Here is a 57,671-nt window from a genome sequence, read left to right on the forward strand (position 1 = left end):
TTAATCCCTCAAAATGATTAAGTATTATTGCGGGTTGGTATTAATTAAGTTTTATTTATGAAATGGATTACCTTCTCCAAATGCGCTTATTCTCTTATTGTTTTAGCCGCACTGATTACTCTAGTCATCACAATTGATAATTTTGACAGTTCAAAAAGTCTGCCAATTGGTTTTGTTTTATGGGGGATTTCGCCCTATTTATTAATGGCGTGGATGGTTGAACACAGTAAAACAAGAGTGGCACAAATTGCCACGTTTATTGTCACTATTATGTGTGTCTTATTTGGTACTGTGACCATAGGTTCAATCTATTTTTCTCATGATGCACAATCAGCGCAGGTGTTTCTTTTTGCTCCATTATGGCAATGGCTAGGATTATTAATACTCTGTATTCCACTGTATTTTATGAATAAGGTCACATCTAAATCGAACCGAGGCTCGAATAATGGAAGCTAAACGGAAACACGATTTTGAAGGCTACTTGCTTGAAGCTGGATTTTTAAGCATCGAGCAAGTGCTAAACCAGCTTTAATAACAAACACTACCACTGGGATTAAACTAGCTGCAGTTTGTCACTGTGTATTTTGTAAAGACAAACTCACTGCCATGTAATTTTGAGCCCAATTAGCCAGCTCCACGCGGTTACGCGATGCCGTTTTTTTGAATGCACTGTACAGATGGGTTTTAACTGTATGATCGCTGATATTTAAACGCTCTGCGATATCTCGATTACTCGCACCTTGGGCAAGTAAGTGAATCACTGATTTTTCTCGTTTAGTCAGTAAGCTGAGGTCAATATCTGTATTTACCGAATCGTTACTAGCATTGAATTGGCTGCGAGACATTGCAGATAGCATATGGTTAAAGGTAGTAGAAATACTCTTACGGCTAAAAAACAGCTCGCCATTGATCACTCTGACCAGCCCTGCAAAAATATCCTCAGGTGATTGATCTGCAAAAAACACCCCTTTAATGCCATTTAAAAGTAAGTTTTTTTCGCAAATTGCATTAGCGTCCGCATTAAAAATAACCACTAAATGTTGCTTAGCAAGTTGCACTAACTCTGCAGGTAGTAAGTCTTTCCAATGTGCGTCAGTGCTATCAATCAAATAAAGGTTAAACTCTTCGCGCATAGAGTCTTGAGGCAAGCTTGCATCGACTTTCACGCGCATAAAAAACGCATCGAGTATTTTAATTAAATATTGATAATTTTGACTGCGGTTTTGTAACCTTGGCTGTGTTTTTAGAAATACAGAAGTTGGTTGAATCATCTCATTTCTTCCTTGAAACATTTTATTCACAATACCTAATTTAGATACATGATTCAACCGTTCATAAGCCTTTATTTTGGCAATTTACAACATTACTAACCCATTTGGATGGCCAGACGCTCAGGTTAATATAATGTAAACAAACAATACTCACATCTCCCCTTTTAGAGCGAGTCATCAAGTAGTTTGTAAAAACGTGATGTTACACCGTTTGTCCAACCAAATCCTTGCTGTACTGTGTATTCGCCACCACCTGCACGGCTAACTAATTCGCACACATTGTACTTTTCAAGAAGGCACTTATCTTCTGCAAAACGCACTTCGATCATACTCAGCCAGTTTTTTATGATCGCCTGTGCCTCGCTGACAAAGCCATACTCTGTTAAACCTTTTACAGCGAACCATTGTAGCGGCGCCCAACCGTTAGGACTATCCCATTGTTGTGGTGTACTACACAATGTTGTCACTAAACCACCGGGTTTTAAAAACTCACTCATCAGTTTTTGCTTCACTTGTTGAGCTTGTTGTACAGATGCAGCGCCTACAAACAAAGGAACAGCCATTGCCATCGAATCGACACTACTTTGCTGATTGAGTCGAATATTGTAATCACGATAAACACCCGCCTCAGAATTCCAACAATAGGTATTAATTGCATCTAAGCGCAGTGTAGCCAGCTCAGCAATTGATTGACTCTTTTGTTCTTCATCAAGTAAACGGTAAAAACGAGATAACGTATGCTCTAAGTTATAAAGTAAGCTATTCAAATCAACCGGTATGATATTGGTTGTTTCAATGCTTTTTAAGTCATTATGATCACAAAGCCAACGGCTACTAAAGTCCCAGCCAGACTCGCATGCAGCACGAATATGTTGAAAATAACTTTGCTGCTGCTCAGTTGTCAGTCCTTCAGCGTCATGTAAATCTTCTTTTAATGATTCTGGACGAGGTGTTGCTGCACTATCCCAATAGCGGTTTAAAATAGCCTTATTAGGCATTTTTACAACACGCCTAATAGCAGGCGTTTCACTGCTAAGGTCGTTACAGCCTTGCATCCAAAATTGATACTCAGCTTCAAGTGCTATGACGGCGTTTGCCAGCCAAGTTAAATCTGCTTCATGTTTATATTTAGCGTCCCATAGCATCGCTATCATTAACGCCAAAACAGGTGGTTGCGAGCGAGAGCTATAATAAACACGGTTACCATTTGGAATACAGCCATTACGTTCTTGTAGGTCAATAAAGTTATTAACCATGGCTTCAATGGTGGCTAGGTCGCCACAATCTTCTAAACCCAAGGCTGTAAAATAACTATCCCAATAATAAATTTCTTGAAAACGGCCACCCGGCACAATGTAGTCAAACTGCAAAGGCATTAGTGAGCTTGCTAAATCAGTATCAGCATTGCGATGCAAATGCGGCCATAGGTCAAGAATATACTGTTTAACTGATGTGGTATCTAATTTCGCAGTCGGAATAGACTGATCAGCAAAAACAAAGTTCGACATCACAAATTCACGCAACGTATCACCTTTTAAAGGGCCTACAAGTTGATATAACTCACAAGCACTTTGCCAAGATAAGTTTGGCACTGCATCGGCAAACATTTTTGAATCAGCAAACACTTCTGCTAGCTGTACGTCTTTAAATAATTGGCTATTAACGAAGTTCATGACAATCCCTTATGCTGCGCTTGAAGCCGCTTGATACTGTGGTTTTAGGGTAATTTTCTTAAAGATTGAAACGGTGATTAATAGCAAGGCTATTGGCACTAATGTGAGATAAAACGCATGCTGACCGCTAAATTTATCAAATACAAAGCCCGTAATAATTGAACCTGTTGTTCCACCTAATGCAGAGAAAACCACAATTAAACCAGTCATAGCAGCATGCTTGTGCTTAGCAAGTGAACTCAGCATCACAGAGTTAAGTAACGGGTAAATCGGTGCCATAAAAAAGCCAATCAACGGCAGCATGTATGCTGCAAAAGGCACATCAAACACACTTTTCACTTGGCTTCCATCTACATCGTGAGTCAAAGGCAGCACCAATAATACGAGCACACCCATAGCGACCAAGCAGCCCATTAATAAACAGAACCAACTAATAAACCTAAGTACTTGCCCTGCTACCAAACGACCAAGCGCTAACGCAGCTGCAAACAAACTGGCAAGTTGGATACTGACATCAACAGGCAATTTTAAAACTTGGTTATTAAAGGTCGGCAGCCAAGTGCCCACGCCTTGCTCAATTAGTACATACATAAATGCACTAACAACAAAAATAAGCACAAGGGGTTGGTAAGTCAGCTTTAACATATCAATAAAATCATGAAGCTGCGATTGCTGATTGGTTTTTAGTTCTGGCGATTTTATTGGTGCCGCAATCACAGAAATAAACGCCACCGCAACAATCACTGCAAGCAAGTAATAAACATTCAACCAGTGGCTACTTTGCGGGTTATCAGCGTCTATAAATAACGCAAAAATCCAATAACCCGACAGCACGCCAAGCATAAACACCCCTTCAATGGTGTTTAATAACGCTGAATGTTTATTAGCATTATCAGTCACCTGACCAATAACAGAGTAAACAGAGATTTTCATAACAGCAAAGCTGCAACCAATTGCGGCAAATAGTGCTTTTAAAATCCAAAAGTCGGCAATGCTCGGAACAACCAAGCACATTGCTGCTACCAGTAATAAAGCACCGAGCATAGCAATTTTATAGCCTATGCGAGGGATAAATGACGCCACTAAAAATGACACAATGGCAATACTAAGATCCTTAAATCCTTCAAGAACAGACGCCTGAGTTTTGCTTACATCTAAGCTATTGATTGCTTGTAAAATAACAGTGCCTACACTATTGAGCATAATAGCAAAGACAAAATAGCTGCATGCCAGCGCGATAGTTATTCTTATAGGATTCATTCACTTCAACCTATGATTATTTTTATTCAGTCTAGTTTAGCGCAAAACAAAATGCAAACGTTTGCATTTAAAATTACACATATTGCTAACATTCAATAGGTTTAGCGCTGACTCGACTGCCTATTTACTAGTTCTATTTCAACAACTTGAGATTCTACCGACTGGCCTGCTAACTGGGCTAACAACTTTTCAACAAGAATAACTGAAGCGCGTTGAGTATTTTGTTTAATACTCGACAAAGATGGGTGACTGATATCTGCCATGGCAATATCATCAAAGCCCACGAGGGCAACGTCGTTTGGAATACTAATGTAACGCTCTTTCAGGGCTTTCATCGCACCAAAAGCCACCATGTCACTACATGCCATAATGCCATCAAAGCACAGCCCTTTTTCTACCAACAATTGGTTAATTCCTTTATAAGCAGCACTACTAGTAATATCGATAGAAACCACGTGAGGAGTGGCTTTGGCTTCATTAATAGCATCTAAATAACCACGGTGGCGTTCACTAATTTCAGCGTGCCCAGGGTCACCTAAAAACAATATGTTTTTAGCGCCATTTGACAATAAGTGCTCAGTCGCTATGCGACCACCTAAATAATTATCGCTGCCAACAATTGGGTAACTGCTGGGTGTTTTTGGATCGCCCCACACAACTAAAGGAACACCAGCACTCGCTGCAGCTTCAATATTTGCTTGGCTTTTACCTTGGCCGACCACAATAATGCCATCGGCACGGCGGCTATTAATAAAGTAATTTGCCCAATCATCACTGGCCATAAACGAATTAGAGAGTAATAACTCTAAGCCAAATTTATTTAGCGCTAAATTTATTTCACCAACAATTTTAAGTAAGAAAGGGTCGTTAATAGACTGTTCTGTATCACCATCGAGGTTAATAATAACCGCAACAACATTAGTTTTTTGGGTGCGAAGGCGGCTAGCAGCCGTGTTTAAACTAAAGTTATGTTTTTTTGCTAACTGTTGAAGCTTGTCGCGAGTTTCCTGCTTTATCAATGGGTTATCATTGAGCGCACGAGATACTGTCGACGTAGAAACACCGGCTAATTTCGCAAGATCAGCTAACTTTAATTTTCTATCATTCATGATACTGAAACACTGCTTTCCTTTAAAACATATGCTGGCAATATACCACCATTTCGACCAAATCGCTGCGCCAAAGAGCATAATATTTTTTCAGTAAGCAAAACAGACCAACTCACCCTGTGGGTAAAAAAAGGACAAAAAATTGAAAAAACAAATTGCAAACGTTTGCATAAATCTTTATGGTTTATAAAAGCAAGGTGTTAACAATTGCAAAATATTCGCTAATACATTGCTTTCAACAACATAAAAAATGGGAACACACAATGACAACTACATACACACGCAGTGCGCTAGCCTCTGCAATTTTGCTAGCTTTGAGTGGCCAAACAGTTATGGCCGAAGAGCAAACTGAGCAACCAGCGAAAGAAAAAGTAGAACGTATTATTGTATCTGGTACACCAGCAGGTATTGGCGTACGTAAAATTGATGCTGGCTATGCAGTAACCAATATCGATGCAGATCAAATTGTTAAATTATCGCCAAAAAGTACAGCTGATTTATTCAAAGCCGTGCCGGGTGTGTGGGTAGAAAGCTCGGGTGGTGAGTCTGGCGCGAACGTATTTGTACGTGGTTTCCCTGGTGGTGGTGATGCACCATTTTTAACATTAAGCCTTGAAGGTTCGCCAATTTACCCTGCGCCTACTTTGTCATTTTTAGAAAACTCGTCGTTATTCCGTTTAGATGAAACAATCGAAACGATGGAAGCATTACGCGGTGGTCCAAACCCTGTTGTATCAAATGGCCAACCAGGTTTAACAACTAACTTCCGCCTTAAACGTGGTAGTGAAGATACCGAAGGTGTATTCAAATACACAACTTCAGATTATGACCTACAACGCATTGACGCTATGGTTAGTGGTGAGATTTCTGATGACTTATTCTTTATGGTGGGTGGTTATGTTAAAAGCTCTCCAGGTATTCGTGATGCAGGTTTCACATCAGAAAAAGGCAGCCAGTTCACAATTAATATCACTAAAGAATTAGAAAATGGCACCATTAACTTATACACGCGTCAAACAGACGACCATGGTGCTTGGTACTTACCAACGCCGCTAAATGTTGACGGTGTTGACGCAAGCTACACGCAGCTGGGTACTCTAAATCGCCAAGCGACTATTTACACTGGTGCAAATAATGACGAGCAACAGATCGACTTAGGTGAAGGCCGTGGTTGGAAAGGTCATGTTTCTGGCGGTAGTATCAAACTTGAATTCGATAACGGTTGGAGCTTCACAGATCGCTTCAACATCACCAAAGGTGATGCAAACACGTACGGCTTAGTACCGGCAGGCTCTGCAACAACCGTTGGTGCAGTGGCAGATAACGGTGAGACAGCAACAGGTGCAGTAACTGGCACAGAATACGATGCAGACACAGCGGTTCAACAACTTGGTCGTTGGGTGGTATTAAAAGAAATTAGCGCATTCACCAATGATTTAGCATTCGCTAAAAAGCTTGATAATTTATCACTGGCCTTTGGTTATTACACAGCAAGCACATCAGCAAATGACTGGTGGAGCTTAGGTAACACAGCGTATCACGTGCTTGAAGCAGGCGGCGAAATGCTAGACGGCATCGAGTGTAATGCAAGTGTTGATGGTTGTGACTTCAACTACGATATCAACTCTTCAGGTGATGCACGCACCAATGCCTTTTACACAACGGCTCAATATAAATTCAACGATGACTTTACACTTGATGCCGGTGTTCGTTTTGAAAACCACGAAGTGGAATACTCAGTTGATGAAGGTCTTGATGGCGTAATCGACAAGTCAGTTCAATATGACGAAAGCAAAACATCGTGGACAACGGGTATCAACTACTCAATTAATGATGACATGGGTGTATTTGCGCGCGTAAACCGTGGTTACAAAATGCCTTACTTCGACGACTTCCGCGATAACTTTAGCGCATACGAAGGTGGCGAAAAGTTAATTAAAGAAGTAACACAAGCCGAGTTTGGTTATAAACTATTAACTGATAGCACCGATTTCTATGCAACATTCTTCACTAACGAAGTAAAAGGTGACACCTTTGTTCGTCGCCCTGGTGTACCGGCTGAAATCTTAACAAACGAAGCCTACGGTATTGAGCTTGATTATAACTACAACCACGAATCTGGTTTCTCAGTTAACTTAAACTCAACGCTTCAAGAAACAGAAATCACAGAAAGCCCAAGCAACGAAGGTAACGAAAGCCAACGTCAGCCAAAATGGCAAGTACGTGTAACACCAAGCTATGACTTTGAAGTAAGCGATATGTATGCAACCTTATACGGCACAATCTCAGCGGTTGATGATCGTTGGGGCGACAACGAAAACACAGTTGTATTAGAAGGTTACGAAAAAGTAGACATTGGTTTAATTGTTGAGCCTATGGAAGGTATTAAAGTGCAATTAGCGGTTGATAACTTAACTGACGAGCAAGGCATCACCGAAGGTGACCCTCGTAATGCTGATGCACCGAATGGTCGTTACATCATGCCTCGTACTACACGCTTAAGCATTAGCTACGAGTTTTAAGCGATTCTCCCAAACCCCTTGATTGAAAGAATCAATACCCAAGCCACAGTGTTTTATAACCTGTGGCTTTTTTGTTTTTCAATTAAGCAATGTAAGTGCTGTGCTATAAACTTGTGCGATTCAAGAGTTAAATGCACACCTTCTTGCTGGCAAGGCGGAGCGATTGCTGTGATATCCAAAAACAGAGTTTGCTGTTTCACACACAGTTCAGAAAAAGCTTCAACTAACTCGCTAGACTTAGCAGCCGCACCTGCATATATAGATTGATACGCGCCAACCTCATACACCGCCGGCGGGCTTAGTATCATTATTTTGGGTAATTCGCGGTGCAGATAGTAGTTTTTTATATCTAAAATGAGTATTTCGAGGGCATTGGCAATATCAGCAGGCGACAGTGCAAAACGGCGCTTTAAATCATTCGTGCCGAGCTGAATAACAATCATATCTAAATGATAAGCCGCTAAGTAGGGCTCTAAGTATTTAATGCCCAGTTTATCGCCACTGAAAGGCGGGTCGTTCACCAGTGTACGATTAGGCTGGCCAGCTTCAATAACTTGGTAGCCGGCACCTAATTTAATACCCAGTAAACTAGGCCAGCGCTCATCGGCTGCAAAGCGCTTACCATCGACGGGGGAAATACCATAAGTATTTGAATCACCGAAACATAAGATATTCATTAGAATGGATTCAGTGTGTAACCTTGCTGCTGCAACTGTGCATGCGCGGTCATTGCCGATAACGCCATTTGCACACCAGGAATAAGCTGCTGCTGTTTTACCTTCATGTGCGTTGCAGACTGCCCGCACACATACACAACGGTATTATGTGCCAACAATTGTGAGATCAATTGCTGATTTTTATTGTCACTGTCAAAGCGCTGTTTATAAAAACTGTTTTCCAGTACATCAACACTTGCGCCACCATGCACAACTAAAGCGAGTTGAATGTTCTCAGGCTTCACACCATGGGCTATATGCATATTAATAAACCGTGCTAATGAGTTCATTTTGTTATTCTGCGCCCCTTTTTCTGCCGCATCAGCTACATCAAATGCCACTTTGAAAACCGTTTGATCAGAGATTTCTGCATGGTTTGGCACATCATAATAAAAACCAAAACCTTTGATAGCAGGCTCAGCTTGCTCTGCATAACTAAACGAAGATAATAAGGCTAAAGATAAACCTAACAGTGTTGATTTCATAAAAGTTCCTGTTGTTTTTTACTCTAGCCTACCTTGTTTAAACCCGTTTAACTAGCATCAATATGATGGTGCGCTTTAAAGGTCATGCCTAAGTAATTAAAGGTGTTTTTAAACATCTCGATAAACGCGTTAGGTGCCTGAGCAGATCCTGCATTTGAGAGCAATGAAAACTGCTTTTCACGCAGTGTTCTCAGTTTTGTCCTGAGTGTTTCATCATCCATGTAATCAGTGATCCGGTCTAAAAATGCTTTAAACTGCGGTGTGGTGTTATACCAATACACAGGTGATGCCAGCACCCAGTGTTGATAATTCAACAGCGCTTCAAATACCGCATAAAAGTCATCATTTTTATATTGCTTATCGTAGCAATAAGGCGAGATAACATAGTCATCTAGGCATACTACATCGCCGCCATACTGCGCTTTATAATCATTAACTTGTAAACTCGTATTACCCTTTTTTCGCGCACTTGAATAAATAATTACCGTATTTGTTATTGGTTTTTGTTGCATGACTATCACTCCTTTTTTATGATGTGCGCAGCGTAAAACCTCAAGCTAACTTTAGGTCAACACCTTGGAGCAAATTATGTCAGATAAGAAACTTATTGATGCAAACCTAGCGGTTGGCTTTGTGGCAAAACGCAGTGGCGTAAAAGTTTCAACTTTGCATTTTTATGAGTCTAAAGGGCTTATTCGCAGCTGGCGTAATAACGGTAACCAGCGCCGCTATAAACCCGATGTATTACGCCGAATTGCCGTTATAAAAGCTGCGCAAACCATGGGCATAACTCTTGAAGACATTAAACAAACGTTAAGCACCCTACCCGAGCAACGCACACCCACTAAACAAGATTGGGCAGCTCTTTCAAAAGTCTGGCAAACGCAATTAGATGAACGAATTCAATACATGCAACGTTTGCGCGAACGCGTTAATGGTTGCATTGGCTGCGGCTGTTTATCAATGGCCAAATGCCCTATCTACAACAAAGATGATTATTTAGGTGAAGAGCACAGCGGCGCTGTGCTGTTAGAAAGAGATTAAAGTTTAGCTTTGCTCAGCTCACACATACCGTAAATAGCAAACGTATGCTCAGGCGCCTCTTCTATCTGAATATCAACTGTTTGTGGGCTTTTTGAGAGCTCGCAAACAAGATCGCCAAGCAACCCTTTAAGGGTATTACTATTTTCATGAATTGAAATACTTGTATACCAAAGCACAATACCTTCAGGAGTGCCATTTTCAAGGTAGATATGTTGAATAAGCGAGTCATTATCAAACATATTTGCAGGTTTAGCCGTTCTTATTAGCTTTTCATCAAAGCGAAAGCGGCCATTCTCATCTGTTATCGTCTTATCAATGTATTCTTTACCATAAGTAAGCGAACGGGTTACTTTTTGCTTTGCCACCGGCTTACCATTATCTAGTAAAACCCCTTGAACTGGAGCAGATAACAAAAAATCACTTTTATTGAACAAACCAAACATGCCTGCAAAAACCTCAGTTGAAGTAAAAAGAATAATAGCGACAAATGCTAACCTAACAAAGCTCACTACCACACGGCTTCTCTATTTACTTGGCAATCTACTGGATCTAAGTAAGGTTTTAGCTCCTCAGGGAATCCATGTTTTTCGGTTATGTCTTTATCAATTTTGAAGTAATGCTCTATCGATTGATATAAGTGAGTACCAAGCGGGATGGATGTATCCATAAAGGTCATGGCTGTAGCGTATGCCAATGAATCCCATTCACGATTTGAACCACCTACATAAAAAGTGGGCTTAGTGAAGCGGTAATGTTTAGGGTATTTTAACGGCACCATGAGTGATACAAATACACGTGAGCCACCACGGGCTGAACCGACATTACGCTGATTTGCGCCATAGCAAACAATGTCTTCATAAGGTAAATAAAACGGTTTTCTAAACAAGGTATGCGGAGTTTTTACAAGGCCGGTATGGCGATTAAAGTAAAAATTATCTCGGTGCGCTAATATAGCGCGATGTTTCAGCATATAAAAACCGACAATAAACATAGGTGCATATATAGCAAATGGCACCCATCGATAGTCGCCCCACACAAAACCAATAACAACCAAATCAACGAAAAAAAACATAACCGCAGCGACCATTAGCAGGAAACTTAGAGCAGTAAATAAGTTAGACCAGCCTCCAAACCATGAAATAGCCAACTGCTTACCATCATTCTCTACCCAATGCCCCTCAAGTGTTGAGCCACTATCTGGGGATTCAAGCTCTGCTGCATATTGGTCAGTAAAACGCTTACTTTTAAAGGTACGCGTTTTGAAGCTGCAGCCATTGAGTGCTTCAGCTTTTTTTAAGCGCGTTTCATAACTGTCTTGATGTAAATAGTCTCTTGGTAGTTGCTCTGTATAGGTTTGTCTATCATCAAAATATTTACTACTGTTCTCGGCTCTCCTTCTACTTTCTGCTGCTTTTTCAGGATTATCTCTTCTAAATTCTTCTAATCGTACCTCCGCTTTTTCATCTAAGGCCAACTGTTTAATGGTTTTATCTTTTGCTCTAGCAGGATCTCGGCCAGGGTTTTCAGCGCACCACTGGTTAATTGCGTTAATACGATTTTCTCTTTTAATTTTTTCTCTTTCTTCATGAGTTAAACCGTCGTTTTGTTCAGCAATATAGCGTTTAAGATCCTCATCACTAACAAGATTATCAATTAAATCATCCAGCTTGCTTGATTTTACTGAGCTTTTATCATCACTACTCATTGTTACTCCTTTATTTGCTGCACTTATTCTGTCTTGTTTTTATATCTCAATTTATCAAAGCTTAGATTTTTATAATTTAGCTTTTATAAATGAATAATGGCTTTGCTAGTTTCTTTGCCTATGCGGTGGATAAACTTACGATCATCACCCCAAGAGAAGAACCCTGGCTTTTCACCTTCTTTGTAATATTCGATTGGTAAGCCATAAATACTATTAAAGCCCTGAATTGTAGGTTGACCTTTACCTTCTGGGTACACTGTCGCCTCTAATTTAAGTTCGATTTGATCACCAGGTTTTAATCCAAGCTCTGCCAACAAAATGTGATTATTTATTTCGGCCTGCCAACCCGTTCGAGCAGGCTGCAACGCCCACATACTTTTAAGTAAAATAACCGAATCTAATGGAATTTCAGTAAAGTGTTTATTCTTGCTATATCTTGCTAGCCTAGTGTCATAATCAGTTAGTAATGATGCAGCGTAATAATTTAGCATGCCCTTATCAGGTGGAAGCATTCGCCAGCTAATCTTTGTATCAACACCTTCTTTAACTGCAGCTATAGGAGCCGTTAAGCCCATTGAAACTGTTTTAGCGTGTTCATTTGCAATGACTTTTGTATAAGGCTTGTAAAGTACGTTGTATATATCAAGAAGTGCTAAATCAGGGCGATTTCGCCATTGTTCTGCTCGCACACTTGTTGAGCCATCATTAATAAAAGCAGCCTTACCCCATGGGCATGCATGCAACCAAGCTTCAACCTCTGATTCACTAAAATAATAAATAAGCCCTGCTGCAATAAGAATGATCACTAAGCCAGCAATACCAAATACGGCAATTAATGCAGATGCACCTTTAGTGACAATAGCAATGCCCGATGCTGCGGTCATACTTAAAAAACCTAAAGCCATAATGGAATTAGCCGTGGCAAGACCTACATTCCCCTTGTTATATTCATTAACAGCATCTCTGACAGCCACATAGGTACTAATCGCGCCTGCAAGCAATGTCGCAGCATTGGCGGCGTAAAACAATATTACTTTCGCGGTAATTACACTGACTCTTCCTCTGAGTATTTTTTTAGTAAACTCACTTGCAGGCACTTTGTTTTTGGAGAAAAGTTTCAATTGTTCAGAACTTGGCATACCATAACGGCGCTCAACAAGGTCTTTACCTATATTCACCATTACATCAAGTAAATCTAAAGTAGCCGATGCTTTATCCATGGCACTCACGCCATCACCCGTTATTACGGTATAAAAGTTAATGGCCTCTAGCCCAGAAACAAACGGCAATACACCAATACTGGCTGAGCCTACTTTACCCGCTTGCTGTTTGCCAAATGCTGTTTGTGCGTATTTTTTGAGAGACTTATTGTGATCTTTATAACCGGCTAAATCCCAATCTGTTTTAAGTTGTTTTTTCTCAACATCTTCTATATCACTTTTTAGTTTTCTCTTTGCTTCTTTCAAGGCTGTTAGCTTATTCTTATCTAACACCACCATTTTTTTTATTACTTTTTCTCTGGCGCTATCTGCTTGGTAATATTGCTTAGTAACCATAGCCTCAAGTTCATTTAAAGCGCCATCTAAACTCGTAATAAGGTCTAACCGAGCAGGTATGGTTACTTTATCGTTAACTTTAAGTTTAACAATCGGCCGCGTGCCACCATTACCAGGGTAACTGCCCTGACTCAATGCTTCATCAATGCCTTCGGTTATTTTATTAAACTCTAAAATGCGTTGTTCAGCTCGCTTTGCACGGCTGTCAAAATTAAGCGGCACGACTGAATCGGGCAAGTTGCCTTGATAATAGTCGTTAACGTCAATATCTATCTCAACAAGCAAGTCGTCTGAGATCATATGCGCTAAATGCATTATTTTTTGATACGGGTTGTACGACATCGCCACTGACTTAATACGAGCCTCAATATTAAGCATGTCGAGCCCAACACTTTTCAGGGTTGATAAATGCGCGCGGGTTACACTACTTTTTGTTTTGGCTTGTTTAAGTAATGTTTTGTAATGTTCTAATTCTTTATTTCTTTGTTTAAGTTGCCTGTTTAACTGCTCTGTGATGTCATCGCCATCAATACCTTGATTACGCGCTTCTTGAATTAGCTCATTGCGTGATTTTTCGGAGCTTTCAATTTCGCTTTGTTTGTTTTTTATCTGTTCTTTTAAGTTTGCTATTTGCTGCTGAACCTCGTTACTTTCTTGCTGAAGGGTCGATTGTTTTTTTCTACGTGCAGTAAACACATCTTTAATTGTTCCGCTACCTTGAGACATTGAATATGTAGCAGAGGGGACTTCCATAATAATATTAAAAAAGCCCCATACAGCTTGACTGCTTCGTCTAAATACTTGCGTTAAATCACCTTCAATATAGCCATCTAGCCCATCGTCGTTGCTCTCAAGGGCATAGAATTCATCCATATCAAAATCGATATTTTTAGGGTCGTCAGGGTCTCTAAAATTTAAGTAATCGGTTAAGCCTGGGTTACTGCACTTTTCGTCAGGAAAAAGTAACTTGTGTAATTTCAATAAGTTTTCACGATTACTAGTGTCTTCAGGGTGGGTACCTAACACTTTTAAAATGATATGCTGGCCTAAGTCATTACTGTCTATTTGTTTAAGCTTTTGTGCGTCTTTTTCATACACTACGCTTGAACGAAGCAAGTCTGCCGTTAAATCTTTAAGTGGGGCTAATACATCGCACATTAGTTGATACATATCGAGCCTTCGATTGCCCGTGTGATATGCATAATCCCTCGTACATTGATAAAAACTAGAGGCGCTATCTTCGTCCTCTAAAATATCTTTTACATTAGCTCTTAATTCATTGATATATTCGCCTAACTCGAACACTTTTGCTGTTGCTAAAAATTTTCTGAACGCTGTTTTATCAAATTTGTTATCTACCCATTTTTTATAATCAGCAGCAATATCTTGCTCTTGTTCAGAAACACTGTCTTCACCATAGGTTGCTAACTTATCTGAAACAGACTGTGGAAAAGCAAAAAAGGTTTGCTGAACAAACGATGCTAATTCAAGCTGACCCCTTTGTTCTTTTGTGAGTTCAGCTACACTCGACACCATTTGTCCATTTGCGACTTGCTCTATCGGCAGTGAACTAATTACTGAACGCGTTAATGTAATATCCGCTGCGGCTTGGCGCACTTTACCTATCTGGTCAGGAATAACTGGGCAATACACACCCGCTTGATTAACAACATCAAGCACAACATGCTTAGGTAGCTTGGCGCTATTATAACCTTGTTCAAAATAGCCGAGTTTATCTAACGTGAAAAGCCTATCACCTCGTAATAGTTGCGCATCACTATTATTATCACCGGGTTTTACTGGCTCGCCATAATTTAATCTTGGATCTTCAGGGTTAAGGCCACCAAAAAGCTCTATTTGCTTCCAAGACCATTGCACTTCCGAATAAGCTACTTGAACCTCACAGGTTTGCCCATTTAGTTTATAAGGCACAATAACTGTTTTGAGTTCTTCGCCCGTTGCATCTCTGTAACCTTTATTTTGCTTCCACGTCATGACGCCTTTTTGCCACGCAAGATTAACATCATTAAAACGTGTCACGTTTTGCTCAGTTGTAACCTTGAGTTCACGCCATAAATGACCATCAACAAAAATGTATAAGTAACCATCTCTAAGATTCGTTTTATGATTATCTATTTCATCAGCAGGATGTGCATATCTAATGGGAAATATATGAACTAGTTCAATATCAGCTGTATTATCACTTTCTTCTTTTGCATCCACTTTATACAAAGGAATTTTGTAAAAACCTTTTTGACTTCTATCAACTGACTCATCTTTAACCATCAGTGATACATTTTTCGTACCATCTGATTGGCGTTCAAAAACAAGTTCTCTGTGGGCATTTTTTATATTGATTTTGTCTGCGACACTTAAATCACTCATTGGATATTTACCCCATCTTCGTCTAGCTTTTCTGCTCCAGATAATTTAACTATGATCTTTTTCCCTGCATTTTCAGCTTGCAAACTATCCCTAACTTGCACTCTAAGCCCCCTTGGTGCGGGGCCGCCAGACTGCATAAGAGGCATGGGTGGGGTATTTTTATTATTTGATATCATCGGGTCGCCTTGGCGAGCCGCAGGCTTGCCTTCAATCATTACGTTAAATGACCCCATAATAAATTCGGCTTTACCGTCGTTCGTTCCGCTAGCGATACCTTTTTTATCACCTGGAGAGTCACCCGAGCTTTGAGAAAAGTAACTTTTTACATTAGCAGCTCCTTGACCATTCACTTTGACTGAACTTGCAACAGAGGTAACATCGCTCGATTGGGCTTTATTGCCGTAGGGAATAGGCACAACGCTGGTGCCAATCGTGGTTAAACACACATCGATTGTTGTTAGCTTACCGCCGCTATCTTGATGCACAGCGGTGCGGCCATTAATAAGCACATTTTGCCCAGAGACTGTTGCGGTTTGCGGTGCCTCTGATTCTGTATCTTTAACTAATTGCTGCTCTGTACCTGCTTGCCAACCTAAATGATTCGACACTAAATCTAAAAAGGCACGAGGGTTATCGATTGGTTTGTTAACGTCCATATTAGTCTGCGGTTCGTTCCACGGCAGAATTGGCTGGTTTTTCTCGTTATCCCATTGTGGTGGCGGAATAATGTAATCTGGAATAAACCGATTAACCAGTTCACCAAGTGTATGCTCTCGGTACTTAGGTCTGGCTATTTCATCTAAAAAAGCAGATTCGCCTTCAGAGCGGTCCGAAAAAATGGCAATACCATTGGCTTTGCCGAGTGCACCGTTGCTTCGTGCACTATTGGTTAGACCTAGTAATGTCGGGTTATTATGGCGCCATGTAACACTGCCGCCGCTTCGTACGTCAGCAGTGAGTGCGTCTATGTCGTATTGTACGCTGCCTGATTCTTTGCCAGCCATGGCATTTATATATGACATTCGCTTTCACTCCTTGAAATCTTAAATAGCTGTTCATTTGGCTGATTGAACACCACAAAAACGTGTTCAGAGTCAGCCATCAGCGGGTTATGCAAATAGCTTCCAGCTAATGCAAATGCCGCAGATTGGTTTGCCACGCCTTGATAACCAAGTACGGTATTTAGTTCGGCAAACTCTATTAGTTCGTCATCATTTTTATAGTGCTTTTGGGTATAACTAAACCACTGCTTTTGCCATTCATACGACTGCATGCCTGCAAAAATAAAGGAGTCACTAACCTGTATGTTTGCGCTTTTAAGCTGAGTAGGCATTGACTCATCAAAAGTCATGGCTTTTAAACAACCGTGTCTGTGTACCAACAATGCATAGCCACCTTCGCCATTAATTACGCCGCTAGGGCCATTTACAACTTGTACTGTGTGTTGTTTAGCTTGCTCAGACACGTATTCAAAACCATTACACGAATCAACGGCAACTACGAGGGTATCGAGGTCGGTTGCTTCGAGCTGCCAATCGCTTACCTGTTCAAAGGCTGGTGTTTGCTCAGGCATTGCGTCAGTCAATAATTCACTTAATGTGTCATCATCAATCAGCGGCTCGCCATTACTGGCGTGCGGTAATATAAACTGAACTTTATTGACCCTAAATGAACAACAAAGTTTTTTTAACTCAATATTTTCAATAATATGAGATAAAATTAGCAAGCAACGAGTTTGCCTATCAAGCCCTGCAAGCTCAGTCAGTTCTACAAATACATAAGGGGCATCTAAACTAATATCGCAGCGGATCAGCGCTTTGCTTGGCTTTGAATACAACATTTGGTTTGCCACTGAAGTATAAAAGCTTTCGGTATAGCACCCCGCGGCATTAATATGATAAAGAGTATCAAACTGCATCTTTACCTCCTTGCTCAGCAACGATTATATTGCTGCTACTTGCCACGTTATCGCTGTTGATATGCCCGCGCCATAACAGCGAAAAGCACTGTGCGTCCGAATCAATTACTAAGGTATCGCAGTGCATGTCGATATCATGCCTCGTTAACGTATTAACCACTTGTACTAGTGGCTTAAGCACAGGGAGCTCTACAGTTTGTTGCTGGCCATATTCTTGTAATGGATATAATCCGCTTAACGAAAACGCCCAGCCTTTTGTAAACACTTGCTTTGTTTGTTGATCTGTTGGGGCTGTGTTGTAAAAGTTGCTAGCCAATGACGTTTTGAACGGGTACTTACCAGCCATAAGTGCTTGTTCGTCAATATCTGGCATTAACTCTAAACGCGGTGACCAATGACTCGGAATTGCCGAAAAGCCAGCAACGCTTACTTGATGACTTGGTTTTCTTAATACCTCGTTGGCATACTCTATCGCAGGTAAAGGCTGCCCTACTGCGTGCTTGTTTTTCAGTTTAAAGCCAACACCTATAGGATTTTCGAGGCTGTAATCGCTTTGATCATGGTGTGCTTTGCCCCCAAACGCACGGCTATAGCAAACAGCTGTTGGCGTAATTGGGCATGGATCTGTTGCGACAGGGCCAAGCAGTGAACGGCGCCATTTACGTTCGCCAGTAAGGCGTAATCGCTTTTTAATTATCGGTGTGTCGTTTGCAGCTAAGCCTAGCTCAACCTCAATAACACGCGCAGTTTTGCCCTTTGGCGGGTACGCAGTAAAGTTGCCATACACTTCGAAACCTTGCTTAAATGCCACTTGTTCATTCACTGCCACCAGCGGCTCGCTAGTCGGATCACCGCTATATTCGTCAGCCATGACGATTTCAACACACGGTTCCATTAAGCTAGTATTGCCTTTTTCATCAAACTCAAAGCTCTGTTTTACCAAAACAACATGAGACGCAGTGCCATCTGTTTGCCAACCTTCAAACACGCTTGCTTGCCAAGGAGTAAAGTTATGCAGCATGCTTTGCTCCTGCTATTAACTTTTGCCACTGAACTGCTGTTTGCTGAGTATGATAAAGACCACAGGCCAGTGTTAATTCAAACTGAGGGGCAAATACTCGCTGTACAATCTCGCCTGCCAATTCTGCTAAGCCTTGCTCTGGCTGCGCTTTTGTAAAACTCACGCCTTTTAAAACACACTCTCCTTTGCTTAAAGCCAGTGCTTGCCTAACATGCTCTGCATCATGCAAGTTTATACCGGCTTGCACATGATGCTGATTTTGCGTGCTTACCAGTGTTAAGGCTTCTGCTTTTGCAAGTGGTCTATCTGTTAACGTTAGCCAAGCCTGATAAGCTGCTTGCTGTGTTTGCGCAACGCCCATAAGCTCTATCACCAATACCAGCGCTGATTTATACACAAAGTGGCTTAATACGGTTTGGCAAAATTCTGGGTGCGCTTTACAAAATAAAGCGCAAGGCTCATGCCAGCGACTATCGTCAACCAGCCCCGCTAATTGTAACAACTGCGCTTTTTGTGAAGGCTCGCTAGTACTCGAAAACACTTTAAATACTTTATCACTAAGGCTTTTATCACCTTGGCAATAGCAATTGACTAAAGCGGCATACACCAAAGTAAAATCAGCATGAGCGAGGGCTTGTTGTAACTCGGCATCATTTAAAGGCTGCGAAAACAAAATAGTTTTAAGCTGCTGCGGTAATGACTCTTTGCCCTCTAGCACTGTTGCTCTGAGTGCTTTTTGTTCTGGGATAGTCCAATACTTAAGTTGCTGCGATAACAAAGTATAAACAGGCAGAGCTTGCTGCTTTTTAAGCGCTAAAAAATAATCACTGTTGTCTTGCTCTGGTGCAGCCATTAAACGTGTTGCACAAAGGACAAAAATGGCGTGCTGGTCGCTCGCTAACGCGATCTCACAAAAATCATCACAGCTAAGTTCAGCAAGGTCATTAAAGCTGTTCCCATTGAAGTAGTCGCACGGTGACTGCTGCTTAAGCGATGCCAGCACATAAAGATGATTAAGCACTTGATGCTCTAACACTTTTTGCCTTGCAAGACTATACGCCCCTGACGCAAGGAGCTTTTCTCGGTGCGCCATTAAGGTGGTAACGCGCTGTTGATGCTGTTTTAACTTAGAAACCGCTGCAAACATATTAATTAAGCCTAATCGGCCAACCTGCCAAGGTAAGGTCTTGTTGGCTATTTGCAGTAATATCTTCGCCTTCAAGCACGATAGTGCCATCGGCGAATACTTCGATGCTGCCCTTGGCGGTTTGCAAGCTAACGCTTTGCTCTGCGGCAATAATAATATGTCCTGCTTCGTTGCTAATGTGAGCCGCCGGAGATTGTTCAGGTGCGGCTAAAAGTGCCGTTACAATCACACCTTGCTCACTGTGTAGCACCACAACTTGGCTACCTATTTTGCAACACGATACATGGGCAGCTTGTAAAGCAACATCGTAACGAATGTGATTAATAACCACGCTCAAAGCTTTACCCTGAGGTGATACTTCACTGACCTCTGCGAGGCTTTGTTGCTGATCAAATAACTGAGTTACTGTGGCTGTCATTTTCAATCCTTGAAATTAGTTATTACTTATTGCATTGCCTTTAATAGCAATGTTTCTAGCCGATAGAGTGATATTGGTGGCATCGATAGTTAAATTACCCGCGGCATCAATCTCTACACTTGCACCACCTTGGCTGAGCTGGATCGAACCTCTACCTTCGCCTTTAATAGTGATATTTGCCCCGCTTGAGAGGTTCAAATCACCATTTGGCGCTTGAAATTCAAGGTTGCCATCGACCGAGTAGACACTAAAATCTTGCTCACTTTGCAAGTTAAGCTCTTGCGCTGCTTTCAGTTCGCTACTGCCATCAGTCGCTTCGATACGGGTATCGGCATCAGACTTTAATGTTAAATCAGCCGCAGCCGTTACCTTAATATCACCCTCACGTGTTTGAACTTGTAGGGTGTTCTCTACACGATTAGTAAAATCGTTGGCAGCAGTAAAAATGGCGTCATTTTCAGCAACAAACTGAAGGTTCTCTTTGGCTGAAATTTTGACGTCACCTTCCACTGACTTAAGTGTTGCTTGATGGGCATTCTCGGTTGCATCTAACAACAATTGGTTTTTATTTTCTTTATTTGCAAGGCTAATTTTTTCTTCACCGCTTTTGTCATCCATGATCAAGCTATGCCCAGCACGGGTGACAAGCTTATTCTCTGTCGGATTTTGGCTGGTAACCGGGTTCGGGCTGCTCTGATTATAAAGCGCGCCTAAAATAATCGGCCTATCTAGGTCGCCATTTTCACCGGTTACTAACACTTCGGTGCCTGTCGTTAATGGAAAATGCATACCATGACCACTGCCACCATACTGCTGTAGTAAGCGCGTTGGGCGGCTTTCTTGGCCTTCACCGTCTTGGTTAAACGGTAAGCGCACTAAGTAATTGCCATCGTCGTCAACCTCTTGCTCAATGGTGGCATTAAATGTTGCAAATACACGACGAGCAGGAGACAGCTCAGCTCTAAACTCAATGGATGCAGGCAATAAATAGGCTTGGTTTTTATAGGTTAACCCTTTAACTTGCGATCCATACTCTACTGCTGCAGATTGACTGCCTTTGTGATCAACACGCGTAATTAAATACAACCCTTTATGATCAGGGTGGTCATACACTGTCAACAACATACCGGGTCTTAAGGCACGGCAATCAGTATCAATAATTAATTGTTCACGCTGACAATCAAAGGCTTGTTGACGTACTTTAGCCAGCGAATTACCTATATTGGCGTTAGGAAAGTTATCTGCATAATGACTATCATCACCAAACCCTGGGTAACTGGTATTATTTGCGGTCGACACATTTAAGTTACCTTGGGCTTTGTAGTTGTAATCATTGAGCGACACACTTTGTGGATGCAGCTGTGCTTTACGGCTTATTGCAAAAATGGTTTCGCTATTTCGAACTTGCCCTGATGGCGGCACATAGCTCAGGCTTACATCATCACATAAGGACGAAAAGTCTTTACTGCTATTACAGACTTTGAAGGAGCAATCACCTTCTGTTTGCTCTACAAAACCATATACAAAGCCATACTTACGCATCAAACGCGTGACAAACTCATAGTCTGTTTCGTTGTATTGAACCGTCATTTCAAGGGTTGGTCCCGATGCTTGAATACTAAACTTTTGCATTGGAAAGCCAGCTTTAGTAAATACGCTTTTTACTATGGCAGCTGGATCCATCATGGTGAAAACACGGTTAGAGTGTTGATGCTTTAACAAAGTTAAATAAGAACTCATGGTCAGCGTATAGTGATAACCCTGATGGCTTTGCCCATGTGCAGTAAAAGCACTGATGATCCCAGAAATCGTGCGGTCGCTCATTGACCACACTAAATTGAGCTTGGCATCTTTACCTAACAGCATCTCGGAACTGAGGTGCTCTTGACTTAACACTTGAATAGAAAAAGCAAAGTCTTCACATAGGCTGTCATTGCTTGATTCAAAATCGGTCACCGAAACCATGCCATCCGGTAACCCTTGCACGCTGACACTAAAATGACTGGTGTTGGCTTTTAGTTCATTAAGGCTATCCATGAATCCCATTGTTCAAATCCTTTATGCTTGGTCCGCAAAGGTTGCGGTAATTTCATCATTCTCATCAACAGCTAGAGTGAGAATATCTGGCATGTCATCCTCTGCCATAAACTCTAAAATTGATTTCGCAATGCCTGGCAATATTTGCTGCTCTATCACTGCATTTACCATGCGCGCACCACTGTCTGATAACTGGCACTGTTCGGTCAGTTTGTTAAGTACGGTTTCATCAACACGTAGCTGCATTTTGTGATTATTCGCTAACCGCTTGGCAATACCGTCTAGTTTCAAACTGACAATAGATTGCAGTGCCTCTTTATCGAGCGCTAAATAAGGAATAACTTGCATACGCGCTAACAGTGCTGGGGCAAAAAATTGCAGTAACTGCGGCTTAATTAGCTCTGTTAGAGCTGTAATTGAAGGAACTTGCCATGGGCTGCCGTCTTCATTTAAAGGAGCTTGTTCATTATTCAATGCTGCATTGATTTGGTCTTGATTTTCAATGTCGGCATGTTCATCGTCAGTCGGTTCAGTTAAATCAATGACATTAGGTGGCGTGCAAGCATCAATGAGCTCAGCAGATCCTAAGTTTGAGGTCATGATGATCACGGTATTTTTAAAATCGATTTCGCGACCTTCGCCATCGCGCATACTGCCACGCTCAAAAACTTGATAGAACATGTTTAGTACATCTTTATGCGCTTTTTCTACTTCATCGAGTAAAATCACCGAGTACGGACGCTGCCTTACAGCTTCTGTTAATACCCCGCCTTCGCCATAGCCAACGTACCCCGGTGGCGAACCCTTAAGCTGCGATACTGTATGCGCTTCTTGATACTCGCTCATGTTAATGGTGGTTAAAAACTTTTCACCACCAAATAGTTGCTTAGCTAAACATCGTGCTGTTTCGGTTTTACCCACCCCAGAAGGGCCAGCTAATAAAAACACGCCAAGCGGCCCATACTCATTGCTTATACCTGCCTTACTTACACGCAACGTTTTGGCAATTTTCGCAATGCCTGACTGCTGACCGATCACTTCTTGGCTTATGGCTTTTTCAAGGGTAATCAAATTGGTTATTTGGTCTTTCACCATCGCGCCAACAGGTACGCCTGTCCACTGCGAAATGATTTGCGCGACGGCATCGGCATCGACTTCACTGTAAAGGCCATTATCTTGGGTGTTCTGCTCTTTGAGCGTTTGTCGTAAGTTAAGTAACACAGAGCTATCTAATTCATTTTGCGAATTAGCTTGCTTAAACTCATTGATTTGACCTAATGTCGAAATTTGTGACTCACGCGCGCTCGTCAATGTTGCTAAGTTGCTCTGCGCTGCATTTAGTTCTTGTTGTAAGTGCAGCAATTTGTCCATATCAACCGCCAAGCCTTGCTCGCTTTCTGCTGCAATGCTTTGGATACGTGTTTCAAGGTAATTAATGTGCTCACGCTCAGCTTCAATGGCTGCAGGATCGGTCGCAAACGACATTCGAACTCTTGCCGCAGCGGTATCTAGCACATCAATGGCTTTATCTGGTAGTTGACGACCCGTGATATAACGTGACGACAAGACCACTGCAGCTTCTATAGCATCATCAGTTATTTGAATGTTGTGATGTTGTTGATACTTATCTTTCAAACCCGCTAACATTAGCTGAGCTGCTTGCTCAGTTGGCTCATCAACTTTAATAAGTTGAAAACGGCGCTCAAGTGCAGCATCTCGCTCAAAGTATTTTTTGTATTCACTCCAAGTGGTTGCAGCGACTGTGCGTAACTCACCTCGGGCAAGCGCAGGCTTGAGCAAGTTAGCCGCATCACTCATACCAGCATCGCCACCAGCACCAATTAATGTGTGGGCTTCATCAATAAACATGATGATAGGGGTGGTTGAGTTTTTTACTTCATCGATCACTGTTTTTAAACGGCGTTCAAATTCACCTTTAACCCCTGCACCGGCTTGCAATAGGCCCATATCTAACACCAGTAATCGTACACCTTTAAGATCATCAGGAACCTGGCCATCAACAATACGCTGAGCAAATCCTTCTACTACCGCAGTTTTACCTACCCCTGGCTCACCCACTAAAATTGGATTGTTTTTACGACGACGACAAAGCACATCAACCATCATGCGAATTTCGTCATTGCGCCCAAGCACTGGATCAATTTTGCCTTGTTTCGCTTTCTCGGTAAGGTCTTCACAATACTCATCAAGGGCACCACCTTGACCACTTTGCTGCTCAGCAGCAGTATGCTGAGCACTTTGTTTTGCCTGTGGATTTAATCGCTCACTTGAGTTTTGGCAAAGCTTATAGAGGTTTTCAGCCATAAAACGGGCGTCAATTTTTTCAAGTAACGCAGGCAATTGCAGTACAGGGCTGTATGGCAATAACTCAGTTAAGGCATCAATCAACGCAGCGCCGGTGATCCAGTCACTTTTGTGCTGTACATTTGCACTTAACCAAGCTCGCTCAAGCCACTCATAAAGTCGACGAGAAAAAACAGGCTTACTCTGGTTACCCGCAGGTTGGCGGTTTAAAAAGTCGAGCAGCTCATGCCACACTGCGTCTTGATTAATATTAAAAAAGTGAAAAATATGCTCTAAATCGCCGTTACTACCTTCTTCCATCAACTTAATTAATAAATGTTCAGGTAACACTTCATAGTGACTACGACTGCTTGCAAACCCTGCCGCTGACTCAAGTGCTGTTGCAGTATGGCCATTTAGTTTGTCGATAAGCTGCTTTATGCCTTTTGCATCCATGTTGTTTTCCTTAAATCCTGATTACTTTTAATGTTGATATTGTTGATGTGTGTAACTGTGCACGCTGATATTTGCTTCAGCGCAGCCTAAATAAGAGTTGTGACCGAGTAGCAAATCGTTTTGCCCTAAGGCTTGCTCTGTTACTGCTTGATTAGCCACCTTAATTTGACAAATCCATTGCACATTACTAGGTAAATGAGTGCTTAACATGGCAGCCATTTTTTTGCCTTGTGAGTGCTGAGGATTAAGCGCGATCGCGGTGTCAGAATCCACAGGACCAATCACTATGGTCAGTACGCTACCACTAACTAATACGCGCTCACCAAGAACCGCTGACTCGCCTAACACCATCTGTTGATCTTGACCAAATGAACTTGGCGAGTCGATTTGCTGCCAATTTGCTCGGGTGTCATCCACAGTCAGTTGCTCAACCTCTAGTGAGTGGCGAAGTAATTGCGCTAAACCCGCAGCGCTGGTTTGTTTTAAACTGGCGATACCACACTGAACTTTTTGCTCAGTTTTGGTTGATAAGATGGCTTCGATTAAATGATCGAATTGCTCTGCACCACGGCCTTCAACATTGATGTGCGACTTTTTCCATGCTTGAAACAATTGGCAATAAAGCACATGATTAAACATGTCTAAAAACTGCCTGACTCGGCCCCCACTTTCTTGATCACTTGCCGCCTGTTCGAGTAAATAATGTGGCATAGGTGCATCTACACCATACAAGCCTAAAAATGATGTCGATAAGCTTAATCGGCCACGACCATGGTTATCTAATTCACAGCTACGTACATCAGTGGCAGGAAAGCCAAGTTCTTTATAAGGCTTAAAGATAACTCGCTCGCTAATCCCTTTTTCAAGTTCTGAAGGTGTTGCCCAATGTTTTTCAATTAGGCTCATCGCCTTAAACAAATTAAACTGCCAAGGAGCTGCAATCAGCTTTTCTATTGGTTCAGGTAACTTTGCCCAAACAGGGTGATTTATTGACTCGTGCATATTCATAACTGATAACTCTTGCCCGGTTCAATTTCCCAGCAGTGGGTTTTATAACTTGGAATCGCATTGACTCGGGTCTGCACGCTCTCGTTAATTGGCGCATACATTAAAAAGAACTGATGCAGCATATTGCAAAAGTGGTATAAGTCGGCATCACAAACAAATTTGCTTTCATCAATATCAATCAGTACATCAACACCTTTAATAAAAATGCCACGCTTAATTTGACTAATCGGTGTTGCGGTAATTTTTTGAATGCTATCAATACGTAATCGGTTTTCAGCTTTTTGTGACCAATCAAATAATACCAGTAAGCGTTTTAATTCGGTGACTTGTGTAATCTGTGAAAATTTCACATTTAATAAGCTTATCAACTGCCAATGCTTTGGTTGTTCAGGGCAAGGTAAATAGTTAGTCGGGCGAATTACATTTTCTACATTGGCAATGCTTGGCATATCTGGGCCGCCTATGTTTAAATCGCCCTCTTGGAGTAACTGCCTTGGCCAACCAGCATTAAAAACGGTTAAATCAACCGATAAGGTTTCTTTTTCTTCTTCAAGGTTAAATGGCAGCTGTAAATAGTGGCACGGCGCAGCACCGCCCACATCTTTCGTTAAGACGGTAAACAGTTTCTTTTCGTCTTCAAACACGCTCTGGTACCTGGGGGTGTAATCATACGATTTGCCACTTAACGAGTTGCGTCCTTTAACCTCATTAACGGTGTAACTGAAGATATGATCTGTTCTGTTTTGATCAGCGGTGATCATGTAATCAGTGCGGTTTGACTCTATGCGTATTGGCTCTGCAGGTTGTGCAAACAAATTAATAGCTGGCACGCAATTGAGTAAAATATTATCGCGGCTTAATTGATGACCCGGCGGTAATTTACTACTGCCTCTAAACACCAGCTCAAATCGATCAATATGCTCAGGTAAGGTCAGATCTTTTAAACCATCAAAGCGCATAAAGTAAAAACGGTCTTTTGCGTTAAAGTAGTCTAACAGCAGCGCATAGCCCGGATGGCTTTGTTCTGCATGCGGTAATAAAGCGCCATCTATATCTAAATAAGTAGCACTACAACCTTTTACTTTTAACTTTTTATTATGTTCAAAATGCGAGGGGCCAAAATCAAGCTCTGTAAACTGCTCTGCTGTTTTTAAAAGCTTAAACAAAGAACTACATAAAGGCGTATCACCACGTAAGTAAAACTGTAAATTTGCAAGGTCGTAATTTTTGCGCTCACCTTGGCAAACAAAGCGTAGGCCAATACGTAGCTCAGATCCTAAATGCGACTCTTGATAACGCACATGCTCAACATCAAGAGGACTAACTTGTAGGTCGTGCGTTGTTGTAAAGGTGATATGTTTTTTATCAACCACTGACTTATCAGCGCTTAGCGTCAGCCCTTTTTCAATAAGATGTGATTTTTGCATTGCCAACTTAGGGCTAAACTTTACAACCGTGCTTGATGGGTAATAACTCAATAATATAGGGCATAGCTGACGCAGCACTTGCTCTGATACCTCAGGAACAGACTCATCTAAACGCTTTTGCGTATGCGCAGTTAAATAGGCAACACCTTCTAGTAGTCGTTCAATATGGGGGTCACGATCTTTTAGCGCATCGATATTTAACATGCCTGCGTGCTCAGGGTAATGCTGAGCAAACTGTTTACCGGCTTGGGTTAATAAGCGCATTTGTGCATCAAAATACTGTTGCATTGAACTATCCTTTTACGCTGAATTAATCAAACTGCTTGGCATGCTCTGCCACATCGGCTTTACCACCCGACTCAAATCGGGTGTTAAGTTTGATACATTGTCCTGAGGTTAAAAATGCTTGTATATCAAGCCTAATCACGCAATTTTCTTCACGAATTTCCATTGGAATGACATTGGCATAGCGAACTCGTGGCTCGTATTTTTCTATCAATTTTTTAACTTCAAACGCCAAGGTGTGCTGTGAATACGGAAGGCCCTCGTAGATATCTTCGACATCAGGCAACCCATAATCGACCAAATGTTTTAACACGCCACGACGCGCATTAAGTAATTCATTTAGATGTTTGCAGACACTGTTTTGCTCATCAGTTTGAAAACCTTGATGACCATTTCGTGTGACAGGTTGAGTTAAAAAATCGAATAACGCCATAAACTTACCTCTAAGAAAAGGATATGCTTTCGCATATCCTTTAATTTTGCTGACTTATCGACCTTCAGTCCAAGAGTCAGAGAACTCGATGTTGCCATCAAGGTAAGTCCACGTAATGCGCTTATAACGTAGGCTAACTGTTTCAAGGTGCGGGTAACGCTCCTTGTCTAAGTCTTTTACGTTATGCATTGTTGGTAGAATTGAGGTGATTTTTACATCTTCCAACTTGTGGCAGAAATATTCACGCTCGGTCCCTGTGTCATCAATACGGTACCATTTAAGCTCAAGTTGCTTAAGTGTTTGACCGTTTGAGCACGCTTTGTACAGGTATGGTGTTGCTGCATCAACCGCTTTTGTAATAACAAAAGGTTCGTGCTTACGAGTACCTGTTAATTCGCCTGTGTCGTTATCTGTAGGAATGCGAAGTTCATGATCAAAGTGTAGGATCTCAATTGAACCTTCACGCTCTGCAACAGTTACAGAACCTTTGATGTCATTACCTTGGTCATCCTTTAACCACATATACGCTGGAATTGCCATTTCATTATTCTCCTTTTAGAATGAATTGTTTCCTGTTTAATGGCATAGGCATAAACAACCTTGTTTATGCCCCCCAAAAAGCCCGATGCTTCATGCCACTGGGGAACATGTCCCAAGTTGGCTGCAACCAACTTGGGGCCATTCTTTTACACCAACCAGCTACTCACCAAATTGACGTCTTTACACAGCCTGCTTAAATCCGTTTCATCGGCGGCTTGGCAGTTCATTTTTCGCCAGGCATTTGCCCAACAAGGGCAAGGCGAACATCAATACCTTCAACTTGGAAGTGCGGCACAATGTAAGTGCTCACGCGGTAATAACCTGGGTTACCTGGGATCTCAGATACCGTTACTTTTGCGTCTTTGAGCGGGTGCGTTGCAATTAACGACTCATCTGGGTTATTCATCTTCGTTACTAACGCACCTAACCAATCGTTTAACTGCTGCTCTAGCTCATGACGAGGTTTACTCGAACCAATATTTTCACGCTGCAATACTTTTAAGTAGTGAGCAATACGCGATACTAAGAAGATATAAGGTAAACGCGAGTTAATACGGGCGTTTGCAGTTGCTTCAGCTGTTTCAAGTACTTGCGGCTTCTGGGCACTATTTGCCGAGAAGAAACACGCAAAGTCAGAGTTTTTGTAATAGCTAAGAGGAATAAAGCCTTGGTTAGCAAACTCAAGCTCTTTGGTCTCTGAGATAAGCACTTCTGTAGGGATTTTAGTTTCAGAGCCCTTACCAGCTTCAAATGAATGCAAAGGTAGATTTTCAACTTTACCACCCGATTGCGGGCCGCGAATATTCACCGACCAGCCATTATCATGGAAGCTACGAATAATGTTGGCAGCAAATGCAAATGTTGCATTACCCCATAAGTAGCGCTCGTGATGCTGACTGTTCACATCTTCTTGGTAGTTAAAGTTACGAATTGGGTTTGTTTCACCATACGGTAAACGTAGTAAGAAACGCGGGAAAGCAAGACCAATATAACGAGAGTCTTCTGACTCGCGGAAGTTTTTCCAGCGTAAGAATTCAGCACGCTCCATATAAGAGCCAATATCTTGAATTTTAGATACTTCGTCTAATGACTCTTTTAAGAAAAACTTAGGACCTACGCTGCCCATAAATGGACAATGCGCCGCTGCCGAAACGCGCGAGATTTCTTGGAGTAGTGAAACGTCTGGCGCTGAGCAATCAAACTCAAAGTTAGACACCATAGTCGATACAGGTTCGCCACCAGGGGTATCATAATCTGATGTGTAAACATGCTTATATAACGCTGATTGTGTTGTATCTGGCGCTTCTTCAAAATCATCACGCAAAGTTTCTTTATCAACATCGAGCATTTCAATTTTGATATTCGCGTTATTTGGCGTGCGGTTAATTAAATAACGCAGTGAACGCCACGCTGATTCTACTTTTTGAAAATCAGGGTGGTGTAAAATCTGATCTAATTGCTGCGAAATAATGGTGTCTACTTTTGCAATATAATCATCAAGCAACAGCTTATCGATGCGTGTTACTTCTTCGCCACTCATACCTGCCATATCTAAAAAGACATTAATAGCAGCGGTAAGACGCTCATTCGCACGTGTTTCTGCTAGATTACCTGCATCTCTAAATGTATCTAGTTTGATTTCATCGCCTACAGGGGCAATATCAACCATGCTACATAGGTTTTCATAAGTTGATAATGGCGCTTGCTCTACCGTGTGAGCAGCTACATTTAATTGTTCTTGCATTGACATAGCGGCGTCCTTATTCCGTCACAGGTTGTTTTTCATCTTCAGAAGCAAGCGGCGCTATTTCATCTAGCTTCGCTTTTAGCTCATCAAGTTCTGGTTGGTTTTGTAAAACACGTTCCAACTCTTTTCTAAGTGATGAGTTATCAAGAAGGTTTGACTTCAAGTCACGTAACAAATTACGCATTGCCATCATTTTGTTTAATTCAGGCACCTGTGCAGCAACCTGCTCTGGATCGAACGATTTAAATGAATCAAACTGCAAATTAACATTGATATCACCGTCGCCTTTAATCTTATTTGCCACCTGAAAGTTCGCTTTTGGCGCGATATCTTTCAGCACTTGCTCAATGTTATTTTTATTGATCGTCACGCGTTCGCGCTCAGCAAGTTCTTGGCTATTCTGACCATTAGAATAGTCACCAATAACCAGCATTTTTAAAGGCAATTCGCTTTTTTGTGATGCCCCATCAGTATCAAGCTCTAACGATATGTTGATCCGAGCTCGTGGGATCTCTTTTTGAAATGTATCTGTCATGTTTCTTCCTTTGCAGTTTGTTTGTCTAACGACTAAATTCCAATTAGGCGTGTTACACCCACGCTATTGCTTGAGCCGGGTTTGTAACCATCATTCGCTGACTAATTTGCTTAGCAGCTAAACTCATGTCATCACTCTCTGTCTGAGACAAATTGGCATAACATTGCTTGGCGAAACGCCATACTTCCATGCAAAACTGTTGTTGCCACTTCGCTAATTGATAAGTTTCAATTTGCTCGAGTAATTCGGTTAAAATTGCCAATGCGTGCTCATAATGCTCTGCTTTAAGTAACAACTTAGCTTTAAGCAATTGACTTTGAGCTTGGTCGAATCCAGTTGGCGTACTTAATTGTGCAACCAAGCTAAGGGCTGCACTTAACTGCCCTTTTGCAACTTGCTCGCTTAAGGCTATGTAATGCTCGTCAAATGGATTTGCTTGCACTTGAGTTGTTTCATTTTGCGAAGCATATGAATTGGCAATGTCTAATAACGCTTCTTTGTTCTGTGGGCTGCATAACCCCGAACCATCGTCATATTTTAAATTGGTTAATAACGGAAATTGACTGACTAAAGTGACTAGCTGTTGCTCTAACCACTGTACTAATTTTGCTTTATTTAGCTGTTTCAACGCTGACAAAGTAAGCATTTGCAGATTCAAATTAAACTGCATAGCGCCTTCCATAAACAAACCCTCAGCAAGTAACAATGCTTGCTCTGCTTGTTCAGTTGCCAGTGCGTTTTCAATGGGGGCGAAGGCAGCCGCACGCGGTGCTGGCAGTCTTGTTTTGCCATTTTCATTGGCAGGTAACGCTAATCCAGACCAACGTGCTGCACGCGAGAGCTTTAAAACCCGTTCAATGTTGTTTTGTTCTTTATCAAAATTAAGCAGCTCACGAATTGCTGCTAGGTAAGCACTATCGCTAGCAATGTCAGCCACTTTAGGTGCAGTTGTCACTGGTTTTGCCTGAACAACTTGTTGCGCTACCGGCTCAGTCGTTGGCTCGCTGACCACGGTCGTCTCTTGTGCTTTAGGCTCTGATTTAACTTCTGGTTCTGGCTTAGCGACAGGATTACGAATTACTTGCTCTTTAACCCACTCATTCAGAGTTGATAAAGGCCCTGATTCAGCATCAAGTACAGGCACTGAAACCTGATTATATTCAGCTAACACAGTCTCTAATTCAGCCCATTGCTCAGGGCTCGATGATTGAGCTTGGGCAATTCCTTTTAAGCGTTCTTGTTGTTGTAAAAACCACGTGTTAACCGCACAACGCATACGTGCTTTTAAAGGATGAACCTGTTCACTAAACTGACTTAATAGTTGATTAAACAGTTTTAAAGAATGGGTTAAACCCACCACGCCAAACTCACTGGTAGCCGCAAGGCACAAGTAGCTCACTATACGTAAATCTTTACTTTGGTTTTGCAAAAGATCGGTGGCTTGAATAAACATGACTTTAAAATCAACTTCGCCCACACCTGACGATGAAGCTTTAAGTGCTTTAAAGGTTTCTTCGTATTTTAGATCTTCACCACACGCAAGCCCCGAAAGTGGCTTACTAAGCTCTTCAAGCCACAGCTCCCAGCTGTTATGGGTATGCGGATTAACTACACTCATGCTTTGCACCACCTTCTGAGCGCATCGTAAACACTCACATTGTCCATATCAGCAAAATTAAGGCTGTATTCGCTCGGCACTTTGTCTAGTGAGAGATTTACTAAATCAATAATGTCTTTTGACTTATCCTCAGCAAGCCACACTGAACCAAAATAAGATGCCGGTACAGGGCGGCAAAACACCGTTAGGCTCGGTTGCGAACTTTCATTTCCTAGCTGGTAAAAGAACCAAGGTTGCCAATTATGATCGGCAACGATCGAAGCAATTAAATGTAGCCAAAAACCTGCAACTAGGGCACTTTCGTGACTAAAGTGTGGCATAGGTAGTCGAATACCAAATTGTGTACGTAGGCAACCTCTATTCGCAATCGACTTTAATACCGCTGAAAGCTCTTCAATTAAAACCGCTCTGTGATGAATGTCGTTGATCCCTAAATGCTGCCAAACCACACTCATCGGAATACTGCGCAATTTATCAAGCTCTTGATTTAGATTTGGCTGCTGCTTTAATGCATCGGCCACTTTACTATACGATTTAGCTTGCTCAGCCATCGCATCAATTGAATGTGCTTCAACGATGCGCTGATTAACCCCTAATAGGTGCTCAATGACATGACTTGCATATAAAAATAGAAAAGCAGGGTGACGTTTGTAAGTCTCAAGTCCACTATGAATAAACGAACTAAACGGGTAAAAACGACCACTGCTATCAGTGCTTGGCTGTAAAACACCTAACAAACTACTGTCGTCACTGTTACCAGATACAAAAAATAACGAAGAAACACCATTTAATGCAGTTGTTTTACCGCCAATAACACCTCGGTTTATATGCGCGAAACCTTCTTGCAACCAATGGTCTAATGCAACAGACTCCCGAGAAGATATATTTAACTTTACAAAATCAGGCCTAACAGGAGTTTTCCCCATGTACCCGTAGGTAAACTGCTTAACCAGCGTTGGCGACTTTTTCTTGGTAAACAAATTAAACATACCTGCCCCTATTGAACCGAGGCTCTGCTTGCTTGCGCAAGTTGTGGCTTAGGTGCAAATAACGAATTAGGCAATGCAAAAGAGGTCAACATGTACTTTGAAAAAATACCGCTATTGCGACCAGACTTTAATGAGAACTGTACTTTTAAACTTTGCTCTGATTTATCAACTAATTCCCAGGTAGCAAGAAACTCTGTACCCTTAATCCATTTCACATTTGCTTCGTTAAGTACTTTTAATAAAGCCCATGGACCATCTTGCTCAATAGTGACTCTTCGTCCGGCGTTATCTAAACCATACAAAATAGCTTTTTCTGCTGCGCCTCTTCCTGGCCATGAGAAATTACGCCACTCTTCCGGTTCATTTCTATAGCGATAACCTTGCTCAGAGAACCCTAAATACGTTTCGCGAATGCCTTTTTGTGGTACGGGCATCATTTGGAAGTTAAAACCAGCCGCGTCTGAGCCGTTCAAGAATAAAGAGCGTGTTACTTTATTTGCTTTTGTTAAACCGTCTAATAACTCTTGATTAAAGCCAATCCCCACACCGTTCCATTGCTTTTCTTCCCATACACCTCGGCGTACTTTCATGAATGGTTTAAGTTGGCTATTAATAAAGTTCCAAAGCACTCCGGTTTCACTATTTAAGAACTCAGAAACATCGGCAATAGCAGCATCAGGGCCAGTTAAGTTGAATGGGTACTTACCAGCAATGCTGCTGCTATACATGGTATAAACTTGGTTTTCCCATTCTTCATTTAACTGGCTACGTGCTTTTGCCATGATACTTGCAATGCCTGACTGCAATGGCGCTTTAAATAACACATCAAGCGTGTCTTTTGTTTCTGGGTCTAGCGCACGAGTTTGGCTTTCTATAATGATCCAAGATGATTGCAATGCATTATCTTGGCTATTTCCAGACAATAAGTCTTGTACAAACACCATTGCTTGCGCATCATCTTCATTGCTGGCAGCCATCGCTTTTATATCTGAGTGAATGCTGCTCAAAGAACTAATGTACTGACTCATATAATCAGACATCTGCTTATCTTCATCATGCTGCGAGAAGCGACGCAAGTCAGCAAAACGTGTTTCAAGTTCAGGGGCTCTAACAGTACTAACTTGAGAAAAATCAGGGCGCTCTGCAACTTGTTTTGCTAACTTTCCTTTGGCCACTTTTTTAGCCGTCGTATCTGTTGCACCAGAAAGAATGGTCGCTATTTTGTCGTTGTTTGCACTAACCGCAGATGGTTTATCTGCAACAACGATGTTGTCATTCACCAACGTCATCAGATCAATGAGTGGCCCATCAGTTGACGAAAGGCGTGCAAAATTAATACTGGCATCATTTAAATCTCTAAAAGTAGACACTTTTATACTGTTCAAAAACGCGAACCATGTATTGCCATAGTCTTTGAAGTAATAACTACGCATTGCTTTTGCCAGTGCATCAGCTTGCGCTTCATCAACCGCATTTTGACCGCTTTCATTACTTGTGCCCATTACCCAATCACCAGAGAATACCAGTCGAGAAATACGTTTAATTTCTGGATAAACATACTCTTGCCAACCTGCATTGGTATACACATAAGGAATACTAAAGTTGCTTTTCAGTACATCGCGATTTTTCGCAGTCATAAACTGTTTTAGTTGAATGGCTTTTTTACGCTCAGCAAAGCTACTAATAATTTGTTGATATAGAGGTTCAGCTTCAGGTTGTGTGTTCAGGCTATTCCTTGCATTTAATACAGCCGTTTCATTATTTTGCCAAAATAAAATTTCACCTGGGTTTTCTAGATCTGTGCTTATGTTCGCTAAATATAAATCAACTAAATCGTTTAATTGTGAGGTGATCGGTGAATCAGCTTGAGCATCAATCTCAATGTTAAAGTGCTGGCTAATAAAACTAAGTAACTGCTGCTTGGCAAACTCATCGTCTTTGTGTTCAGGGTGAGCACTTAACATTAGATGTAATTTCAAAGCATCGTAATATGCCTGACGACTTGCTGCGCGAGCATCGGCATCATCTGCTGACCAAATAGCTTCAAACTCTTTCAGCTGCGCAAGCGTTTGTTTTTCTGCAGGAAGGGTGATCAACTGATTTAATTGATTAAACAAAACCTGCGAAACACTAGTTAGAGTTTCGTCACCCTCGTAAATGCCAAAAATGAAATACCATGGCAACTGCTTTTCATAATTATTAAGCGATTGATAATGCTCAAATAAATCAAGCGTAGCTGCAAGTTTTTGCTCATCTTTTGCTTTATTTACATTCGCTTCTACAATCGCTTTTACACGGGCTTCACCTTGATTCAACAATAGCTGGTTACTGGTATAAGAAGTAATGAGTAATGCTGTCACGGCGGCAATACTTGCCAAACCTGAAGTCACTGTTAAACCTTTTAACCAGCGGCCAACCAAGCGCTTTTTGCGGTTACCACGAGTTAGGTCTTGCAACTTGAAAATCACATCATTAAAAACACGATTGATAAAGTAGCTTTGCGTAATGCTTTCTTGTTTTTGCTCAACAACGACAGCACCAAATTGATCCCTTACGCCATTCGTAATACGTTCAATCGGTGTGCCCTCTTGCGTGCCAGAGGTAAAATATACACCAGCAAACCAAGGAACCTCTTGATACGGGTTGGCTTTAAATAACAAGTTTACAAACTCAGTCAACTTTGTTGATGCTGATTTAAATTGATTCGGGAAATCTAAAATTAACTGCTTACGGTGTTCATTACGTTCGCGGGCAACCTTGCTCAAACGTTGCTCACAAAGGCGTTGGTATAACTCCTCCATGCGCACTTCAAACATTTCAGCCGGATCATTTTGTTGATCTTCACTAATATCTAGCAAATAAGCACCAAACACTTGCTCGCGTTCTTTTTCTGTTAAGTCATTAAAAAATGGCTCAAAGCCGCTGATCAAGTCTGTTTTGGTAAAGGTTATATAAACCGGGAAGATCACCCCAAGTTGAGTAATAAGCTCTTCAATACGCTCACGAACTAGTTTTACGTGTTGACGAATTTCTTCACTGTCTGAGGTTAAAACATCTGCAACACTAATCGCGACCATCACACCATTAATAGGCAGTTTAGGACGATATTTTTTGAGCAAGCTTAAAAAAGATAACCACTCTTTGTTTTCAGATTGCTCTGTTGTGTAACGCCCTGCGGTATCGATCAGAATTGCTTGATCTGAAAACCACCAGTCACAGTTACGCGTGCCACCAAAACCTTGGATGTGCAGTTCATTTGAATTTGAATATGGAAAATGCAAGCCAGAGTTAGCAAATAATGTACTCTTTCCGGTGGCTGAAGGACCAATGATCATATACCAAGGTAGTGCATACAAAGCTGTATTACCACGGTATCCTGCGCCAAGATGGGAAGCTTTTAACGAGCTTAATGCTTCTTGCATCTTTTCTTTTATTTCATCAAGTTCAGCACTTGAACCCGCATTATGGCTCGCAAGTTCAGAGGCTAGCTTATCGCCCGAACGCTTTGTCCATAACCAACGGATAAAAATAAAAACGATAAAAACAGCTGTTACCGCAGCCATCGCGATAAGCTTTTTATCTGTCGTGTCTAAACCAACGATTCGGCCAGCAAACCAAATAATACTGAGCACAGCAATTAAGCCAATTAACTGCCCTGTTGCTCTTGATGACACTAAGCCCAGTAAAAAGTGCACTAGGCCGCTTTTGTTCACTCTTCCTTGCATTACTTTTCCTATCGAGTCTCGTTGGTTTTACTTAATTGCGTAAGTACTTCTACTTGATTATCTATACGTTGGCTGCTCTGAGTTGCTTGCTTGTTAATAACAAAATGAAAACCAGCAAAAAGCGAAACAATCGATGCCAAGCAAATTGATAAAATTACCCAATAAGGAATGTTTCGGCCTACCTTCATTGCAAACCCTTCAAGTGGCGCGCCATTATCAGATAGTTGCCCTCGTGGAGTACCACGTACATCTTCTATTTGCGCACGTACATCAACAATTAAGGCTTTAAGTTGCTCAATTCCTTTCACTTTGTAGATACCCTCAAAGCCAAGTTGCAAACAAATGTAATACACTTCTAATGCTGCAAACTTTGGCTCACCACCGGTACGAAGTTTTGCTAATCGCTCAAAAAACTCTTCACCCGCTCGATTATTACCAAAAAACTCAAGCTGTAAGGGTCTCGACATCCAATCCATTCGAAAATGCGCGCCAGAGCTCATTACAAATTCATCACACATTGCAGTCAGGGCAAACTTAACTTCCTGCATAACGCTGGTTGTTACTTGCTGGGTATAACAATTACGTTCAAACTCATCAAAACTCGTAAGTAACTGCTCCCGAAAGTCGTTTAGTTCAAGATCTGTCGATTGCTTTAACTTTAAAGGCGCAAGCGCGTTTATCACTGGCGCAATACAGGCGATTAAATCAAGTTCGTTTTTTGCTTCTTGCATTGTCTAGCGTCCTAATTTCTTGCCACAGTAACAATTTCGACCTGCGCCGCTTGTAAGCCAAATGGAATAAATAAACTAAGCGATTGCTCTTCAACAATTTGCTGCCAAATAAAACCATGAGTCTCTAAACGGAAGTATTCATAGCCACTTTTGATAGCTAGTTTATTAGGTGGTCGCTGACAATGTGTTAACTGCACGCCCGCAAGAGCCGATGCAATCATAATTTCGAGCTTTTCTGTGGCGCCAACTTTGACCTGATCACTAAACGTATCAATCCACTTGGTATCTTCAGATTCAAAGTATACGGCCAAGTAGAAGTCGTTATTATCAAAAATGGCTGAATCAATGGTGGCAACCTGGTAAATGGCGTTCGATACTTTCTCGAGTTTAAGACCTGCCATCTTTTTAGGAACAACACCTTCAAGTAATTTACTCAATAAAATATCTAAGGTGCCAAAGACATGAGTCAATTGCTTATGCTGATAAGGCGGGATTTGACTCACTAAATCACTGTGCTCGAACATCGACACAGAGCTAATTAAGTCAACAAGCTCGCAATATAATCGCTCTGGATGAACTAGTTGTACGTTTTTTAGATGGTCTAAACGTTTTGCAGATGGTGCCATTGCATTTAACAACAGAAAGCTGTTCATTTCGTTAGGTCCAAAATCAGTAACCGAACCAAAATTCTTTCTGCGACCAAGCAATACGTTCACTTTTGCATTTACCAAGTTCGCCGTTCTATTAAGCAACTCGGTTAAATAAAACGAGGCCTGTATCGATAATAATGGCGGAACAAACTCTTTGCTGACTTTAAACGAGCCGTCTTCAGCGCGCATAATTTTGATACAAGCAAGCGTATCAAAATAGGTTTTTACATCGTTATCTGTCAGCAAAATATAGTTAGGTTGTGCAATTAGCACTTCACGGTTTCTTGCTGCATCGTGGTGATCACTAAACTCAATGTAATCTGCTTGATAGGCACTGAGTTGGCCACTAGTTGCATAACCTTCAATGTCGCTCACAACTTTATTTGCAGCAATCGCTAAGTACACAGTGACTTCATCTGTATCGGCAGCTAATTCAAGCTTTAGTTCTTCGTGATGTTGACGATCAAACTCAAGTAAACGCCCATTTTCAAGAATCGCTTTAAAGCTGATCACCTTTAAAATACCGCGAGCGAGTGCTGATTCATCAATAGTGAGGTGGTGTAAACCAAAGGCCAATGGCGAAATCAAGCCTTGTCTAACAATCTGATTTTGCTCATGGTAGTCATCAAACAACTGAAAATGCTGCTGTGCTAGCAACACGCCTTCAGCCCATACAGGTTTCATTGGCCCTTTAACGTTCATTACTCAGCCTCGTCTTCATCTGGTAATTGAACTTCGTTATTTGTAATCAATACATCTAACGATGTAGATAATTTAACGGGCCCATCACCGAGCGGGTAAAACGTTTTCCATTTATCACCTTGGCGATCTCTAAAAAGGGCGACAATGGCAACAAAACGCGCATTTTCTGCTTGTTCAAATTCTATTTTTGTTTTCTCAGCAGGGTTAATTGTTTTTTCTTCTACGGTGATCAACGTATTTGACAGAACTGACTTATCTGATTTCCACAAATCTTCAAACGTAGCTGTTTTAAAGCTCTGTATATCTGAAAGTTGATACACTCTGAGTACCACAGGCAAAGCTTCATCAAATTGGTTCAAATTAAGATTATCTGTCGCAGTGATATCTAGCTCTACATTTGTGCTCATACATGCTGTTAAAGACATAAACAAAGTAATTAGCACTGCCTTTTTAATTGCAAAACGCATTCAAAACCCCATTGATTTATTAGATTAATTAATTTTTACAAAGAACTTCTTCGTAAACAGGACAGATTACTCGATTAAATCGCATTGATGCGCAATCGGACCATTTATGACTATTGAATATTTTAGGAAAAATACCTGAACGTTTATTTTCTTGATTATCAACAGCCAGAGACTTAATAACCACATCATCTACAGAAGATATTATTTTTGTATTTAGTACAATCAACTCATCAATATAAGCACTAATATCTTCTTTAATTAAAATGATTTTACCTTCATTTTTAGGTGGACTATTCAGGAAAAAGAAAAACTGATCGATCACCGACGCTGAAAACACTCGATGTGCTGGAATACCGGTCTGATCAAGTAAGGAAGAGATACTTTTAGTAAGAGACCAAGCCAAAAAATAAAAGTTATCGACTTGATTTATAAATAATTTTTTATCCATAAAATCATCCTTGATTAACCAAAAAAAGTACAAAGCCATGTCATACTTTTGGTACGTTAGTCCTTAAAACGGGGGCATAATACAAACATCCTTTCAAAAAAGTCAACTCAATACAGCTCAAAAATAAAACTAATTTCGAATTAATATAAAAACTAATAAAAACGTATTAATTAGCATTTAATGGCATTATGAACAAAATTATGGCGCAATTATTACGATTACAATTATTCTATTGAATATTGATTAATAAGTGTGTATTTTCCCATTTCTTGCTACAAGACTTAGTTAAAAAAGGACAAGGATGTGTCTAATTCTCGACTATTAATTGATGTAAATAACATAACCCTAAATGTCACTCAGGTAGATGGAATTGAGCAATTAAATCAAGGGTTTGAGTTTATTCTCATTGGTGAATCCAGCCAGCAAATTCTTTTAGAGCATCTGCTTTTACAAAGCGCATTAATTACATTCGTTAATAAAGATAATTTTTTTCGCCACCTAGCAGGGATCATTTTTGAGTGTGATAATTTAGGTACATTCAAAGGTAAATATCGATATAAAATAATTATTAAAGATAGATTGAGCACATTAAAAAACATTACAAACAGTAAGGTTTTTATTGGCGTTAATTTAAAAGATATTATTTTTTATTTAGCAGGCCAAGCTGGCTATTCACCTGGGCAAATTGATTTTCGTGTCGGATCATCACTGCCAGCGCTTCCACAGTGTGTGCAAGCAATGGAAACCAACTGGCACTTTCTACAACGCATACTAACCCAATTTGGCTTGTTTATTTGGTTTGAAACAAAAAATAACATTGAACTGTTAGTGATCAGTGATAGTAACTTAAACAGCCCATATTTGCAGCGCGGTGTTGTATCAGTCAAAAACTCGGCCGGTATGAATAACGATGAAAATACCGCTTATGTTGGCTTTTTTAACAGCCAAGTACATCACTCTATTTACAATGATCGCACTGACTGCGTGGCCCATGGACAATATTTAAAGGTCGCAAGTAACAGTCAATCTTACTTTGAACCATGCGCAGCAACACCCAGTGCCGCCTCATTACAAGCGCAAGATTTCAGTAACGCGTTAGCCTCTCTTAATAAAACAACGCAGCTAGTGGGTAATGTATGTGATTTATTTGCGGGTAGCTCAGTTGCAATTGACGACCAAACCGGCACGGGCAGTAGTGCTGATTTACTGTGTGTTAGCGTTTATCACAGCAGTGAACAACCTAATGACGAAAATAGTCACCAAGGTTTAACACGCTATAGTTGTAAAGCCCAATTTATCGAACGTGGTACGCCTTTTAAAGCCAAACCTTTGCCACATCAACCCAAACCTATGGTATTTCCGGCTAAGGTAGAGTCTTTAACGACTTCTAGTTTCATTGATGATTTAGGTTGCTACCGTGTGCGAACTAATTTTGACACAACAGCAAGGCCAATTGCGCAATCAAGCCAAGCAATTCAGCAACTTGCTTTATACGCATGTCAAAACCAACCTCAGGCCACTGGCTGGCACTTCCCCCTTGTTGGTGGTTCTGAGGTACTTATTGGCTGTATAAATAACGACCCTAACAACACGTTTTTAATAGGTTTTGCGATGAATGAATCGCAGCCAAGTGTTGTCACCGCTGCAAATAATACGCAAAACAGGCTGGTCAGTGCGGCGCAAAACGAGCTGCAGTTTGATGATGACAGGCAAGCACCTAAAATCATTTTACAAACCTTAGCCAATGAGCACTATCTTGAGCTCAATGCCAAAAAATCAGGCCGCCAATTTATAGAATGGATAAGCCAGCTCGGCACCATTAACTTACATGCAGGAAAAGACCTTTGCCTAACAACTGAGAACGACAACATTCAGTTTGTGATTAAAAATAATCAGTTTATTGATGTTAAAAACAATGTTTCGCTCAGCACTCAAAACCGCGATATCAACATGCAAAGTGCAGGTAGCCAAGCATGGCAAGGAAAAAACACTCTTATTGAATCTCGTCAAGCACTGTCGATGGTCAGTGGTCGCGCAGTTAAAACCTTTGCGCAAAGCGATATTCAGCTTAAAACCAACTCAAGTGACTTAACTATTTCGGCCCCCAATGGCTCAACATTTTTACAAACTAACCAGTCAATCGCGATTACAGGCTCAGGCCGTGGTGATTTAATTCTCCATAACGAAGGCGGCGAAATTAAACTCGACAGTCAAGGAAATGTTGAGATTATTGCCACCGATGTACTCACCCTCGATGGCACATTTATAAATTTTGATGGCCCCGTTGATTACGATATTGAAAGCCCAAGTACAGCGTGTGCACCTAGGACTATACCCTCAGCAACTGTGCCAACCGTTACAAATTTCGATATTTCTGATTCAGGAGTTGCAACACGCCAAGATAAAGTCATTGAGCTTGCTTACTTTTACAGTGATGGCCTTCCGGTTGAAGATATTGCTTTTCAAATTCAGCACTCAAACAACACTTTATATGAAGGAACATTAAGTAACGGCTTAGCGACTATAGATAATGTAGCCCCAGGTAACGTCATTATTGAATTTATTGGTGCGACTGAAGATGATGTGAACACCCTTAGAAAAGAGCTAAAGACCAATTTAACTGCGATGGTAAAAGAAATTCGCAGTCAAGCCAAAATCCAAGAAGATTTAATTGCTCAAGAAAATATAGCTATGCAGGGATTAATCTACACAGGCGCATTCATAACTGGTTTATATGAACAAGGTGCAAGTATTGTTACTGGTACAGCAGATTTAATTGAATGGGTAGGTGAAAGTATCTTCGACATAGGGGCTGCATGTTGGCGGTTACTCGAACATTTAGTTCGAGGTGATATAGAAGCTTTACGACAAGAAATAGAATTAATATTAGAAAATACGACCGAGGGGTTTGAAGCCGTTGCTGATGGCTTTAAAACACTGATTATGATTGCGCAAGATGAACAAGCGCGTACATTAATTGCAAATTTCCCTTACGATTATTTTGATGCCCATTCTAGCGTTGAGAAAACCAGAATGGCAGGTCAACTTGCTTTTGAAATCATTTTTGCATTATTAACCTTTGGAGCAGGTGTTGCTGTTTCTGCTATTTCAAAATCAAGGTATTTTGTGAAAGCAGCACAAGCAATTCAAAAATTAGCTGAAGCTATTAAATTAAAACGATTAAACTACTCTCGTAAAGGTAATACTGAGCAACACCAAGTCGACCGAATAGAGAAACTTGATGATGAACTCACCATCGGCAAAAAGCGTAGCCGCCCAGAGCCTAAGTCATTAAAAGAAGCGCAACTAAGACTCGAAGTCGCAAGACAAAACCTTCTAAAACATGGCTATGTGGCTAAATACACAGATGAAGAGTTAACTGCTTTAGCAAAAAGTGGGGCTGTAATAAGTGAACGATTTCATGTGCGCTTCATGGAATCATCATATTTAGAGTATGACGGTAATCCAGGATTGTTAGGGGCGCCATTTAGAGGTGAGACGGGCTTTGGTGCAAAGTATTGGTCAACTACATTTGACCAATTAGAAAATGCAGATTCCGATCCAGAAATAATCAGTAAAGTTTTGGGGCTTGATTATGACCAAAATAAAAATTACTCACTTATTATTATAGATACACAAAAGACACATGCACTAGCAGATACCAAAAGCATTGTGCCTACGTATGAAAACCTCAATAATTTTGCGCGAGATGAGTTATCTGAAAAATTCACGACTGAACAATTAGATACGCTGCTTACCTCCGAATTTCAAACTAGATACAATGAATTGTTTACTGATGCACTCAACTCTGGCCTTATGGAGGCTGAATGGGATACTGAGGGAGCCCTAAAATACTTTTCAAATTTAAAATTAACTCAAAGCAAATTTGAACTTTTAGAAAAAAGACTTGAAATGCAGCAAGTTATTGGCAATAACCAATATTATTTAGGTAATGGTTTAACAAAAAATTTATTAGATGGTACAGACTATGGCGCTGTTGAAACATTTAATTTTGAGAGAAAGCTGATCAACTTAGAGCAATTTGGTGATTCCTTAAATATTACACCAGTAATTAAACCACTTAATCCCGGTAATTAATAATGACGACACAATTTTTACCCCAACTAAAAGAAATAAAAGACCCAGAGAATCCACCAAAAGGGATAAAACATCTAATTACAATTGAAGATTCATTAAATTATCCTGGCCGTTATCACTCCTTTTACAATCAAAACGGATACTTATCAGTTATCCTTCATTGGATTATTTCACCAAAAGGTCAAGCCCCATTTTTAGCTACTAGGCAATTTGATGCACCGCTGTCAATTTTACCTTGGTTCGTTAATAAATTTGAGTTTTTTACTAAAATGCCTCACGAAGGTGGGTTACCCCATGGAAAAATAAGCACTGACGATTTAGTTGAGGGTGAGGATATCGGTATTACAAGACTAATGGGGCGGTTAAATGCTAGAGGCGATCAAGGATATAGCCTATCAAACTATTCACGGAAAGACCATGAGACAACAAATTATCAAATATTGAATATCTCTGATAGCTATTTCTTTCATGGTGGATTTTTTGACACATGGAAAGAGCTTGCCAATAAATACGAAAACGGCACTTTATAGCAACAACGCTAAGGACAGCACATGACACCCAACTCACAAATCCCACAACAACTGGGTCAATACCTCTATCAACAAATTAACGATGACTGGTCGAAAGCAATGTTAGTTTTAGATTGCCAGCATGATGAAGTCATTACATGCCAGGCCTTTTATGAAAAAGAGGCCGATGAAACTCAGCACCCTATTGCCGTTTCTGACCATATTATTGATTTATTTAAAACACTGTTTGATTCTGCAATACAAAATCAACCAGAAAATTGGCAACGTGCGATTTTTAATCTCACTCGGCAGGGTAAATTTAGCATAGCTTTTGACAAAGAAAATAATGATGAAAACCAATAAACATTACTTTCAAAACCACAACAAACATAATAGGTAAAAATCATTAATTAATAACATTAATGAAACTATAATTTGAACCTTATTAGGATACATACTAAAATAGCTCAAAATTTATTATTGATGATAAATATGAAAGTCACGGAAGACGAATAATAGCTATCCCCCTCTATTGTTATTCCTTGATTCTTCATGAGTTTTCAAACTATAAGCGGTTTCGTTTATTGTGAACTATTAAATGGAGTATTTATGAAAAAGTTAAGCGCATTATTTGCCTTATTGGTTTTAGCAGGTTGTTCATCAAGCCATGATGTTGAGCCGCAACCTGAGCCTATTGCAGAAGTAACACCTGAAGTGGTTGTAGATGAATCGGTAATTTCATTAACGGTGGTCACAACACCTGATGATGCGCGTGTTCGTATTATGAATATTAAACCTGTTTATGAAGATGGTATCGAACTTGATGAAGGTAAATACGATATTGAAGTAACTAAGCCAGGTTACTTAACTTACCGTAAATGGGTTGTTGTTGATAAGAAAACAATTCTAACGATTGAGCTTGATAGTATTGAATCAATTCAAGCTGCTCAATAAGTGGTTTTAATAAAAAAGGAAAGCAATGGCTTTCCTTTTTTTTGATCTTCTTTTAAATCAACTGCAAATAATACAGTGACGACAGTGCACTGCAATTAACAATAATTGTTAACCAAAGTACGGCAATAAAACTGCGTTTTTTAGATTTATGTCTTAACCATTGCTGTGCAATTAATGAACCTGGCCAGCCGCCGATTAATCCTAAAATATGCAGTGTACGCTCAGGTACTCTTATCACATGCTCGCCATGTTGCATCGCTAAACGTTTATCCCAGCCATATACCAAAAAGCTTATTAAGCTCGCTACGCTGTAAGTGCTTGCAATTAAGAAGGTAATATTAAGTTGCCACGATACCAACCATAGCAGCGCTAAGAACAACAATGAAAATGTAATTAATGTTTTCTTAATCAATGAACTATCACCTATACTCTGCAAAACAAATTAATTTTATCGGGGCGCTATTATGGCATACCTAAAATCATTTTTACTATCAATCTGCCTATGTTCACTTTCTGCTATGGCAGCAGAGCAACAACTTGATGACAAGCTAAAAGTGTTTGAGCCTTACTTAGGCACGTGGCAGTCTGACTTTAATGTCTCAGCAGGTAAACCTGCGGTGCAAGATGTGAGTACCTGGCAACGCGCGCTCAATGGCACAGCAATTAAAACCATTCACTCTATCAATGAAGGTGAATATGGTGGTGAGTCGATGATTTTTTGGGACAATAAAAAGCAGTCTTTGGTGTTTTATTACTTCACTACGGCAGGGTTTTATACTCAAGGTACAATGAATGTACTTAGCCCTACTCAATTTGTTGCTTATGAAAATGTAACGGGTAATAAAGAAGGGATCACTAAGGTGAAATCGACAAGCGAGTTTAAAGACAACAGCTTTGTGGTGTCGACCTCTTACCTTAAAAAAGGTCAATGGACAAAACCCGATACCCGAACTTACACCCGCAGCGAAAAAACAGTTAAGTTTAAATAAAAGCTTTAAAAAAGGGTAAGGCGTTTATCACCTTATCCTTATATATTAATGTCTAAAGTCTGCCATTAATGCTGGAATACCTGGCAGCATACCTACCATCGCCATTACGCTTGTTAAAATAACAAACATTACTAATGGAATGATCCAGCGGCTCATTGGAGACAGCTCAGAGCTTCGTTCTTTACAACCAATTAAGCCCAGATTGTCGAGTAACATAGTTAATGACCAGCCAAATGCAGGATTAACTAAAGTCGATGAAAACACCACAATAGCAGCCGATTGCGTAGTTTTACCTTCGCGGGTCATTTCCATACCCGCTTCTAGAAGTGGGATAAACACACCAACTATTAGCGCGACGCATAACACGGGTTGCCAAATAGCTAAATCCATTGGGTAACCCCAAATACTGGCAATAATACAAAATAACGCCGTTAATACCGCACCTGCTGGAATTGGGCGTTTAGCGATGGCTGCTGGCACGATGTAGGTTCCCCATGAAGAGGTAAAGTTAGAGCCGCCTAACAAAGAACCAAACGTTTGGCGGATTGAAGCACTGAACATGGTATCGTCAATGTTCATTTGTACTTTTTCTGTGCGTTCTGGGTAACTAATTTTTTGGAATACTTGATGCCCTAAAAAGTCAGGTGACCACATAGCAACCGCAAGCACCGCGAATGGCAATACCACAACAAAGCTCTCTAGGGTCGGTAAACCCAGCATCCAACCAGTGTTTTCACCCCACCAATACATTGGGTTCATATTTGGTAAACCCGGTGCTGTTTTAAACTCAAACGGCGCTCCCAGTAAAAATGCAATTAAACCGCCAAGTAAACAGCTTAATGGCACGGCTAACCAACGTTTTTTGTAGTGCTCAAGTAATGCATATAACACGATAGTCGACAAAATCACAATGAAAGCAATATGGGTCATATCAATACCTTCAGCCCATGTAAACAGCTTTTTAACCTGCGAAATCGTGCCAATAAAACCAAGGTAGAGCAGTAAACCTCCACACACGCCTCGGCTGGTTAACCCCGCCAGTAAACTCCCGCCTTTACTAAGTGCCAGTAACAGACCAAACGCCCCTATTAATAGACCGAAGGCCATTGGGTGACCCCCTGCAGCAACCACAATAGGGATCAAAGGAATAAGCGGCCCATGCGTACCCGCTAAGTTTGCTGTTGGTAAAAAGAAGCCCGAAAATAATAAAATGAAGATCGATACAATTAACAGTTCATAACGCACGTTTTCTAGAATAAAGCCTTCACCTAAGCCCAATGGCGCGGCAAATGTTGCAGCAATTGCACCCACCATGACCACCTTGCCTATGGTGCCTGCCATGGCAGGGATAGAGTCTTCTAATTCAAACCGATAATCACGAAACGGTAAGTTAGGACGCCAGCGCTTAGGCTGCATAATTTGTAATTCGTGTTCAAGGTATTCGTCACGACTCGAAAATTCACTACTTGGTTTATGAAGTGCTTGATAGCTTTGCTGGTCGGTATGAGTATCCGATCCTTGTTCAGCAGGCGTTTTTGACGCTGATTGCTGCCTCGTATTCATGAGTTCTCCTACTGCCTATCTTGAAAAATTGTGTGAGTTTTTATTATGCAGTTAGGGTAAAGCAGCCAGATACAAAACACGATTAGGCAAAAGGTCGGGTATGAATTTATAAAATAGGTGTTTTTAATAAGTTGAGAACATCTGAATATAATCTTAACGCATTGATATTTATTGAATTACTGATAATAAACCCTTTTAAAGAATAAGCTCTTGGTTGTTTTTTAAGCACATTAACTATTAGTCTAATAAATTGTATGAATAGCAAACAACTAGAGAAAAATCACTTTTAGTTTAATCTAATTTGCCTATTCTCCAACTGCTAATATACTAATTTATTAGTAGCTTGATTAATACTAACTCGCCGGTCGGTGGCTTTCTTACATAAGCACATAAAGGGATGTATGAACACACAGCTCAAACCTTGGCAATTTAATATCATTGTTTGCTCTGTTTATCTGCAGTTTGGCTTGTTTACTATGCAAGTGTTAAAAACACTGGCGGTATGGCCACCAGCAGGAGTCGCATTAGCAGGCTTGATGTTATTTGGTCGTAAAGCCTGGTTGGGCGTTGCATCAGGCACCTGTTTAGTTGTGCTTTGTTACTTTTATCTCAGCGGCTTAAATCCATTCACGTTTAAACACATAGCAATAAATGCCGCAACAACCACAGGTAATACTCTCGCTGCTTTAACTGCATTTTGGCTAATTAACCGAAAACTTAAACAACACACACTGCTGACAAGCGTCACCAGTTTAGCCAGAGTGTTTATTGTTGCTTGCATTGCGATTGGCGTGATTTCTGCGCTTTTCGGTGTGGGCATATACTCGCTAGTTAGTATCGAGTGGTTTAATGGCTTGTATGTTGGCATATTAAATTGGAGCATTAGCAATGCCCTAGCGGCGATTGTATTCACCCCAGCCCTTTACTTTTTCTGGCGAAATTGGCCACACCCGGTCACGCCTAGTGAATTTTCTAAATTTCTGTTGCTAACTTTGACCGTGGTTTTGTTGTGTTATTTTATTTTTGGCCCCGCATACACAACCATGACATTACCATTTTTGCAACCTGCATTACTGTTGTTTCCGCTACTTTATGCTGCCACGCGATTATCACCAACCGCCACCAGCTGCATGAATATGTTGGTGTTTTTTGCAGCTTGGGTCGGAAGTAATCAAGGCTGGGGCTATTTTTATTATCATCATCCTAAAACAGCAGAAGTGACCATGCAGTTTTTCTTTTTATTCACTCTTTCAGCGGTATTACTTATTCAAGCTGTGTTTATTCAGCGCAAGAAAGAACAACAAAAACTAACCACCATGCTCGAACAAAAAGTAGAAGAAAGAACCTATGAGCTAGAACGTGCTAAGCATGAAGCATTAGCCTTATCTGTGACAGATCATTTAACACAACTTTATAATCGCCGTGGTTTCTTCGAAAAGGTTAATCAGCAGTTTGCAAAATATCATGACGCGCAAGGTACCTGCTCCTTATTACTGTTAGACTTAGACCAATTTAAAGCTATAAACGACAAGTTTGGCCACGCTACTGGCGATGAAGTAATACGAACCACCGCACATAAGCTCATCCAACATAGCAAAGCATCAGATATTGCGGGACGCATTGGTGGTGAAGAATTTGTCTTATTTTTACCTATGGCAAATAACCACACAGCCTTTGCTATCGCAGAAAAGATCAGAGCCGATATCGAACAACAAGACATCATCGCCGACAACAAACACGTTAAATTCACCGTGAGTATTGGCGTAAGCACCTTGCAAGCAAACGATCAGCATATAGAATCAATGTTAAAACGCGCCGATAAAGCATTGTACCAAGCCAAAAACCAAGGCCGTAATCAAGCGCAGTGTAGTTAGAATGAGTTGCGAGCTGCTAGTTACGAGAGTAAAGATACGAGATGCGAGGCACGAGTCTGTAGCAGCGATTTTACATCGCGTTTTTCTCGAACCTCGCACCTAGCCCCTTTACTCTTGTAACTAGCAACTATTTTGTCTTTAACTTATTCAACTCATCATCTTGTTGTGCAACGAGTGCATTGAGTGTTTGGCTACCATCTCCGGCTTGGGTAGATAGCTCAGCTAGTTGCGATGCGGCATCTGAAATTAACGTCAGGTTGCGGTTTATCTCTTCTGTAACTGAGCTTTGCTCTTCTGCAGCCGTTGCAATATGGGTAATTTGCTGCGTGATTTCGTCCACTTTGACGACAACTTCGTGTAATGCATCAAATGCAACGGAGGTTTCATCTACCGCGGTTTGTGCACGCACAACTCCTTGTTCAATTACTTTAGAAGCGTTACCTACTTCTAGCTGTAAGCTGTCGATTAGGCCACTGATGTCATCGGTTGATGAACGTGTTTTTGAAGCAAGTGCCCTTACTTCATCAGCTACTACCGCAAAGCCACGGCCTTGTTCACCAGCCCTTGCCGCTTCAATTGCTGCATTCAGTGCAAGTAAGTTTGTTTGCTCTGCAATTGTTCTGATCACATCTAAAATTTGTGTAATGTCGTTACTGCGTGCCGCAACTTTTTCAACCGCTTGGTTAGCCTCTTTGATTTCATCCGACATTGTTTTAACTTGGGTAACTGCAGACGACAAGCTCGATTCACTACTCACCACAAGGCTGTTTATTTCATCAGCTTGTTGCGCTGATTGCTCTGAGGCTCTTGCTACTTCGAGTGCTGTTGCGCTCATTTCATTCATGGCGGTTACTACGCTCTCAATTTCTTGGAACTGCGCTTGAACATTGTGCTTAGTATCAACAGCAACACTGGTCGCTAAGTGAGCCTGCTCTTTGGTTTGCGTTGATACATTTTTAAGCTCACCAATTAAATCGCGCAATTTAGCAAGAAACGCATTAAAGCCTGTAGCCAGTGCTATTAGCTCAGCGTGAGTATCAACATGCAAGGTTTGGGTTAAGTCACCTTCAGCGCTGGCAAGGTTATCAACGCGCTGTTGAATTTGCTGTAGTGGTGCCACAATTGTGCGGATCACTAAGGTCATGATAACAAAGGCTGCACCAGCAATAATAATACCTGTAACCAAGATTAAGCCGCCTAGTGTATTGGCATTTTCACTCATGCTATTTGCCAGTGCATGCGGCCCTTCAAGGGCAAGCTCAGCGGGTACTTCAATCAATAAGTTCCACTGTGTTTTCGCAAGCTTAATGCTAATTGGATAGTTAACTAAATACTCATCACCGACTTTAAATACACCACTTTGTTTTTTCGCTTTAACGTAATTGTCTAAAGTGCTTTTTGCCACCGCCTCTTTTAAGGGTCTGCCTAGCTTATCTTTGTAATGGCTACTCCCAACCACTAAATCGAGTGAGCTTAATAAAGTGACGCGGGCTTTACCGTTATACAGCTCTTTTGAGAGCTTTTCAGTCATACTTTGAAATACAGGCAATGTTAAATCAACCCCAGCAACACCAATAAATTCGTTATCACGAAGAATGGGAACAGTTAAAGAGGTCATCATTTCAGAGTAACCTGGGGTGATTTCGTATAGGTAGGGCTCCATAATGCAGGGTACTTTGGTGTCTTTTACACACAAGTACCACTCAGCTTCCCGCTGGCCAAATTCATTGAGCGTATCGACATATTTCTCAGCTACATCGTCAACCACTTGTTGTTCTATTGCGCCGTCTCGGTTGCGCGTAAAATAGATTTCGAGTGTGCCAACGCCTGCTACAGAATGATCATACCCGCTGATAAAATTAGCATCACGGCCATCAAACGCATTTGCTTCAAATTGCGAATAAATAGATGAAAGAATAGTATTTTTTTGTAACAGAGAGCGATTCAACTCAACCACAGCATCGCGAGTTAAGGTACCTGCCGCATCATGATCGCCTAAAATAGCGGCAAATGAATAAGGCACTCGGTACGCTTCGTTAATAAATCCGGCAACCTGTTCACCATATGCGGCAGCATTTGAGGCGAGTTTGTCTTCAACTTCAGCAACAATCAGCTTTTCTGATTGCGCAGCTAACTGTTGGTTACTGTTTGACAGTTGCCACCATAAAACACTCGATAAAACAAACACAGTAATAAATATACTGCCTACCGTAAGCCATAATAACTTTTTCGCTAATGCTAACTGCCGCATCGACATTTCCTGTTTTTATTGTAGGTTTGCTAATAGTTTAGACCATTTGCATGACTTTACAGGGACAATTAGAAAAAAAGTATGGAGTTTTAGTGTGATTAGGCCGCTTTGTTAAGTTAGCGCAAATTTTGCTGCCATTCGGTGGGTGACACACCAAACCATAGCTTAAAGCGACGACTAAAAATCGACAGCTCCGCATACCCTAAACGCAGTGCTAAGTCGGTCATATTTATATGCTTTTTTTGTAATAGCCGCATTGCCTCTGACTTTCTTACTTCGTCCAACAATTGCCGATAACTGGTGTTATGCTCGGTTAATATACGTTGCAGCTTTTTGGGGTGGAGCCCTACACTTTTGGCGGTATTTTCTTTATTGCACTCACCGGTTGCTAGCAACATTTTCATCGCACTTTCTATTTGCAGCATTTCATCGGGGAGTTTGTTAAGACGTTGCAGCTCAAGTTGGTCGGCTATTAAGGTGTCTAAAATGGCATCATTGAGCTGAGGTTTATAGGATAAAAATGCGCTTGAAAAGTAAATCGCATCAACGTCACTTTTAAACTCAACCTCGCAATTTAGCACTTTATTAAATAAAGGCCGCTGGTTCACCGCGACAGATTGCCGTAAACACACTTTATCGGCGCGCCATTTCGGGCCAACTAATTCTTTTAATATTTTATTGACCAAACACACTGCCAACTGCGATTTTTGCTCAAACTCGTGTTTTTCGTCAGAGAGTCGGACAAAACGGACCTCACAACTCGTTTGCCCAAATAAGGCAAGGTTTAGCACAATGCCTTCGGCATGCAGGTATATGTATTTTTGAGCAACATTAAGGGCATCAAGAATCGTAGGTTGGCGAGACATGTAAGCACCAATCAAGCCCACAGTGCTCATACTTTGTGATGCGCCAAGCTTTAAGCCAAAACATGGCTCATCACACACTTGGGCAGCAAGTTCAAGTAATTCAAGGTAATGAGCGTAAACAACAAAACTGTCTGGGTCGCGTAGTTGTGCGGGTAAAATACCCGCTTTCTCCAACAAAGTAATAGGGTTTACACCATATTGTCTCACTAAATTCTCAAACCCAGCTAAACTAGAAGAGCGAATTAAACTTTCCACGCAGTGTGCCTTTTGTCCTAAAGAGTCATTTCAGTGTCCTAAAAAGTCAAACCAACTGCAAGTGATTTATTTATGCTAGAACAAACTCTGACAAATAGAACATACAGATGAACATTGCAGCAAAACCGATAAACATCGACAACATTTTAATGGCCGACTTAGTCGCGCAGCGCAGCCACGCTAAAGCTGAGGGTATTGAAAACTACCAGCAAAGACGTGAACACTTACTTGCGTTAAAAGCTATTATTACTGAGAACCAAGCACGTATTATCGAGGCTATTAATCAAGACTATGGTAATCGCTCTCGCCATGAAACCTTGCTGGCTGAAATCATTAATGCCTGCGCAGATATCAATAGCACTTTAAAGCACCTTAAAAAGTGGATGAAAGTGCAAAAGCGACATGTTGATCATCGTATGTATTTAGGGGCAAAAAACCGAGTTATTCCCCAGCCGCTTGGTGTTGTAGGGTTAATTGTGCCTTGGAATTTCCCGATAAATTTAGCCTTTAGTCAATTAGCTGCTGCATTTGCAGCAGGTAATAAGGCGATGGTTAAAATGTCTGAAAATTCACGGCATTTAAGTGCGCTTTTAGGTGAGCTTGTAGGCCACTATTTCAAACCCGAAAAGCTGCAATTTTACTGTGAGACTGGTGAAGTAGGCATCGCCTTTTCAAAGCTTCCCTTTGATCATTTAATGTTCACAGGCTCAGGTGAAACCGGTAAAAAAGTGATGGCTGCCGCAGCACAAAATCTAACGCCTGTAACCCTTGAGTTAGGTGGTAAATCTCCTGCTGTGATTGCGACTGATTACCCGATGCAAAAAGCTGTAGAGCGCATCATGTATGTAAAACAAATGAACGCGGGGCAAATTTGTACCAATGTTGATTATGTATTTGTGCATCAGTCTCAACTTGCGCTATTTATCGATACAGCAACACGCTGGGCAAAAAAGCATGTACCAGATATTCATAGCCAAGACTACACAGCCATTATTGATGACCGCGCATTTAAACGCCTTACAACCTGTATTGAAGAAGCCAGGCAACTCGGCGCTGACGTTATTACGCTTAGCGACCAAGTTGCAGATGCCAATACGCGAAAGCTGCCTCTGACATTAATTTTAAACAGCAATGACAGTATGAGCATTGATACTCGCGAGACATTTGGACCTATTTTAATGGTAAAAACCTATCAAGACTCGCAGCAGGTCGTTGATTATATTGCAGGGCGAGATAGGCCTTTAGCTTTTTACCCTTTTAGCTACGACAGACAGCTTATTAACTTTTATATTGAGCAGGTGATGTCGGGTGGTGTAAGCGTTAACGATGCCCTATTTCATGTCGGTCAGCACGACTTACCTTTTGGTGGCGTAGGTGCCAGTGGTATGGGGCATTACCATGGCTATGAAGGCTTTTTAACCTTTTCAAAATTACGTCCGGTGTTTTATCAAGCCAAGTTTTCGAGCGTGAAATTTTTAATGCCGCCTTACGGTAGATTTGCCGATAAGCTTTTAGCCTTTTTAAGTAAATTAAATTCATAATAATAAACACCAACAGGTGATAATAATGCAGCAACACACATTTGATTTTGACCAAATTATTATAGGCTCTGGATTTGGTGGCTCGGTTAGTGCGCTTCGCCTAAGCGAAAAAGGCAACCGGGTTTTAGTACTCGAAAAAGGCCTACGTCGCGACGATAAGGAGTTTCCAAAGACCAACCTAGATATCAAAAATTATATGTGGCAGCCAGAAATTGGCCTAAAAGGCTGCATTCAATTTTCGTTTACCAGCAAAGTCACTGTGCTGCATGGCGTGGGTGTGGGTGGTGGCTCACAAATTTATGCCAATGTGCACCTTATTCCTGATGATGAAGTATTTCAATCTCCAGCGTGGACACGAATAAAATCAGACTGGAAAGAAAGTCTAAAGCCCTACTATGGCCTTGCACAGCGCATGTTAGGCAGTGCCAAAAATACTTATACCAATGTTGCCGATCACACACTAAAAGAGATTGCCGAGCAGATGGGTCAAGGTGACTCATTCAAAACCGTGAACACTGGGGTACTTTTTGCAAAACCCGGCGAAGCCTATGACAAAGAGCTACCCGACCCATACTTTAATGGCGATGGTCCAAGACGAAATACCTGCCATTATTGTGGTAGCTGCATGATTGGTTGTCGCCATAATGCCAAAAACACCTTAATGAAAAACTATCTGTACTTTGCCGAGCGCAATGGCGTAGAGATAAGACCCAGCTCTGAAGTAATCAAAATCACCCCGCTCAATGCAGATGGCAGCGCCGGATACAAAATTAAGATTAAAGATACCAGTCATCGCAACAGCCATATTTATACGCTAACAACACGTGGCGTTGTGCTAAGCGCAGGGGTCATGGGCACCGTGCCTTTGCTTTTAAAAATGCGCGATAAAGACAAAACATTGCCCAATATTTCAGCTTGGCTAGGTCAGCAAATTCGCACTAATTCAGAAACCCTCACCACCGCGAACAACACCACTAAAAAAGTTGATGATGGTGTTGCGATCAGCTCATTTATTTCGGTCGACAAAGACACCAATATTGAAATTTGCCGGTTTAGAGAAGGCGCCGATGGCACATGGCTATATTTACCTTACGTCCCTATGGTGACTGGAAAAGGGCTCAAGCGTATTGCTAAGTTTTTAGTTAATACACTGCGCCATCCAATAAAAACAGCCAAAGTCTTGCGGCCAAAAGGTAAAGCCCGCAGCTCGATTCTATTTTTGGTGATGCAAAAATCAGAGGCGTTTATTCACCTTGAATGGCGACGTAAATGGTATCGATTATTTAAAAACGGCATTACTGCGGTGCAAAAAGACAATGACACGCCGCTTAGTGTTAGTTTTCCAAAAGCAGAAGAAGCAACCAAACTCTACGCCGAAAAACTCGGTGGCGTGCCGGGCTCAGCCTTATCTGAAGTGCTCTTTGGTGCCCCAATGACGGCGCATATAATGAGTGGAGTCGCCATGGGAACTGATGCCTCTAACGGCGTAGTTGATAGCTCTGGAGAAGTGTTCGGCTATCAAAACCTACGAGTTATTGACGGCTCAATCATACCGGGTAATTTAGGGGTAAACCCATCATTAACCATTACCGCATTGTCGGAATATGCAATGAGCCAAGTGCCGGTATTCGATGCAGCCCGAGCAAGCAAGATAAAGCCAATAGAATTTAGTGAACCACGCGAAGGCCTAGTATCAGCGCTTACTGGTTCAGGTGATTTAGCAAAATCGATTGCTGAAAAACAAAAAAGCCGTGCATAAAGCACGGCCTATTTTGATAAATAGCAATTAGATCACTGATAATTCTACAGCAATGTTACCACGCGTTGCGTTTGAGTATGGGCATACTTCGTGCGCTTTATTAACCAGTTCAAGAGCAGTGTCTTTATCAAGATCACCTACCGATACCGCAAGTTTAACAGCAATACCAAAACCACCTTCGATAGGACCAATTGATACTTCAGAGTTAATATGAGTATCAGCAGGTAATTTAACTTTTGCTTGGCCAGCCACTAACTTTAATGCACCGATAAAACAAGCCGCGTAACCTGCTGCAAATAATTGCTCAGGGTTTGTACCTTGACCATCATCACCACCTAACCCTTTAGGAGTTGATAGTGCCACATCTAAACGACCATCATCTGATTTTGCTGTGCCTTCACGGCCACCTGTTGCTGTTGCTTTTGCTGTGTATGCGACGCTTTGTAGTTCTTTCATGATTACTCTCCTAATTGAGTGAAAATATACTTTGCATACAAAATATATTAGATCAGCTTTTTCGGGATTGCAAATACTTTGTATGCAAATTAAAATACACGTATTGAATTTTGAGGAGCGAGTATGAAATACCCACAGCTAAAATTAGATAACCAGCTATGCCATCGCTTATATATGGCATCGAATGGGATTGCCCGTGCGTATAGAGATTCTCTTAATCAATT

At 41.1% G+C, this 57,671-nt stretch carries 47 protein-coding genes (1 of these 47 only partly in view); 12 read left to right on the forward strand and 35 right to left on the reverse strand.

Going from position 1 to position 57,671, the window contains the following annotated elements; all coding sequences use genetic code 11:
* Window positions 1-57 precede the first annotated feature (57 nt).
* Complete coding sequence (locus tag AN213_RS03055) at window positions 58-456, forward strand: hypothetical protein (protein WP_055197306.1); 399 nt, start codon at window positions 58-60, stop codon at window positions 454-456.
* A gap of 116 nt (window positions 457-572) precedes the next feature.
* Here AN213_RS03055 and AN213_RS03060 read toward each other — a convergent pair whose 3' ends face one another.
* The 4 genes from AN213_RS03060 to AN213_RS03075 form a co-directional block, all read right to left on the reverse strand.
* A complete protein-coding gene (locus tag AN213_RS03060; protein WP_055021610.1) occupies window positions 573-1,271 on the reverse strand; it encodes a helix-turn-helix transcriptional regulator in 699 nt (232 codons plus the stop codon).
* 164 nt (window positions 1,272-1,435) lie between these two features.
* Entirely contained in the window at window positions 1,436-2,944 is a 1,509-nt protein-coding gene (locus AN213_RS03065; RefSeq protein WP_055197308.1) for a trehalase family glycosidase, read from the reverse strand.
* Window positions 2,945-2,953: 9 nt separating this feature from the next.
* Window positions 2,954-4,204 carry a sugar MFS transporter gene (locus tag AN213_RS03070; RefSeq protein WP_055197310.1) on the reverse strand — a complete coding sequence of 417 codons (1,251 nt, stop codon included), beginning with the start codon at window positions 4,202-4,204 and terminating at the stop codon, window positions 2,954-2,956.
* Window positions 4,205-4,305: 101 nt separating this feature from the next.
* Window positions 4,306-5,313 carry a LacI family DNA-binding transcriptional regulator gene (locus AN213_RS03075; RefSeq protein WP_054562534.1) on the reverse strand — a complete coding sequence of 336 codons (1,008 nt, stop codon included), beginning with the start codon at window positions 5,311-5,313 and terminating at the stop codon, window positions 4,306-4,308.
* Between the two features lie 263 nt (window positions 5,314-5,576).
* On the opposite strand from AN213_RS03075, the gene AN213_RS03080 reads away from it, so the two are divergent.
* Entirely contained in the window at window positions 5,577-7,835 is a 2,259-nt protein-coding gene (locus tag AN213_RS03080) for a TonB-dependent receptor (protein WP_055197312.1), read from the forward strand.
* Window positions 7,836-7,888: 53 nt separating this feature from the next.
* Here the strand turns inward: AN213_RS03080 and AN213_RS03085 are convergent, their stop codons facing one another.
* From AN213_RS03085 to AN213_RS03095, 3 genes are read right to left on the reverse strand one after another with little or no spacing between them, the layout of a single operon-like run.
* On the reverse strand, window positions 7,889-8,512 hold the full coding sequence (locus tag AN213_RS03085; RefSeq protein WP_055197314.1) for a GDSL-type esterase/lipase family protein: 624 nt from the start codon (window positions 8,510-8,512) through the stop codon (window positions 7,889-7,891).
* On the reverse strand, window positions 8,512-9,036 hold the full coding sequence (locus AN213_RS03090) for a DsrE family protein (RefSeq protein WP_055021603.1): 525 nt from the start codon (window positions 9,034-9,036) through the stop codon (window positions 8,512-8,514). The genes AN213_RS03085 and AN213_RS03090 overlap by 1 nt, the downstream gene beginning before the upstream one ends.
* Before the next feature lie 47 nt (window positions 9,037-9,083).
* Complete coding sequence (locus AN213_RS03095) at window positions 9,084-9,548, reverse strand: flavodoxin family protein (protein WP_055197315.1); 465 nt, start codon at window positions 9,546-9,548, stop codon at window positions 9,084-9,086.
* A 76-nt stretch (window positions 9,549-9,624) separates the two neighbouring features.
* Between AN213_RS03095 and soxR the strand changes: the two genes are divergently transcribed.
* A complete protein-coding gene (gene soxR / locus AN213_RS03100) occupies window positions 9,625-10,080 on the forward strand; it encodes a redox-sensitive transcriptional activator SoxR (RefSeq protein ID WP_054562542.1) in 456 nt (151 codons plus the stop codon).
* On the opposite strand, the gene AN213_RS03105 is transcribed toward soxR, so the two are convergent.
* From AN213_RS03105 to AN213_RS03215, 23 genes are all read right to left on the reverse strand, one after another.
* The gene (locus AN213_RS03105) at window positions 10,077-10,589 is read right to left on the reverse strand and encodes a DUF6795 domain-containing protein (protein WP_055197317.1); all 513 of its coding nucleotides are present in this window, start codon (window positions 10,587-10,589) and stop codon (window positions 10,077-10,079) included. The two genes, soxR and AN213_RS03105, sit on opposite strands and share 4 nt — an antisense overlap.
* On the reverse strand, window positions 10,589-11,785 hold the full coding sequence (locus AN213_RS03110; protein ID WP_055197319.1) for a hypothetical protein: 1,197 nt from the start codon (window positions 11,783-11,785) through the stop codon (window positions 10,589-10,591). The genes AN213_RS03105 and AN213_RS03110 overlap by 1 nt, the downstream gene beginning before the upstream one ends.
* 83 nt (window positions 11,786-11,868) lie before the next feature.
* Window positions 11,869-15,726, reverse strand: coding sequence for a toxin VasX (locus tag AN213_RS03115; RefSeq protein WP_055197321.1), 3,858 nt, complete (start codon window positions 15,724-15,726; stop codon window positions 11,869-11,871).
* A complete protein-coding gene (locus AN213_RS03120; RefSeq protein ID WP_055197323.1) occupies window positions 15,723-16,748 on the reverse strand; it encodes a DUF4150 domain-containing protein in 1,026 nt (341 codons plus the stop codon). The genes AN213_RS03115 and AN213_RS03120 overlap by 4 nt, the downstream gene beginning before the upstream one ends.
* Complete coding sequence (locus tag AN213_RS03125; protein WP_055197326.1) at window positions 16,736-17,644, reverse strand: hypothetical protein; 909 nt, start codon at window positions 17,642-17,644, stop codon at window positions 16,736-16,738. The genes AN213_RS03120 and AN213_RS03125 overlap by 13 nt, the downstream gene beginning before the upstream one ends.
* Window positions 17,634-18,665, reverse strand: a complete 1,032-nt coding sequence (locus tag AN213_RS03130; RefSeq protein WP_055197328.1) for a DUF2169 domain-containing protein — start codon at window positions 18,663-18,665, stop codon at window positions 17,634-17,636. Before AN213_RS03130 ends, AN213_RS03125 begins: the two co-directional genes overlap by 11 nt.
* On the reverse strand, window positions 18,655-19,887 hold the full coding sequence (locus tag AN213_RS03135; protein WP_236702882.1) for a hypothetical protein: 1,233 nt from the start codon (window positions 19,885-19,887) through the stop codon (window positions 18,655-18,657). The genes AN213_RS03130 and AN213_RS03135 overlap by 11 nt, the downstream gene beginning before the upstream one ends.
* Window positions 19,814-20,230 carry a hypothetical protein gene (locus AN213_RS03140; RefSeq protein WP_055197332.1) on the reverse strand — a complete coding sequence of 139 codons (417 nt, stop codon included), beginning with the start codon at window positions 20,228-20,230 and terminating at the stop codon, window positions 19,814-19,816. The genes AN213_RS03135 and AN213_RS03140 overlap by 74 nt, the downstream gene beginning before the upstream one ends.
* Window positions 20,231-20,245: 15 nt before the next feature.
* Window positions 20,246-22,267, reverse strand: a complete 2,022-nt coding sequence (locus tag AN213_RS03145; protein ID WP_095209694.1) for a type VI secretion system tip protein TssI/VgrG — start codon at window positions 22,265-22,267, stop codon at window positions 20,246-20,248.
* A 21-nt stretch (window positions 22,268-22,288) separates the two neighbouring features.
* Window positions 22,289-25,027 carry a type VI secretion system ATPase TssH gene (gene tssH / locus AN213_RS03150; RefSeq protein ID WP_055197336.1) on the reverse strand — a complete coding sequence of 913 codons (2,739 nt, stop codon included), beginning with the start codon at window positions 25,025-25,027 and terminating at the stop codon, window positions 22,289-22,291.
* A gap of 27 nt (window positions 25,028-25,054) precedes the next feature.
* Window positions 25,055-26,035, reverse strand: a complete 981-nt coding sequence (tssG, locus tag AN213_RS03155) for a type VI secretion system baseplate subunit TssG (protein ID WP_055197338.1) — start codon at window positions 26,033-26,035, stop codon at window positions 25,055-25,057.
* A complete protein-coding gene (tssF, locus tag AN213_RS03160; protein WP_055197340.1) occupies window positions 26,032-27,750 on the reverse strand; it encodes a type VI secretion system baseplate subunit TssF in 1,719 nt (572 codons plus the stop codon). Before tssF ends, tssG begins: the two co-directional genes overlap by 4 nt.
* Before the next feature lie 22 nt (window positions 27,751-27,772).
* Entirely contained in the window at window positions 27,773-28,180 is a 408-nt protein-coding gene (tssE, locus tag AN213_RS03165; RefSeq protein WP_055197342.1) for a type VI secretion system baseplate subunit TssE, read from the reverse strand.
* 54 nt (window positions 28,181-28,234) lie between these two features.
* Window positions 28,235-28,720 (reverse strand): Hcp family type VI secretion system effector, encoded by a 486-nt coding sequence (locus tag AN213_RS03170; RefSeq protein WP_054554067.1) that lies wholly within the window; start codon window positions 28,718-28,720, stop codon window positions 28,235-28,237.
* A gap of 223 nt (window positions 28,721-28,943) precedes the next feature.
* Window positions 28,944-30,470, reverse strand: coding sequence for a type VI secretion system contractile sheath large subunit (gene tssC, locus AN213_RS03175; RefSeq protein WP_054554070.1), 1,527 nt, complete (start codon window positions 30,468-30,470; stop codon window positions 28,944-28,946).
* A 10-nt stretch (window positions 30,471-30,480) separates the two neighbouring features.
* Window positions 30,481-31,002, reverse strand: coding sequence for a type VI secretion system contractile sheath small subunit (gene tssB, locus AN213_RS03180; RefSeq protein WP_054554071.1), 522 nt, complete (start codon window positions 31,000-31,002; stop codon window positions 30,481-30,483).
* 52 nt (window positions 31,003-31,054) lie between these two features.
* Window positions 31,055-32,620, reverse strand: a complete 1,566-nt coding sequence (locus tag AN213_RS03185; RefSeq protein WP_055197344.1) for a TssA family type VI secretion system protein — start codon at window positions 32,618-32,620, stop codon at window positions 31,055-31,057.
* On the reverse strand, window positions 32,617-33,609 hold the full coding sequence (gene tagF, locus AN213_RS03190) for a type VI secretion system-associated protein TagF (RefSeq protein WP_055197346.1): 993 nt from the start codon (window positions 33,607-33,609) through the stop codon (window positions 32,617-32,619). The genes AN213_RS03185 and tagF overlap by 4 nt, the downstream gene beginning before the upstream one ends.
* A gap of 8 nt (window positions 33,610-33,617) precedes the next feature.
* A complete protein-coding gene (gene tssM, locus AN213_RS03195) occupies window positions 33,618-37,334 on the reverse strand; it encodes a type VI secretion system membrane subunit TssM (RefSeq protein WP_055197347.1) in 3,717 nt (1,238 codons plus the stop codon).
* Between the two features lie 8 nt (window positions 37,335-37,342).
* Window positions 37,343-38,065, reverse strand: a complete 723-nt coding sequence (icmH, locus tag AN213_RS03200) for a type IVB secretion system protein IcmH/DotU (protein WP_054554075.1) — start codon at window positions 38,063-38,065, stop codon at window positions 37,343-37,345.
* An 11-nt stretch (window positions 38,066-38,076) separates the two neighbouring features.
* Window positions 38,077-39,417, reverse strand: coding sequence for a type VI secretion system baseplate subunit TssK (gene tssK / locus AN213_RS03205; protein WP_055197349.1), 1,341 nt, complete (start codon window positions 39,415-39,417; stop codon window positions 38,077-38,079).
* Window positions 39,417-39,884, reverse strand: coding sequence for a type VI secretion system lipoprotein TssJ (gene tssJ / locus AN213_RS03210; RefSeq protein ID WP_082389302.1), 468 nt, complete (start codon window positions 39,882-39,884; stop codon window positions 39,417-39,419). The genes tssK and tssJ overlap by 1 nt, the downstream gene beginning before the upstream one ends.
* 28 nt (window positions 39,885-39,912) lie before the next feature.
* Window positions 39,913-40,332: a hypothetical protein gene (locus AN213_RS03215; protein ID WP_055197462.1), complete on the reverse strand. Its 420-nt coding sequence runs from the start codon at window positions 40,330-40,332 to the stop codon at window positions 39,913-39,915.
* Window positions 40,333-40,635: 303 nt separating this feature from the next.
* Here AN213_RS03215 and AN213_RS03220 point away from each other — a divergent pair, with 303 nt between their 5' ends.
* The 4 genes from AN213_RS03220 (at window position 40,636) to AN213_RS03235 (ending at window position 45,893) form a co-directional block, all read left to right on the forward strand.
* Window positions 40,636-44,430, forward strand: a complete 3,795-nt coding sequence (locus AN213_RS03220; protein WP_055197351.1) for a type VI secretion system Vgr family protein — start codon at window positions 40,636-40,638, stop codon at window positions 44,428-44,430.
* A 2-nt stretch (window positions 44,431-44,432) separates the two neighbouring features.
* A complete protein-coding gene (locus tag AN213_RS03225) occupies window positions 44,433-44,960 on the forward strand; it encodes a hypothetical protein (protein ID WP_055197353.1) in 528 nt (175 codons plus the stop codon).
* Window positions 44,961-44,981: 21 nt separating this feature from the next.
* A complete protein-coding gene (locus tag AN213_RS03230; protein ID WP_055197355.1) occupies window positions 44,982-45,302 on the forward strand; it encodes an immunity protein YezG family protein in 321 nt (106 codons plus the stop codon).
* Between the two features lie 246 nt (window positions 45,303-45,548).
* Window positions 45,549-45,893, forward strand: coding sequence for a PEGA domain-containing protein (locus AN213_RS03235; protein ID WP_055197357.1), 345 nt, complete (start codon window positions 45,549-45,551; stop codon window positions 45,891-45,893).
* A 52-nt stretch (window positions 45,894-45,945) separates the two neighbouring features.
* On the opposite strand, the gene AN213_RS03240 is transcribed toward AN213_RS03235, so the two are convergent.
* Window positions 45,946-46,305, reverse strand: coding sequence for a DUF1294 domain-containing protein (locus tag AN213_RS03240; RefSeq protein WP_055197359.1), 360 nt, complete (start codon window positions 46,303-46,305; stop codon window positions 45,946-45,948).
* 52 nt (window positions 46,306-46,357) lie between these two features.
* On the opposite strand from AN213_RS03240, the gene AN213_RS03245 reads away from it, so the two are divergent.
* On the forward strand, window positions 46,358-46,882 hold the full coding sequence (locus AN213_RS03245) for a hypothetical protein (protein WP_055197361.1): 525 nt from the start codon (window positions 46,358-46,360) through the stop codon (window positions 46,880-46,882).
* A gap of 45 nt (window positions 46,883-46,927) precedes the next feature.
* On the opposite strand, the gene AN213_RS03250 is transcribed toward AN213_RS03245, so the two are convergent.
* Window positions 46,928-48,445, reverse strand: coding sequence for a DUF3360 family protein (locus AN213_RS03250; protein ID WP_055197363.1), 1,518 nt, complete (start codon window positions 48,443-48,445; stop codon window positions 46,928-46,930).
* Window positions 48,446-48,846: 401 nt separating this feature from the next.
* On the opposite strand from AN213_RS03250, the gene AN213_RS03255 reads away from it, so the two are divergent.
* A complete protein-coding gene (locus tag AN213_RS03255; RefSeq protein ID WP_055197365.1) occupies window positions 48,847-50,319 on the forward strand; it encodes a diguanylate cyclase in 1,473 nt (490 codons plus the stop codon).
* 127 nt (window positions 50,320-50,446) lie between these two features.
* Here AN213_RS03255 and AN213_RS03260 read toward each other — a convergent pair whose 3' ends face one another.
* Together AN213_RS03260 and AN213_RS03265 are read right to left on the reverse strand one after the other, a co-directional pair.
* On the reverse strand, window positions 50,447-52,570 hold the full coding sequence (locus tag AN213_RS03260) for a methyl-accepting chemotaxis protein (RefSeq protein WP_054562548.1): 2,124 nt from the start codon (window positions 52,568-52,570) through the stop codon (window positions 50,447-50,449).
* Between the two features lie 116 nt (window positions 52,571-52,686).
* Window positions 52,687-53,691: an AraC family transcriptional regulator gene (locus tag AN213_RS03265; protein WP_054562549.1), complete on the reverse strand. Its 1,005-nt coding sequence runs from the start codon at window positions 53,689-53,691 to the stop codon at window positions 52,687-52,689.
* Window positions 53,692-53,798: 107 nt separating this feature from the next.
* Between AN213_RS03265 and AN213_RS03270 the strand changes: the two genes are divergently transcribed.
* Window positions 53,799-55,232 carry a coniferyl aldehyde dehydrogenase gene (locus tag AN213_RS03270; RefSeq protein ID WP_095209695.1) on the forward strand — a complete coding sequence of 478 codons (1,434 nt, stop codon included), beginning with the start codon at window positions 53,799-53,801 and terminating at the stop codon, window positions 55,230-55,232.
* Window positions 55,233-55,257: 25 nt separating this feature from the next.
* A complete protein-coding gene (locus tag AN213_RS03275; protein ID WP_055197367.1) occupies window positions 55,258-56,991 on the forward strand; it encodes a GMC family oxidoreductase in 1,734 nt (577 codons plus the stop codon).
* A 27-nt stretch (window positions 56,992-57,018) separates the two neighbouring features.
* On the opposite strand, the gene AN213_RS03280 is transcribed toward AN213_RS03275, so the two are convergent.
* Complete coding sequence (locus tag AN213_RS03280; protein WP_055197369.1) at window positions 57,019-57,447, reverse strand: organic hydroperoxide resistance protein; 429 nt, start codon at window positions 57,445-57,447, stop codon at window positions 57,019-57,021.
* Between the two features lie 123 nt (window positions 57,448-57,570).
* On the opposite strand from AN213_RS03280, the gene AN213_RS03285 reads away from it, so the two are divergent.
* A protein-coding gene (locus AN213_RS03285) for a MarR family winged helix-turn-helix transcriptional regulator (RefSeq protein ID WP_055197371.1) crosses the window boundary here: on the forward strand, window positions 57,571-57,671 show its 5' portion. The gene runs 331 nt beyond the window's last position; only the first 101 of its 432 coding nucleotides appear in the window; the start codon lies at window positions 57,571-57,573; the stop codon falls past the right edge of the window.

The organism is Pseudoalteromonas sp. P1-8, assembly GCF_001399985.1.
In the GTDB taxonomy this organism is placed as follows: domain Bacteria; phylum Pseudomonadota; class Gammaproteobacteria; order Enterobacterales; family Alteromonadaceae; genus Pseudoalteromonas.

Excerpts from the sequence above, each read along its gene's own strand:
- AN213_RS03055 (WP_055197306.1), top strand. The coding sequence starts at position 58 with ATGAAATGGATTACCTTCTCCAAATGCGCTTATTCTCTTATTGTTTTA.
- AN213_RS03060 (WP_055021610.1), bottom strand. The coding sequence starts at position 1,271 with ATGATTCAACCAACTTCTGTATTTCTAAAAACACAGCCAAGGTTACAA.
- AN213_RS03065 (WP_055197308.1), bottom strand. The coding sequence starts at position 2,944 with ATGAACTTCGTTAATAGCCAATTATTTAAAGACGTACAGCTAGCAGAA.
- AN213_RS03070 (WP_055197310.1), bottom strand. The coding sequence starts at position 4,204 with ATGAATCCTATAAGAATAACTATCGCGCTGGCATGCAGCTATTTTGTC.
- AN213_RS03075 (WP_054562534.1), bottom strand. The coding sequence starts at position 5,313 with ATGAATGATAGAAAATTAAAGTTAGCTGATCTTGCGAAATTAGCCGGT.
- AN213_RS03080 (WP_055197312.1), top strand. The coding sequence starts at position 5,577 with ATGACAACTACATACACACGCAGTGCGCTAGCCTCTGCAATTTTGCTA.
- AN213_RS03085 (WP_055197314.1), bottom strand. The coding sequence starts at position 8,512 with ATGAATATCTTATGTTTCGGTGATTCAAATACTTATGGTATTTCCCCC.
- AN213_RS03090 (WP_055021603.1), bottom strand. The coding sequence starts at position 9,036 with ATGAAATCAACACTGTTAGGTTTATCTTTAGCCTTATTATCTTCGTTT.
- AN213_RS03095 (WP_055197315.1), bottom strand. The coding sequence starts at position 9,548 with ATGCAACAAAAACCAATAACAAATACGGTAATTATTTATTCAAGTGCG.
- soxR (WP_054562542.1), top strand. The coding sequence starts at position 9,625 with ATGTCAGATAAGAAACTTATTGATGCAAACCTAGCGGTTGGCTTTGTG.
- AN213_RS03110 (WP_055197319.1), bottom strand. The coding sequence starts at position 11,785 with ATGAGTAGTGATGATAAAAGCTCAGTAAAATCAAGCAAGCTGGATGAT.
- AN213_RS03115 (WP_055197321.1), bottom strand. The coding sequence starts at position 15,726 with ATGAGTGATTTAAGTGTCGCAGACAAAATCAATATAAAAAATGCCCAC.
- AN213_RS03120 (WP_055197323.1), bottom strand. The coding sequence starts at position 16,748 with ATGTCATATATAAATGCCATGGCTGGCAAAGAATCAGGCAGCGTACAA.
- AN213_RS03125 (WP_055197326.1), bottom strand. The coding sequence starts at position 17,644 with ATGCAGTTTGATACTCTTTATCATATTAATGCCGCGGGGTGCTATACC.
- AN213_RS03130 (WP_055197328.1), bottom strand. The coding sequence starts at position 18,665 with ATGCTGCATAACTTTACTCCTTGGCAAGCAAGCGTGTTTGAAGGTTGG.
- AN213_RS03140 (WP_055197332.1), bottom strand. The coding sequence starts at position 20,230 with ATGACAGCCACAGTAACTCAGTTATTTGATCAGCAACAAAGCCTCGCA.
- AN213_RS03145 (WP_095209694.1), bottom strand. The coding sequence starts at position 22,267 with ATGGATAGCCTTAATGAACTAAAAGCCAACACCAGTCATTTTAGTGTC.
- tssH (WP_055197336.1), bottom strand. The coding sequence starts at position 25,027 with ATGGATGCAAAAGGCATAAAGCAGCTTATCGACAAACTAAATGGCCAT.
- tssG (WP_055197338.1), bottom strand. The coding sequence starts at position 26,035 with ATGAATATGCACGAGTCAATAAATCACCCTGTTTGGGCAAAGTTACCT.
- tssF (WP_055197340.1), bottom strand. The coding sequence starts at position 27,750 with ATGCAACAGTATTTTGATGCACAAATGCGCTTATTAACCCAAGCCGGT.
- tssE (WP_055197342.1), bottom strand. The coding sequence starts at position 28,180 with ATGGCGTTATTCGATTTTTTAACTCAACCTGTCACACGAAATGGTCAT.
- AN213_RS03170 (WP_054554067.1), bottom strand. The coding sequence starts at position 28,720 with ATGGCAATTCCAGCGTATATGTGGTTAAAGGATGACCAAGGTAATGAC.
- tssC (WP_054554070.1), bottom strand. The coding sequence starts at position 30,470 with ATGTCAATGCAAGAACAATTAAATGTAGCTGCTCACACGGTAGAGCAA.
- tssB (WP_054554071.1), bottom strand. The coding sequence starts at position 31,002 with ATGACAGATACATTTCAAAAAGAGATCCCACGAGCTCGGATCAACATA.
- AN213_RS03185 (WP_055197344.1), bottom strand. The coding sequence starts at position 32,620 with ATGAGTGTAGTTAATCCGCATACCCATAACAGCTGGGAGCTGTGGCTT.
- tagF (WP_055197346.1), bottom strand. The coding sequence starts at position 33,609 with ATGTTTAATTTGTTTACCAAGAAAAAGTCGCCAACGCTGGTTAAGCAG.
- tssM (WP_055197347.1), bottom strand. The coding sequence starts at position 37,334 with ATGCAAGGAAGAGTGAACAAAAGCGGCCTAGTGCACTTTTTACTGGGC.
- icmH (WP_054554075.1), bottom strand. The coding sequence starts at position 38,065 with ATGCAAGAAGCAAAAAACGAACTTGATTTAATCGCCTGTATTGCGCCA.
- tssK (WP_055197349.1), bottom strand. The coding sequence starts at position 39,417 with ATGAACGTTAAAGGGCCAATGAAACCTGTATGGGCTGAAGGCGTGTTG.
- tssJ (WP_082389302.1), bottom strand. The coding sequence starts at position 39,884 with ATGCGTTTTGCAATTAAAAAGGCAGTGCTAATTACTTTGTTTATGTCT.
- AN213_RS03215 (WP_055197462.1), bottom strand. The coding sequence starts at position 40,332 with ATGGATAAAAAATTATTTATAAATCAAGTCGATAACTTTTATTTTTTG.
- AN213_RS03225 (WP_055197353.1), top strand. The coding sequence starts at position 44,433 with ATGACGACACAATTTTTACCCCAACTAAAAGAAATAAAAGACCCAGAG.
- AN213_RS03230 (WP_055197355.1), top strand. The coding sequence starts at position 44,982 with ATGACACCCAACTCACAAATCCCACAACAACTGGGTCAATACCTCTAT.
- AN213_RS03235 (WP_055197357.1), top strand. The coding sequence starts at position 45,549 with ATGAAAAAGTTAAGCGCATTATTTGCCTTATTGGTTTTAGCAGGTTGT.
- AN213_RS03245 (WP_055197361.1), top strand. The coding sequence starts at position 46,358 with ATGGCATACCTAAAATCATTTTTACTATCAATCTGCCTATGTTCACTT.
- AN213_RS03250 (WP_055197363.1), bottom strand. The coding sequence starts at position 48,445 with ATGAATACGAGGCAGCAATCAGCGTCAAAAACGCCTGCTGAACAAGGA.
- AN213_RS03255 (WP_055197365.1), top strand. The coding sequence starts at position 48,847 with ATGAACACACAGCTCAAACCTTGGCAATTTAATATCATTGTTTGCTCT.
- AN213_RS03260 (WP_054562548.1), bottom strand. The coding sequence starts at position 52,570 with ATGCGGCAGTTAGCATTAGCGAAAAAGTTATTATGGCTTACGGTAGGC.
- AN213_RS03270 (WP_095209695.1), top strand. The coding sequence starts at position 53,799 with ATGAACATTGCAGCAAAACCGATAAACATCGACAACATTTTAATGGCC.
- AN213_RS03275 (WP_055197367.1), top strand. The coding sequence starts at position 55,258 with ATGCAGCAACACACATTTGATTTTGACCAAATTATTATAGGCTCTGGA.
- AN213_RS03280 (WP_055197369.1), bottom strand. The coding sequence starts at position 57,447 with ATGAAAGAACTACAAAGCGTCGCATACACAGCAAAAGCAACAGCAACA.